Consider the following 56055-nt stretch of genomic DNA (forward strand, 5'->3'; position numbering starts at 1 on the left):
TGGTCCGGGCAGGTTGGAACCCGGACGGTGCCGAGGGCGTAAGACCACCCGAGCCGCCGGCTCCGGTGGCGGCCTGAGCCGTAAATCCCCGCTCAACCCTGGAGGGTGACGCATCCCCTCCCTCCAGGGAGGGGAGCCTTCAACTACGGCATCTGCTACCGCGACGTGGTCACCATAGACAGCAACCACCTGGTTACTGTGGTGCTGGAGAAGTCCGGCCACCGGACCCTCCGGATCGCTCTCGTCGTCGACCATCCGGATCGGGAACAACTGCACGAACTCCTGCACGGCAGCGTCGTCGAGGCCGACTTGCCGCACGAATGGCTCCAGGGGACCTACCTCGCCGTGGACCTCCCGCCGGGCACGGACCCGACAGTACTCGTGAAGATCCTCAAGGCACCCGCTCAGGCTGGAGCTCTCCACTGGGAGATCGACTCCTGAGCCGAAAGCTCATTGGGACAGGAGTTTTGGGGCGACGCGGTGTTCCGCCCACCGGCCGCCACCGGCGCCCGGCTTGTGGGAAAGCCCCACGAGGGTGGGAAGATGTGGCGTGCCGTACCACATTGTGACCGTGACCGGCTCGCACCGCACCGGCTTCGGTCTCCAGGTCGAGCCCGCCGTCCCCATCAAGGCGTTGGCGGCCCGTGTCGGTGACTCCGACGTGCCCGTGCGGGGCGACACTCTGCTTCTGCTCTTTCCCGAGGGCCGCCACGGGCGGGCGATCCTTGCGGGCTTCGCCCTGGAAGCGTGGCGCGACGGGGACACGTACTTCAGTCGAAGCAGCCCCGATGAGCCCGAGTTCACCCTCGTCATCGGGACCGAGCGCGGACCGGAGGACCTTCCGTCGGGCACGGAGATCTGGTTGGACGATGCCGCTCCCACCGGCGGTGCGCGAAGCGGTGGTTGGAGCCGGATCGTCGCGCAGTTCGAGGACCTGCCGTGGGTGCGTGTCGATCCTGACGCGGACCCGGAGGCGATGCCGTCACATTCGCCGTCCTCTGAGCCTCCCCGAGATCCGATGACATGAGGTTCCCGGAGTGACGGAATGGGCGGGCGAATGTGCGACAGGGATTCCCCTACCGATAGCCGGGATCCTCACCTCACAGATGGCCACCCCTGCACCGGCTGGGAGCGCCCGGGCACCGCCGACACCCTCCACGACATCTTCAAAGTGCACGTCCTGTGGCGTACCAAGGAAGGCTGGAGCGGCCAGGAACTCGAAACCGCCCTGGGCGCCGAACCGACATGATCCCCCGGCCGGCCGTTCCACCCAACACCACCCACCGCTCGGTGCGCAGATGCCACGGTGTTCGCAGCAACTTCCGCACCGCCAAACAAGGGGGTCCGTGCGCCGTATCGTCTCGGCTGTCGCTCTGCTCGCTGTCCTGCCTCTCGCCGCCTGCTCCGCAAGAACCGCTTCCGGGGCAGCTCCGGCCGTTGCCGTGACGCGCATCGTGCCGGCCTCGGTGCCGCCCACCTCGACCGCCCCATCCGCCGGCCCTACGCCGACGTCCGCGGCACCGGCCATGACGGCCGTCGTGCTCAGGACGGCACCCCCGGCGGCTCCTCGGCCGCAGCTGACCAACGCCTCGGCGGTGGTCTCGCAGTACTACCAGGACATCACCGATCACGACTATGCGGCCGCCTGGGCGCTCGGCGGCTCGCACATCGCCGGGACGACCTACGACCGGTGGGTGGCCGGGTTCGCCACCACCCAGAGCATCACCCTGGGCACCAGCAGCGCATTCGGAGTCTCCCGCGTCCAGGCCGTCCTGTATGCCACCCAGAGCGACGGCACGCTCAAGACGTATGCCGGCGACTACACCGTGGCCGACGGCATCCTCGTCGGCGCCTCGATCCGCCAGACCGGCTGACGGTCAGTGGGAGCTCGTCCCGCCAGGCTTCGCTGACGGCGAGGCCCCGTTCCCGCAGCATGCCAGCCCTCTGCTTGCGATCTGCAGCGCTGTGGACTGCTCTGACGCTCAACGCTGCCAGGGCCTGCGAGAGGCCCCGGCGCCTTCCCGGGTCGGGAACAGCAGTGGCTGCTAGGCGCGTTGCGTGACCTGGCCCCGCTCCCGCCCGAGCAGCTCTCCGCCCAGCGGCACGGCGCGGCCGGACGGAGATCTGGGCGGCAAACCTGGCGACCGCCCCCCAATGCCGTCAGCGAGAAGGGCACCTGGAGGTCCCCCGGCAGCACATGGAAACGGGCGTCGGCCACGAGCACGCGCTGGGTGTGTTCATCGCCCACCATCGCAGCCGGAAAGCGAAGATGGCACCGCAGCGGGTAGAGGAACTGTCGACGCTGGGAATGCGCTGGTCTTGATCAGCTGATGCTCCGTCCGGGGCCGACAAGAGTGTCGGTGCTCGGTGCGGGTCGTCGGCCCCGGTGCGCGGCCAGTGCTACCAGAAGGCCGCCCCGACAAGCTCCTGATCACGTCGCCGTCACTCGCCGCCAGGGTGGCACCGTCGCCTGGCTCCACAAACCGTCCAGGTGCTTGTTCCACGTGGCGACAGCGGCCCTGGTGCCGTCGGTGTCCCTCGCGGGCCAGGATTTCAGATCGGTGCGGTAGCCCTTGGGGTCGTAGTACTCAGGGTCCGACAGACGCATGAGCGGCCGGGAGACCACATCGTAAAGACCGTGCAGCACCAACTCCCGGTTGATGATGCAGGACTTGTCCCTCGGTATCCCGGGATAGAGACGGAACTCGCTTGCCACCGTCACTCGCCCCCAACCCGTTGAGCCGCTCCGTGAATGCGGACGGCGAGTGGTCGTAGCCCTGGCACATCCGTTCCCGGTGTCGCCGGACTGCGGGGTCGTCGAGCGGTTCACCGTTCGGCCCCACCCTGGACGGGGCATCATGGGCTGCCCGGAATCCGGCACGAGCACTCTGATGCAGACACGCCTGGTCGGTCTGGGATCGTCGAGAAGCTCCTCCATGTGTTGGGGAAGCGCGCCGACGATCGTCTCCCCGGTACAGCCGTGAAAGGTGATCTCCACCGTCCGGGCGCGGAAGGCCTCGCCCACGAATCGGTCCAGTTCGCGCGGCTCCACCTGCGACCGCGCAGGTAGCCGAAGCGACGCGGTCAGGTCCTTCACCTTCGGGCGGCGTGCGTCTGCGTGTACGAGCCGCCGTCCCGGCGCGGGGCCCGGCAGTGGTACGCCGGGCGCCCGCGCCTCGGGGACAGGATGGGGTCAGCCTGCCTTGGCGAGGGCCGGGACGAAGCGGGCCGCGTCGATCGTTCCGACACCGGTCGCCATGTCGTAGCCCTTCACCGCGGTGTAGCCGGTGACTCCCGCGTAGCTGTTGTTCGTGCCGTCCTTCACGTCCACGATCCCGGTGGACGGGTTCGACGAGGACTTCGCGTACAGGGAGTACAGCGCCTTGTGGATGTCTCCCAGCCGGTGCCCGGCAACCTGGTCGGCCAGGGCCACGATTCCTGCGAAGAGCGGGCTGGCCTCGCTGGTGCCGACGTAGACCTCCCAGCCGACCCGCTTGGGGTCGTAGCTGGAGTACACCCATCCGCCGCCCTTCAGCGCGGCGGACATGGAGACGTCCGGGGTGCTGCGGTGACTGCCGGCCACCCCGTTCTGATACGAGGGACGGGCGAAGACGTGGGACTGGCCGCCGCCGCTGGCGCCGTGGTCGTTGTAGACGCTGTCCGGCGCGGTGCGGTTGCCGTTGGCGTCCAGGTGCAGCTGGGTGCCGCCGACCGAGACCACCAGGGGGTCGTCGGTCGGCCAGGCGTTGACCCTGTACGGATAGGTTGTCTGGCCGTTCGAGGTGGTGTCGGTGGGTCCGCTGTCGCCGGAAGCGTCGGTGACGGTCACACCGTGCTTGGCCGCGTCCTTGTAGGCGTACCGCAGGTTCTGGATGCTGGAGAAGTCACCCTTGCTGAAGCCGGGGAAGTTGTTCTCCGCCACGCCCCAGCTCTGGCTGATCACATCGCCCACGCCGCGGTCGATGAGCGATTTCTCGGCGTCCATGACCTCTTTCAGGCCGGTGGTGCCGTCCCCGATCCGGCCGACTCCGGTTTCCGCCAGGACGATGTGTGCGTCCGGGGCGATGGCATGCGCCATCTCCACGTCGAGGGTGGTCTCCCCGGCCCAGCCGAGCTGGTCGGCGTCGCTGGGGTCGAAGCGCGGGACGTTGCCCCACTTGACCACGTCGACATGGGTGCTCTTCATGCCGAACCGGGCGCTGTAGACGTCCAGGTCCTTCTGGATGGTCGGCGAGCCGAACGGATCCACGATCACGATCGTGCGCCCCTTGCCGGTCACTCCTGCCTTGTACAGCGGGTTCAGGTTGTACGCCTGGCGGTACTGGATCGCGTTGTAGCAGTCGAACCCCCACTTCGCCCGGCACTGCGCAGTGGTCATCAGGCTGCCGGGCGCGCTCTTCGACTGCTGCCCGGCCGCCGGCACGGGCTTGACTTCTTGCGCCGGTTGCACGGGGGCAGCGACGGCGACGGAACCAGACAAGAGCCCTGTTATCGCTGCGAAACTGGTGAGGCTGGTGACCCAGGCTGCGGCGACCGCAGTGCGCCGCCGCGCATGAATCCTGCGCATAGATGCTCCTCATAGTGGACTAGACCACGCTCGGCCGTTGACTGCGATCCCACCCCGAGGCCGTCCATGAGGCAAGGGATTGTCCCTGTGTGGCTTGTCACTGCTTCGTCCGCTTCGATCACCTATGTCCATGCCGAGCGTGTCCCGTACGGCCTGGGCAACCCATCCAGGGCGCGCATGCCGGTCTGGCTGTCGCACGGCTTCAGTCCAGGTGGCAGCGGGACCTTCGCGCGGCGGGTTGACTCCTGCGCAGCCGCGACCGGTCCGATATCTGCTATATCGGTTTTGTGAGATAGCTCCGCTCTGACCGCTTCGTGAGATACATCACGGTCTGATCTTCGACGAGTGGGCGACGCTTGAGCGGGATCGGGTGCCGCTGGAGCCCGACACGGCGTCACGCGCCCACTGACGCCGAGCGGAGTGGTCGGTGGTGCCGGAGCCCCCGGAGGGACGGCCGGACGCAGGTGACGGTCCGTCGAATGCGCCGGCCGACCCCGGCGGACACTCCAAGATCTTGTCCACTGCGAACCGCCGGGAGAGGCGACGTCCCCGAAAAGGCGGTTCGAAGCCATCCGCGTGATGGCCCGTGAGCACCCGCCGGCGCAGCCGGCCCGCCGGACGCTGCACGCCGCCGCCTCCGGGCACGACACCCGGCGGGACCGCCCGCCGTCGAACCGCCCGGCCGAGCACGCCTGGCCGACCGAGCCCACCATGGGCACCCGCACCACCTCCCCCGGCACCCACGGCTCCCGCCCGGTGCACGCCAAGCTCCGCCCGAGCCCGAGCATCCACGCCGGCCACGGCACCGTGGAACTGCCGATGCAGCACGCCGGCCTGCACGACCTGCCCGGCAACCGGCAACCCCACGCCCAGCACGCGACCCCATCCGCCTGCGCAGCTCATCCGCTTCGTCCAGCCCGCCGGGCTCCTCCTGGCAGGGCCAGGGCAGATGTCCGCCCGGCGGGCGGCACAGGGCGAGCACGTCCAGGACGACCGCTGTCTCCAGCAGGTCGTCGCGGCACTCCATCGCCTGCAGGCCCACCGTTGCCAGCAATCTGGTCCCGGTCGTCGCGCTCGTGCGCCACGGTCAGCTCCCGGCGGTCCATCACGTTGCTGTAGAGCAGGGCCGGAATGAGCTGGCCGATGCGGATCAGGTGCTCGCCGTACACGGCCTGTGCCGACCGGCTGGTCATCCACCGAGGGCACGGCTCAACGGCGGACGCTTGGTGCGGGATCATGTACGCTGCGCTACCGGCTGTCTGTCACATCAAGGCCGGAGACGTTCGCGTTCCAGGTGTGCTCCGTCGCCCGGTCTTGCGCCGAGGTGATCCACACGCTGTACGGGGCGACGCCCTGCGCACAGGCAAGAGCCAACAGAACTCGTTCGATCGTGCCCATACGCTGGGTATCGAGCGCTCCTGCGGCGCGCCGGCGGCATCGGCGAGGGCGTCAATATCCGCCTCCGGTTCCCGTAGCCGCTCGTCGCGCGTCGCCGTCTCGTTTTCCATACCCGCCGATCTGACAACCGTCTGCGGCCGGCGCCGCAGACCCGCCAGGCCGAAGGTCAGGTCGGGTTCAGTGGAGTAATGCCGGTGCCCGCGTACAGCGCGGGTTCCAGCGACAGGACAGTGAGTGGCTCGCCCGCCTTCACCGCCTGCCAGGCGATCGCTGCCGCGTGCGCCACCGGCCAGTCGACGTTTCTCCACTCCATCGCATCCACCGCGTGCGTCGAGGTGAACGGCACGTTCTCCACGAACCGTAGGGACGCCGCATGCTTGCCGGCACCAGCGACCTGCCGTTCGGCGGCCAGCACGGACAGCGACGGGATGATGACCCGGCCAGTGCCACGCGAGGCCTCGATGTAGAGGCCGGTGAAGAAGGGATCCGCACGGAACAGGGCGGCCAGAGCGGTGTGGTCCAAGACGGCCGTCAAGCTCATGCGGCGGCGCCGTCCTGATGGGCGCGGATCTTCGCCCAGGCGTCCTGGCCGACCTGCTGGACCTGCTCGGTGTACTCGATGCCGAGCTCCCGGGCAGCCTCTCGGGCGCGCTGCTCCCGCTCGGCCACCGTGAGCTCCCGGGCAGCGAGGTCCTCCAGCAGCTGCGTGATGGTGGTGCCGCGCTCCTCCACGCCGGCGGTCAACCAGATCGAGGTCCACCTCTTCTTCCAGCGGGCCACAGACCAGGAGCTGATGCGCGAGCACGGCATCCAGATCCAGTCCTGGGGTGGGTTCGCCGAAGGCAAGAACAACCTGTTCACGAACCCGCTGCTGAGCCAGATCGGTCAGGCTCACGGCAAGTCCGTGGCACAGGTCGTGCTCCGCTGGCTCACCCAGCGCGGCGTCGTCGCGATCCCCAAGTCCGTCCGTGCGGAGCGGATGGCGGAGAACATCGACGTCTTCGACTTCGAGCTGACCGACGAGCAGATGGCCTCCATCGCCACCCTCGACACCGGCGCGTCCCTGTTCTTCGACCACCGCGCCCCGGAGCAGCTGAAGCCCTCCGCTTCGCAGCTGACCACCGCGGCGGCGAGCGCCACGGCCGCCTTGATCCGTTTGCCTACCGGCTCGCGATGTACCTCAATGCTCCGGCACACGGTCCTTACGTTTTACAGCCCGTGCCGGCCCACCCGGCTTTGGTCCGCCGCCTGGACGATCGGCATCCGCGGCTCGCTGTCCCACCCCGTCACCGCGCGGGCACCGTCGCTGACCTCCAGCGTCAGTAGGCAGGGACCCGGGGCGTACTTGCGGGCGTTGGTCACCCTCGCTGACCACCAGCTGGGCCATCCCCATCGCGCGGCCCGACACGGGAAGCCCGTGCACGGCCTGCACATCCTCAAGGAACGACCGGGTCAGGGAATGCGGCCTCAGCGGTCTCCTCGCCGCCCTGGAACGTGGCGGACACCGCTAGCGGTCCGCTGGCCCCTTGCGCCCGTCGACGTTCACGAACCCCGGCTCACGCATCAGCTCGAAGCGGAACTCCTCGAACCCTGTGTCCGTCACATGTCGCCGTACGGCATGCCTGCGTGATCCACCACTCGGGGAGGGTATCGATCTGCGGTGTTCGAGTCAGCCGGCCGCCCCTATCGCTCCGCCCCGGCGACCCCCTGTGACGCCAGCTGCTTCGCGGCGGCCAGGATGCAGTCGCGCGGCACCATGACCACGCACTCGTCCTCGCCGATCGACGCGCCCACCTCGTTCATCCGCTCCGCCTCCGGCGCGGTCAGGAGGCGGCGCTTGCCGATCACGAGGAAGTCGCCGTCCTCCAACTCCAGGACGTCGGGGCAGCTGTTGTTCGCTCCGCACCCGCGCTGGGCGGGCGTCGAGCCGATGCGGCGCATGAGGCTCCTCGCAGTGACACGATTGGTGTTATGAACACCAATACGGACTGGGCGTACCGGGTGTTCGAGCCGCACGGGTCCGAGGGCTGGCGTCCCTACGGCAGCTACCCCGAACAGTGGCACGGCGCGATCACCGCTCCGGACACCGACGAGGGCGCCAAGCGCGCCATCGGCCGCATCGTCGCCGACCTCATGGCCGAGTGGGAGAGGACCGGCCTGCATCACGCGATGCACGTGCGGGTCTTCCTCTGGCACGACGAGGCGGGCGAGATGAAGGATGCGGACTTCGTCGTGGAGGTGCGGCCACGGTCGGACTTCGACGCAGCGTGATCTTTGGCGCAGGCGGCTCCTTACGGAGACAGGAACAGTGTCATGGGCACCGAGAGGACTTGGGCGTACCGGGTGGAGGAGCCGCACGGCTCCGCCGGCTGGCGACCCCTCGGCGGCCACTCCCCTCGCTGGCGGGGAAAGATCACCACCGATACCCCCAGGCAGGGCGCCGAGTACGTCGCCGCGCTCGTCGTCACCGACCTGGCGACCGAGTGGAAGGTGAACGGCATCTGCGAGCAGCACACGCGCGTGATCGTGTGGGCAGACGAAGAAGGCACCGGCCCGGACGACGCCGTCTTCACGGTGGAGATCCAGCCCCACGTCGGCGCAGAGTGACCAACCGCGGCGAAATCCGCGTCGAGCAGGGAAACCAGCCCGTGGAATCGGGAGAGATGGATTCAGGAACGCCCAGGCGAACCCCCTGCCACAAAGACACACCCTGTTACGCGGACTCGCTACCAGCTCACCTTCAACGCCAGCCTCATCCAGACCGGCACCGAGTCCTATCGCCTGGCTCGCACCGGGGCGCACAAAGCCAACGGACCAAGTGATCGCCTGTGATCAGCAGGGGCGAGGGGCCCTAAGCACTCGTGATCGCGGCAAGCAGTCCCTCGGCCGCGTCGAAGGCGATCGCCCCGTCGAGCGGGTTGGAGTAGATACGCGACCAGATGATCAGTCCGCCTCGGATGCGGGCGAACATCACCATGTCGAAGGCGAACTGCTTCCCGGTGGCCAGGACGCGGCCGTGGAGGCGGTAATCGGCGACGACGAGTTCGCGGTCGGTCGTCTCGTACACCTGGACGCGGTCCACGGCCGTGAGCTTCTGCCACGTGGTCATGGCGTCCATGAGGGCGAGCGCCCCCTTGATCTCGTCATCGGTCACCTCGGTCGGCGGCGGCAGCAACTCGGTGGGGTCGCGGATCTCGTCCGGCCAGCGCATGGCGTGGAGCACGAGAACATCGTCGCGGACGCGTAGCAGGCCGAGTCTCTCCCTGCCGCTCCACGCGTACTTCGCGACGACCGCCTTGGCCGAACGGCCGAGGGCCTGGACGAGCAGCTTGTACGGCTTGGCCGCCACCTGACTGGACGGCTGGAGGTGGGAGCCCTCCGCGATCTTCAGAGGATCGATCGACCCCAACAGCACGAACGCATCGATCTCGATGGCTTTCGCGGTCGACAACGGCAGGATACTCAGATCTTCGTCCGTGATCGGGATGACCTGGGTTTTGGTCAGTTCATAGGCCTTGCCGATCTCGTCCTGGGAGACCTCGCGGTCCTCCGGCTCGCAGATCTTGCGGTAGCGGATCCGGCCCATGTCCTCGATGCGGAACTGGTGAAACCGAATGCTGTGGTCATCCGTGGCGCCGACCACGTTAATCGGCACCGGCCAGGCCGAACGAAATGGCGCCGGACCAGACGGTTCGGGGCATGGCCAACCTCCGCAGTAGCCCCGAGCACCACAGCGAACGAACGACGCATCTGCCCCGCATGCGCGGCGCCGCCCGCGCGGCTCACTCTGTGGTCAATGGGCCTTGAATGAACTGCGGTTTTGCCGAATCACCTTTGGGGGCGGTGAGTAGATCTTCCGCGTGACGAGGCCACTACTGGCTGGTGGTCATCAGGGCAGTGGTTCCTGTGTCTCCATCCGCCGGACCGTATCTCTTCTTCCGGCACGTTCTTCCGATCGTCGTTGCTGGTGTGACCGCGTGTGTCCGACGCGGGAGGATGCGGGTAGATCCCGGGAGATGGTTCAAGTCGGGCTTCGGGCACCCGCATCCCCGGCGCGTCACCTGGCACAGCGAGGTGGCGGCTCCGTGAGCCCGAAGGGCACCGCCCCCTGAGCGGCGGCGCGTACTGCTTCTGTGCCGTATGCCACATGAGTCGTCTTGTGATGAGCCGCACTCGCACCCAGAAGTGCAGGTCGCGACGGCACTCCGATGCCTCCGGGGCGGATCTGGCCGAGGCGAGGTGTGATGTAGCCAACTCCAATAAATCGACTTGTCGATTTAGATTCCTCCAACGCGCATGAGGTTACGAGCGCGTTAACCGACGAGTCGCCGAGGGCGCGTGCGCCCCTGGAGAGGAGTCACTGTGGCGAGCATCCCTCCACAGCCTGGCGAGCCCGCGCAGCTCCGTGTGATCCATAAGTCCATCCCGCGCCAGTACCGCATCGTGCACGGCCACCGCTGGGCGTTCCGCATGGCCGGCAAGGGCCCGGCCGTGCTGCTGATCCATGGCATCGGTGACTCGTCCGACACCTGGGCCGATCTGATTCCCGAGCTGGCTCGCCACTACACGGTGATCGCTCCGGACCTGCTGGGCCACGGGTCCTCCGACAAGCCCCGCGGCGACTATTCGGTGCCCGCCTATGCCAACGGGATGCGGGACCTGCTGGGGGTGCTGGGCATCGACAAGGTGACGCTCGTCGGGCACTCCCTGGGCGGCGGGGTGGCCATGCAGTTCACCTACCAGTTCCCCGAGCGCACCGAGCGGCTGGCGCTGGTGAGTACCGGCGGGGTGGGCCGCGGCGTCACCCCGGCGTTGCGCGCGGCCTCGCTGCCCGGAGCCCATCTGGTCCTGTCCTCGCTGCGGCTTCCGACGGTGCGGGCGCAGACCGTCTTGACGATCCGGCTGCTGAAACTGCTCGATACCGGGCTCGGTCAGGACGCCCCGGATCTGCTGCGGCTGGTGGACGCGCTGCCCGATGCGGCCTCGCGTGATGCGTTCATCCGCACGTTGCGCGCAGTGGTCGACTGGCGTGGCCAGGTGGTGACCATGCTCGACCGCTGCTATCTGACTGCCGGTATGCCGACCCTGCTGGTCTGGGGCTCGCGCGACCAGGTGGTGCCCGCCCGGCACGCCGAGGTGGCGCACGCGGCGATGCCCGGCAGCCGCCTGGAGGTTTTCGAGGGCGCGGGCCACTTCCCCTTCCACACCGATCCGCAGCGGTTCCTGGCCGTACTGGAGGACTTCATCGCCACGACGGAGCCGGTCTCCCGGAGCGCGGAGGAGTGGCGCGAGCTGATGCGCTCGGGCGGCTCTGACGCGGGGGCGCCGACGCACCCGCGCACGGCGGTTCCCGCGGCCAGGCGCGAGAGTCCGGCCTCTCTGCGAGGCTGAGGACCATCCGTGTCCCGGTCCAGCGCGGGGACGCAAGCTCTGCCGCCGCTCCGCAGATCACTGCGGTAGCCGCCGCTGCCTTCGGCAGCCCCGGCACCGGTTTGCCCCGGTCCGCCGCGACAAGCAGCGTGACCTGGTCGTCGAGGTGCAGGGACGGGAGCTGCCCACCCGCCCTGAGACGGAGGTCGCCCCGATTCAGGGGGTGCCATCGGCGCGGCCCGGTTGGGGGCTGCCTTGAGGCGCACAACCGTCGGCAGGTCTGCTGCACGTGTGGGTGGTGGGTGGTTGTGGGCGACTACCGGGGACTGCAGTGGTAACTCGCCCACGTCTACGCGTTCATCTGCTGGAACGCTCGCGTCGACCGTGCTGAGGTTCCCGCGTTGTCTCTCTTGTCATTTGCGCCAGAAGAGGTGGTGCATCACGCCGCTCGGGCTGGGCACGACCTCCATGTGGAACCGGTCCAGCAGCTGTTGGGGCGAGTCCCACAGGCGTAGCCCGGACCCGAGCTTCACCGGTGAGACGGCCACATGCATGGTGTCGACGAGGTCGGCGTCGAGGAACTCCCGGATGGTGGTCACGCCGCCGCCGAGCCGGACGTCCTTGCCCTGCGCAGCCTGCCGCGCCTGCGCGAGAACGGTGGCGGGGTCGCCGTCCACGAAATGGAACGTGGTGTCGGAGAGCGTGAACGATGGACGCTTGTGGTGGGTCAGGACAAACACTGGCGTGTGGAAGGGCGGCTCGTCACCCCACCAGCCGCGCCACTCGTGGTCGTGCCACGGGCCGCGCTGGGGTCCGAACTTGTTGCGGCCCATGATCTCGGCGCCGATGTTGTGGCTGAAGTCCCGGGTGAAGTAGTCGTCGAGGCCCCGGCTTCCCCCGGGCTCGGCGCGCATGGGCCAGCTCGCCGTGGCGCCGGCCCAGGCGAAGAGCCTTCCCGGATCGATGTTGTGGCCGAAAGGCCGCTCCAGGCTCTGGTCCTCGCCTGCGGCGACGCCGTCGCTCGAGATGGTGAAGTTCTGCACGCGCAGCAGCTGATCCATGTGTTCCCTCATCAGGTCCTGTCGCTCGTCGTATGGCGATGCGTCCTACATCAGGATGTCGAACGGGACGTGGCTGGATCGACAGCGGCGCCTAGGTTCTTCCACAGCGTGGACTTGAAGGGGGCGTCCGCCCGAGCGGATACCTCTCTCGCTGCGGATGCGGGCGCGTTCCTTGCGTTGCTCGGCGAGTACGTCGGGGTGGCGGGCGTGGGCGTTGCGCCACCGCAGGTAGCGGTGCAGGGCCTGGGTCTGTGCCGGGTGGCTGCGGTGATGGGAGTTGGCCAGGGCGAACTGCCGCAGCGGGCCGAAGTATGCCTCGATCGGCTTGACCCAGGAGGCGTGAGTCGGGGTGAAGCACAGTTGGACTTTGTTCTGCTTCGCCCAGCGGCGAATCGTCGCGCCGGTGTGGGCGGAGAGGTTATCCAAAATGACGTACATCAGGGCGCCGTCGGGTCGGTCGGCGCGGATCGACTTCATGATATTCCGCCTCACACGGCTCCGGCGGTGTGGCAAGGACACCGACGACCGAGGCTGCGGACCGCCAGAACAGCGCAGTCGCGGGCTTGTAATCCGGATCGTGGTCGTAGGGACACCACAGGACCTGGAGCAGATCAGCCTGTCCGCGCGGCCGCAACAGCGGCACGTCGCGCACATACGGCTGGGCCCCGGGCAACATGGGGATCGGACACTCCGCGGGCGCAGGCCCGGCACCGAGTCGCTTCGCAAACCTCGCAGCGATCTGTTCCTTGGCCGCCTCCTCCTCGGGCGTAAAGGCGGGAGCATGGGGATCACCCTGCAGCCGGGCCAGCCTGCGCCTGTCCACCCGTACCTCTGCCAGCGGCCGGCGGAACCCACTGTCACGGTGCAGGTACGAGTCTTCGCATGCGGCCACGGCTCCCGAGCCGGCCACAGCAACGGCCCTGCGACCGAACTCTCCCCCACCGAAGGCGACCCGGGACGGGGATGCAGCCGCACCGCAGGACGCGCCAACAAAGCCAGCTCAGGAAAGACCGCAGTCACCTCAACAGGCCGCGCCGGAGCCGTACGCACGAAACCCATGCCGGTGATCCTGCCACCAGCCACCGACAGTCCCCTGCCACCTCAACCGGCGTCAACGCTCAACTGGCTGCAACGCCCACCAACCCAGCCACGGCGACGACACGTCTGATATGTGGCAACTACCGTGCCTCTGCTCACTCTGACGGGAACAGTCCGTTGGCGATCTGGTTGAACTGATCGGCCGCCATCACCCCGCGCCGGCCCCCCGCCCCGAAGCGGCTCACCGCCGCGGTCTGGCACCGGGGCGCGCGCGGTGGCCTGGGCAGCGCACCGGGGCCGCCGGGACGGTCGGTGGGTCTGGGCGCGCGGGCGTGCTGGCGTGCCATGCCGTGCCGGGGATCCGTAGCGCTCCAGGAGCCAGATGGTGGCGGGGTGGTCCAGGCGGGGTCCCAGGACGCGTTCGAGGCTGGGTTGGAACTGGGTGAGCAGGCCGCGGATGCGGTTGGAGGTGCGGTTGGCCTCGCCGGCCAGGTCCTGGTCGAAGCCGACCAGCATGGTCAGCTCGGCGGTGATCTCGTCGGCCAGTTCGAGGGAGCGCAGGGTGTGGGGCATGGTGCGGGCGGCGTCTGCGATGACAGCCGCGTCGCGCGCGTCGGTCTTGGCCTCACCCGGGTAGAGGTCGGCGATCCGGCGCATCGCGAGTCCGGGCAGGTAGGCGACCTTGCAGCCGGCGTCGCGGGCGACGGTCAGCGGCAGGGCGCCGATGGAGGCGGGCTGGTCCACGACCACCAGGACGGTTCCGAACTTGGCCTTGAGCTTGTCGAAGACTGCCCGCAACCGGGGTTCGCCGTTCGGCAGGCCTTTGTCGAAGACCTTCTTCCCGGCCGGGGTGAGTCCGTGGCCGTGATGGTTGCTCTTGCCGACGTCCAGGCCGAGGAAGACGCCCGTCTCGTCGATGTCGATCACCGTGCCCCCACGTTTCCCGAACACCCTCTTGACCGCGCTGTGTGAAGATCGACGACGAGATCGGAGAGACCCGGTGGATGGGACGGCCGCCGTTGCTGACCGACTCCGAGCTCGTCTGCCTTGCCGTGGCGCGAGCCTGCTCCGCAGGTACAGGTCCAGGAACGCCGCTCGCGCCGTGCGACGGCGAGGACTTCCAGGTATGTGCCCGCGCCGGCCCGCCCGCCGGGCCGCGCGGCTTCGCCGTGGCGGCCACCTGTTTCGGGGTTCTGCTCGGCAGGCTCAGGGGTAGAGGCCGGCCCGGAAGGTGAACGAGACGAGTTGCGCTCGATCACGTGCGCCGACCTTCGTCATGGCCCGCACCGCATGCGTCTTCACGGTGAACGGCGACACGGACATCTGGGCCGCGATCTCGTCGTTGCCGAGACCGCTCGCGACGAGAACGACCACGTCCCGCTCCCTGGGTGTAAGGGCGTCGAAGCGTCGCAGCAGTTCCTGGTCGATCACCGGGGGCGGACTGTTGGTCATGTGACCGATGAGCGCGGCCGTCGCGGCGGCCGACAGCGCACCGCCACCGCCAACGACCTCGGTGATTCCGGCGACGAGTTCAGCGGGGCTCACGGTCTTGCTCAGGAAACCGTTGGCGCCCGCGCGAAGGGCGGCGAGAACGATGTCGTCCTGGTCGAAAGTGGTCAGCACGATCACCCGCATCTTTTCGGGTGGGTACTCTTTGCGGATCCGGCGGGTGGCCTCGACACCGTCGATGCCTGGCATCCGGATGTCCATCAGGACCAGGTCGACGGGGTGGTCCCGGAGGAAGGGGACGACCTGGAGTCCATCGGAGAGATCACCCGCAACGACGAGGCTTGGGTCGAGCCGGAGCATCGCTTTGATGCCGGCCCTTATCTCGTCCTGGTCGTCGACGATCAGGATCTGCGTCGTCATACGGCGGCTCCCAGGGGGCTGAACTCCGCATGGACCCGGAATCGCCCGTCGTCACTGTCGATCGTCAGCCGCCCGTTGGAGGACTCGACGCGTTCGCGCATCCCCACGAGTCCGAGTCCGCTGCCCGAGCCGGAGCCCCGCGGTGAGTGGCCGACGCGGTTCTCCACGGTGACGCAGATCCTGCCGTCGCGCTCGCGCACATCCACCGTTGCCGCCCCCTCTCCATGCCGGTAGGCGTTCGTGAGTGCTTCCTGAACGACCCGGTAGACCGTCACGCCGACGCTGGGCTCCACGAAACCGGCGGGCATGTCGACGGACGGCCGGACGTCGAGGCCGATGCTCTCGAAAGAGGCGATAAGGCCTTCCAGGCCGCTGAGCGCCGGGGTCGGCCGGAGCGCCTCGTCGTCGGAGATGTCGTCTCCGAGGCGGAGGAGCGCGAGGATCCGCTGCGTTTCGGCGACGACGGTGCGGGCGCTGGACCTGGCTGAGACGAGGGCCTGCCGGGAGGACTCGGCGTCTTCGGGCAGCCCGATCTCCGCGGCACCGAGATGCAGGCTCAGCATCGCGACCTGGTGGCCGATGACGTCGTGGAGGTCCCGGGCGATGCGGAGTCGTTCCTCGGTCACCCGTCGGGTGGCTTCGATCTCACGCGTGGCGATGGCGCTTTCGGCCCGTTCCTCCAGGGTGCGCCAGTGCTCTCGATGGATACGCAGCGCGGCCCCTGTCGCACCCCCTGCTATCGCTGAGAAGAGTGCGGCGGCTCCCACGATCGCGCCGCCACGGAATCCTCCCAGCGTCATGAACGCGCCCAGGAAGAACACCGCCACGATGCCGGTTCCGGCCAGCGGCTGCTTTCCCCTGAGGGTGACCGAGAACAGCACGAGCACCGCCATCATCCACACCGACAGGGGGTCGTGGCCCACCGCTGTCACGGCGAAGGACGCCGCGCTCGCCACGACCAGTCCTGCCCACGGCCTCCACCATGAGAGGGCGACACCGCCACCGGCGAGGACCACGGAGAGGGCCGTCGGCCAGTCCGACCCTCTCAGGATCGCTGCCACGATCTGGCCGGTGAACACCAGCGCGGCCACCGAATAGGCGGCGAGGTGCAGCGCCTCGGGGCGGCGGACCCACACGGGTGCCACGGGCCCGTCCTGATTGTTCTGCGCCTTGACCATGGCCTGATTCTCGTGCACGTGTGCTGCGGCCGTGTACTTCGAATGATGTAGACGCCGAGCCCGGTCCGGGCGATGGGGACGGCGGAACTCATTCAATTCGAAGTGGATGGCAGAACTACTTCGCTCGAAGTACACGGCCCCTCCCAAAACCTCTGAGACTCCTCATCGAGGCGACCGTCTCACACCATCACGATCACAAAACGGGACACTCGATGACTCAGACCACCGTGACTTCGCGCACGACCACGACGACTTCCTCCGGGCTCCGATCGCTCTACCTGATCCGAGTCGCCTTCTCCCTGATCTGGGTGGCACTCGTCGTCACGACCTCCGCCTCGCTCGTGTCGACGGACAGGCCCACAGTGATCGCGGCCGTACTGCTCGTTGTCTACCCCCTATGGGACGTCATCGCCACGCTCCTCGAGCGTCGCATGGCCGGCACCGGCTCCACGGACCGCTTCGGTACCACCAACATGGCTCTCGGCCTCGCCACCGCCGCCGGGATGATCACCGCCGTCTTCTCCACCATCGGGACGACCCTGCTCGTGTTCGGCATCTGGGCCCTCCTTTCCGGAGCGATCCAGCTCGTCGTGGCGATCCGGCGTCGACACACCGTCGGTGCCCAGTGGCCCATGATCGTCAGCGGCGGACTGTCCGTCCTAGCCGGTGCCTCCTTCGCCGCCATGTCCGCCTCGGCGACGAGCAGCCTGTCCGCCGTCGCCGGATACTCAGCCTTCGGTGCCTTCTGGTTCCTCGTCTCCGTCACCGCCCTGAGCATCCGCAACCGACGGGAAAAGCGTTGACCACCGCCGTCGGAGCCACCGCCTCTCCCGCAGGCGCAGTCTCTTTACTACTGCTGATAGTGCATCGGCCCGCGCCAGGCCGCTTCGAGAAGACCATCGCCGCGTACAAGGCTCTCAAGGTGCTGCTCGCCAACGGTGATCAGTGGTCGTACGCGATCAGGGATCGGGTGACCCGGGCGCTCGACCCACCGCTCGGCGCCCGCCCCGAACACATCCCCCGCCCCAAGCCAACACCACCTACACCCCCAGCGACACCCTCATCCTCTACACCGACGGCCTCATCGAACGCCGCGACGAGGACATGGACACCGGCCTGACCTGCCTCACCTCCACCCTCGCCACCTGCACCGGGTTCGGCGCCGAACACCCCCGCCGACGCCCTCCTCCCCCGCCTGGACCTCACCAGCGGCACAGACGACGACATCGCCATCGTCGTCGTCCGCCTGGAACGAACAACCCGACCATACCGATCACGCCCGACGCCGTCATCACGGTGAGCGTGCGGCCATGGGGGCAGACGGTCGGACCGGTGCGGTCGCACGGCGGCCCCGGCAGCCCACCCCGCCAACACAGCCGAGAGCGGCAGGGCTTCGTCACGATGCCCGTCACGCAGCAACTGCCGATCCCTCGCCCCCTGACCTCATCCCGGACGCCACCGGCACCGCCGCCCTCCACACCGCGCACCGGCAGGCCAAGACACACAACACCGTCCCCGTCGCCATCAAATCCGAAGAAAGACGTCTGCGCTGGTCCGTCAAAACGGGCACGCTCACCGCCGGCTCCAGCCACACCACCGACGTAGCCGTGAACGATGCAGCCCGGGCCGCGATCACGCGCCTGGTCCACAACCGCGAGGTCGCATGGGACGCCCACACAGGCCCGGTCTCCCTCCTGATGCACGGCGTGCGCGGCGAAGAGCGATCCCGCGCCCCGTACGCAGACCTTCAGCCGCTGACCCGCGCGGTGCCCGCTGCCGAACTGCACGAGCAGCTGGCCCGGTCTCCGCCGCTGCCTGCTGCCTGCTGCCCGTCCGGAAATGAACCCGATCTTTCCGGGGCAGCCGAGCAGCACAACGCGTCTTTCACGCCCGCAGAGCCGGATGGCCCATTCACCCGGAGAGGACCATGCCCCTCTCAACCTCACTCTTGATCACTTGGCTGCCGAGGACCACCCACTTGTACCGAGCGCTTTCCCGCCCGGCAAGTCCCTCACCTGCCAGCGGATCGGCTTGAGGTTCGGTGTGCCCCAGACGGCTGCGGCGCGATCACGCCATGAGATGAGCTCGGCCTGGCCCAGGTGGCTGGGGAAGGCGCCGCCCGAAGACGGGATACGCCACGCCCGCCGTCCACACCGATGGTCGCTTCACCCCCTGGCACGCCGCCTGCGACCGGAGTGTGGACCGCCCAGCAGACCGCCGGAACGTGATGGACCGCCGCACCACAGGGGTGCAGCGGTCCCGTCACGTGCCGAGGTTCCAGCCGAGCGCGGCTATTCGGCTTCAGCCAAGTATCGGACGGAGTCCACCACGAACTCGCCGTGGTGGAGGGCCGATCCGATGACCTCTAGCCGCGCGTACTGCTCCTGGGTCAAAGACCTGACACCGGCGACCACCATGGCCCGCAGCAACAACCGAAAGGCCAGCTCCGGGGTGCAACGGCGGGCGCAGTCCACGAGCGCCGCCCGCACGTCAGCCTCCAAGAACCCTGCCTCCTCGATCTCGGCGAGGACCGCGTCCAGCTGAGCCACACCGTCTTCCACGTCCGCCCCGGCCAGGGGACGTGCGCCCGCCTTCGCCGACAGGCGGGCGTCACACAGGGCGACGACCGTCCGCGTCCACTGCGCTCCTTCCCCGACCTGCTCGAAGCTCGGCAGGTAATCCGCCCCGGCGTCCCACAACACCTCCAACGTCTTGGAGACCGGCCGCCTCGCGCTCCTCCGGGACCGGTGCGAAGCGGCCCCGGAGGTGACGAGGAAGGGACATCCCCTCGGTCATGCCCGCGTTCCGGGCGACGCGGCCTTCCTGACCAGCGCGGCGACCTCGGCGGGCTTGGACACGTACACGGCGTGGCTCGCGCTCGTCTCGTTCACCGTGGCCCCGGCCCGGTCGGCCATGGCGCGCTGGGCCGGCGCCGGGATCATGTGGTCGTCGGTGGCGACCAGGTAGAAGCTCGGCTTGGCACGCCAGGCGGGACGGGTGACGGTCCCGCCCAACGCGTCCACGCCCCATGGCACTTGGGAGTCGGCCAGGAACCGCGCCTCGTCGGCGGGCAGGTCGGCGGCGAAGGACGCGGCGAACTTCTCGCGGTCCAGGAAGAGGAAGCCGTCACGGGGCGGCAGGATCGGCGGAACGGGCGCGCCGGGCGGCGGGCCGGCGATCAGGGTGTTGACGGATTCGTCCTTGTCGGGCGCGAACGCCGCGATGTACACAAGCGCGCTCACCTACTCGTGGTTGCCCGCCTCGGAGATCACCGCGCCGCCGTAGGAGTGCCCGACCAGCACGGTCGGGCCGTCCTGCGCGTCGAGGATCAGCCTGGTGGCGGCGACGTCGCCGTCGAGGGAGAGGGTGGGGTTCTGCACGACGGTGACGGTGTGGCCGTCGGCGGTCAGCAGGTCGTAGACCTCCTTCCAGCCCGAGCCGTCGACGAACCCGCCGTGGACCAGGACGACGTTCCTTGCTTCAGTGCTCATGTGTACGCACTCCTTCGGTGGACTACTGCGACTGCTGCGGTACGACCGTGACCGGCGCCTGGGCGGCCTGCAGGCGCGCCTCGGCGCGGGCGGGATAGACCTTCGTGAAGACGGCGGGGCCGACGAGCCGATGGCATGGGCGGCGATGCTCACCCAGGCAGGGGCATCCGCAGCGCCCGCGACGGCCAGGCTGACGCCGATGAACGTGAAGCCGGTGCCCCATGCGCTGGTGATGTGGTTGTTGACGCGGAGGAACTCCGGCATGTCCCAGAACTCACGCGGCGTCTGGCGCTTGGCGATGCCCAGCGTGAAGGGGCGGCGGATCGCCAGCGTCCCCCAGGCCGTGGCGGCCAGCCAGGCGAAGGAGAGGACGTCGGTGGCTAGGTCGACGTCCTCGGCGGCGGCGACGAGATCTGCACCATCCTGTTCCTGGACGGACCGGACGCCCGCAACAACCTGCTGCTGCGCGACCTGCCCGCCACCCCCGCGGTCCAGTCGTGGACCTCGCACGTCCTCCTGCGGGTCTTCCCGGCCGCCTTCGACTGGAGTGGCGGCCTGCTGACACAGACCGAACTGACCAGCCTGCGGCCCGACCTGTCCGCGGCACCTACCCGCCCCGTCCTCCAGCCCCTCGACCACCAGCTGATCACCGCACTGATCGAGGACGGCCGAGCCCCCTACACCGACCTCGCGCGCCGCGCCAACACCACCGCCCTGACCGCTCGCCGCCGGGTAGAGGCACTGGTCAACGGCCAGGTACTCAGACTCGCGACCGAAGTCGATCTCGCCCGGCTGGGCGTCCGGACCGAGGCACTTCTGTGGATCACCGTCGCACCTGGCGGACTGGAGGAGACCGGACAACAGCTCAGCCGCCACCCACAGGTCCGCTTCGCTTCCGCCACCACCGGCTCGGCCAATCTCCTTGTGGCCGTCGCGGCAACCGACCTCGACGCGCTCTACCACTTCCTGAGCGAGACCATCGGCGCCCTCGAACACATCACCACCCTTGAGGTCATCCCCATCCTGACCGGGGTGAAGAGGACCGGCCTGGTCCGCCCGGGCAGTCTCTGAGCCGATCACAGGTTCCGGGACTCAGCGGTAGCCGCTCCCGAGCGGCGGCTGCGTTTCCGGCCCTGACCCTTTGACGCCCGCCGCATACTGGCGGGCAACCGGCTGGCGGCTGTTGTGTAATCCTGCACAACAGGGGCCTGGCAAACGGGGAAAGTGACAGGGAACAGGTGGGCTGCTCACGCCTGCCAGCACCAAGCGCTTCCCGGCGAGGGGACGTCGGGGACTGGTGAAGGCAGGCGAGGACAGCAACGCCAAAACAGCGAGGAAGCCAAATAGAGCAAGGGGAGCGCAGCTGCCGGGCCGCCACCGGACGGGTGGCTGCCCGGGCACGGCCGCTGCCCTGCCCGCGGTCGGTGTCCGTGGGCAGGGCTTGCGGGTAAGGAACCGTTGGCGTGCTACCTATCGCGGCGCGGCTCCCAGGTAGAGGCGGGCCACCTCAGGATCGTCCAGCAGTTCGGCACCACTGGCGACGAGGCGGACCCGGCCTGCTTCAAGGACGGCCCCGACGTCGGAGGCGGCCAGACCGGAGCGTGCGTTCTGCTCGACAAGGAGCACGGTGCGGCCGTCGGTGGCGAGTTGCCGGATGCTGGTGAAGACCTGCTGCCGGGATTTGGGGTCCAGGCCGATGGAGGGCTCGTCGAGAAGGATGAGTGCGGGGTCGAGGATCAGAGTCCGAGCGAGTTCGACCTGCTTCTGCTCGCCGCCGGAGAGGGAACCGGCGTGCTCCCGCGCCCGTTTGGTGCAGATGGGAAAGGCCTCGACGGCGCGTTCGATGCGGGTCTGCACCACCTTGTGGTCCTTGAGGGTGTAGCCGCCCATGAGGAGGTTGTCCCACACGCTCATCGCCGGGAACAAGCTGCGGTCTTGGGGAACGTGGACGATACCGAGCCCCAGCCGTTCCCTGGGCGAGAGCTTGCCCAGGGGTTTGCCGCGGAAGGCGACGGTGCCCCCTTTCGGCCGCAGCAGCCCGCTGATGGTCTTCAAAACGGTTGACTTCCCTGCACCATTGGGGCCGATCAGGCACGTGACCGTGCCGGGTTCGACGGTCAGGTGTACGCCCTTCAGAATGTCACCGGCACCGTATCCGGCCACAACGGCGTCCAGGGTGAGGATCGGGGCCATGGTCAGCTCCCCAGGTAGGCGTCGAGGACGAGAGAATTGGTTTGGACCTCGTCGGGTGAGCCGGTGAAGATCCGCTTTCCCTGGTCGAGCACGATGACCGGGTCACACAGTCGCATGACGAAGGTCATGTCGTGCTCGACGATGAGGAACGTGACTCCAGCCGCGTGCCGTTGCCGGATGTGGCGTTCCATAGTCTCGATCATGACCGGGTTGACGCCCGCGGTGGGCTCGTCCAGGAGCACCAGCTCCGGGTCGCTCATCAGCACTGCGGCGAACTCCAGCAACTTGCGCTGGCCGTAGGAGAGTTCCGAGGCCAGCAGGTCGGCGACGGGTGCCAGCCGGAACTCCTCCAGCAGTCGGCCCGCCCGCTGCCGGTCGGCTCGGCTCACCCGCCGGGTCAGCAGCTGCCGCCAGCTGTAGCCGCCGGCGACCACCAGGTTCTCCTCGACGCTCAGCTGCGGGAAGACCCGGGCCTGCTGGAAGGTGCGGGACAGGCCGCGCCGGTAGAGAGTACCGGCGTCCAGGCCTGTGACCTCACGCCCGTTGAACCGTACCTGGCCGCTGTCGGGCCGCAGGTATCCGGTGATCAGGTTGAACAGGGTGGTCTTGCCCGACCCGTTGGGGCCGATGAGGGCGGTGACGGTGTCGCGCTGGACGGCGAACGAGCAGGAGTCGACCGCCCGCGTTCCGCCGAAGGACTTGGTGGCGTCGGTCACCTCGAGCAGTGCGGTCACAAGTGCCCTCCTTCTGTCGTCGGCACGGGGGCGCCGGGGGCCGTTCGCGGGGTGGACAGGCCCGCGGCGACGACTCTGGCCCGGCTCCGCCGCCGGATCCGGTCCTGGACGGTGGGCAGGATGCCCCGCGGCAGTAGCAGCATGATCAGCAGGAACACCAGGGCGTAGGCGATGAGGTAGACCTGGCTGCCGCCGAGCTGGTAGGCGAGGTACTGCTGGGCGGATTCCAGGATGAAGGCGCCGATGACCGGGCCCCACAAGGTGGCACGACCTCCGAGGAAGGTCATCAGGACGATCGCGATCGTGATCAGCGGGTCGATGGCGAACTGCGGGTAGATGAAGCCCTCGTAGTAGCCCCACACCGCGCCCACCATGGCCGTGAAGCCGACGCTGAGGGCGAAGGCCAGTAGTTTGACTCCGGTGGTGCGAACGCCGATGCCGCGAGCCTTGTCCTCGTCCGCGCGTATCACGACCAGGCTCAGTCCGACCTTGGTGCGCATGATCGCGTACGTGACTGCCATCACCATCGCGAGCAGCACCAGCAGGACGTAGTAGAAGGGCCGGTCGAATCCGGCTCCCGAGAAGGGCGGCTGTGGCAGGGCCAGCCCCTGGGCGCCTCCAGTGATGCCGTGCAGGTTGAACGCAAGGGTCTGGGTGACGAAGAGAAGCGTGATGGTGACGATGGCGAAGACATCGGCCCGAGTGCGCATCGCCACTGCGGCGATGGGCAGGCCGAGGACGGCACCGAGCAGGCCGATCACCGGTAGCGCCCAGAACGGCTCGTAGCCGCTGGTGACGGAGTGGTGGGCGAACCACAGCCCTTCCGCGTAGGCGCCGATACCGAAGAAGGCGGCGTGGCCGAGGGAGGGATAGCCGGCGAACCCGCCGACGATGTTCCAGGCACTGGACATCACCGCGAACATCAGGGTGAAGATCAGCATGTTGATCGCCCAGTGCGCCAGATTGAACGACGGCAGGGCCGCCAGCAGCCCGAAGAAGACGATGGCGATTGCTGCGCCACGGAACGCTTTCATATGGCCCCCCGGGTCGCGGTGCCGAACAGGCCTCGCGGCCTCAGGAGAAGGATGAGGAGGATGATGACGAAGTACGTCATCCCGGACCAGGACGGTGAGAGTGTCGAGGCGACCACGGCGGAGGAGACCGACACGATCACCGCACCGATCACGGCCCCGACCACGCTGCCCAGACCACCGAGCAGGACGATGGACAGCAGCAACGAGATCAGGTCGTAGTGACTGCCGGAGTTGAACGGATACAGCAGTCCGTAGACGGAGCCGGCTGCTGCCGCGGTTGCCGACCCGAGCCCGAAGCCGAGGGCGGACACGCGCTGGGCCTCGACGCCGAGCAGGCGGGCGGCATCCGGGTTCTGCACGGTGGCGCGCACGGCCCGGCCGAAACGCGTCCGGTTCAGCAGCAGATACAGAAGGCCGAGGGCGACGAGCGAGAGCAAGAAGCCCCACAGCCGCACCAAGGTGATCTGGTAGCCGAATACGGACCAGCTGGCGTTGCTGTAGGAGGTGCTGACGCTTCGGTAGTTGGTCTTCCACACCACGCTCATGACGCCCTCGACGAGCAGGGCGACGGCGAAGGTGACGAGCAGGCTGAGTTCGGAGCGGTCCTCCCTCTTCAGCGGCCGCAGGAAGCACACCTCGACCGCCACCCCGAGCGCGAACATCACGACCGTGGTGATCGGGATGGCCAGGAACGGGTCGAGGCCGAAGGAGGTGAACAGTTGATAGGCCAGGTAGGCGCCCAGGATGACCATCGCTCCCTGCGCCAGGTTGACTACCTTCATGATGCCGAAGATCAGGGTCTGCCCGGAGGCCATGAGCGCATAGACGCCGGCGGTGAGGAGGCCGAGGATGAGCGCCTGGATGAGGCTGTGCATGGCGTGTGTCACCCGCCCCAGTTCGGCTTGGGGTGGACCGGGGCGACCCGGGCGACACCCGCGGGGTAGACGGGCACGAGCTTGCCGCCCTGCCACTGGACGAGGGAGAACTCGCCGGTCGGAGAGCCATCGGCCCTCCAAGCCATGTTCCCGAGCAGAGTGGGCCAGCTCCCCGAGTGCAGGGACTGGGTGATCGTGGCGTTGTCGAGCTTGCCGGTCTTCTTGGCGACCTCTTCCAGCAACTGCCCGCAGGCGTAGGCCTCGGCGGACGTGTTGTCGATCTTCTGCGGGGTGCCGCCGTACTTCTTGAGGTACTCGGCGGTGAATCCGGCGCTACCCGGTGCGGTGGACCCCGGATACCAGTCACCGGAGGACATGACGCCCGTGGTGTTGCCGGCACCCACCTTGTCGGGGAACTGTTGCGGGGAGTTCGCGCCGTTCGACTGGAACATGAACTTCGGGTTGAAGTGCAGCTGTACCAGTGCCTTGACCTGCTGGTAGGCGTCCTGGGTCTGGGTGCCACCGACCAGGACGTCCGGGTGAGCTGCGGCAACACCGGACATCACCGGAGAGAGGTCCTGGGTCTCGGCCGGATACACCTGCTTGTACACGGTCTTGATGCCCGCGGCCTCGAACCTGGCCCGGACGCTTTCGGCGACCGGGGCGGCGAACGGGTCGTCCAGCTCCGCGTAGGCGGCGGTCTTCGGCCGCTTGTCGGCCGGGAGCGACAGTATCCAGTTGGCGAACACATCACCGGAGCGAGTGGAGGGCGCCGGCTGGACGAAGAAGAGGTTGTTCAGGTGCTGTTCGAAGACCTTCGGACCACCGCCGGCCGGCTCGAGGAAGGCGTATCCGTACCGCTTGGCGACCTGTGCCGCCGGTATGGTCAGCAGGCTGGAGAACGGACCGAACACCAGGTCGACATGGTCCTGGTTGATGAGATTCTGGTAGTTGGTGATGACCTGGGTGGGGCTGGACAGGTCGTCGACGATCTTGATCTGCACCTTGCGGCCGAGCAGGCCGCCCTTGGCGTTGACGGAGTCGGCCCACAGCTGGTAACCGCGCTGGACAGCCTGACCGGAATCGGCGAAGTCCCCGGTGAGCGACACCGAGGCACCGATGACGAGCGGGCCGTGCGCTGATCCGGCGTCATCGGAGCCAGAGGTGGCGCAGCCGGTCGCGGCCAGCGCGCAGGCAGCGGCAACCGCGGTCAAGGCATTCCGGCGACGTGCGTTGCGTTTCATGGGTGGTCCTCGTGAGTGGCGTGTGGTGAGGTCGTCGCACCGACCAGGCCGGTGGCCGAGTCGGCCGGTCCGCAGCCGAGTTGGGCGGACCTGGTGGAGCAGTGGCGAGGATGTGGGCTGCGCGGCCGCCGTCCCTTCAGCCGGGTTGCGCAGCGTCACCGGTTCGACTTGAACGGCACACCCACCGGCCGGTCCTTGCAATCGGATGTGGCACCGCCCGATCCAGGCGCTGCGACCGATCGAGAGAAGGGCAAGTGGCTGGACAAGGGTCGCCTGGTCGTCACAGCGGCCGCAGTTGTGACCAGACGGTTGGCAATCGATTGCACGCTGCCCACATATTGTGGAGTGCGCCACATGGTGTCAAGGGGTCGGATGGTCTTGCCGTCGCATCGGACTGTCCGCAATGCGAACGATTGCAGCGGGCGGGGGCATCTCCTTGGAGTGCCGGCTGTGCAGCCGGGCGACGGGCGACGATCTCGATCTACGCCCGCTCCCCGGACCCGGACTTTCTGGTCCTGCCGCGGAGCCGCCCTGCGGTCATCCGTGGCACGCGACCCACAGGCCGTGCACCGTCCACCCGCCGCGGAGGCAGGGCAGACCGCTTCGCTCCCCCTGCAGGGTTTAGATGATGGCTCGACGCCGGGCGTTTTTTCCCCCGACGCCGCCAATCTCTCACCGGGGCTCCGGGCAGCTGCCCGGACCGGACTTCCATCGGCAGGCAACAGCCGGCTTCCGGCCGAAGACCAGCTAGGTCATCAAGGCCTCCAAGTCTGCTGGGCACGCGGAAGCGCGAGGCTAAAGGAGCAGGAGCATCGGCTGCTCGACCGCTTTGGTGAACTCGCTCATCCAGCGCGCCGCGTCGGCGCCGTCGACGGCCCGGTGGTCGACGGAGAGCACCACGCGCATGACGGTCGCCGTGGTAAGTGTTCCGTCGTCGCTGACCGCCGGCTCTCGGCGGCCTGCACCGACGGCGAGGATGGCCGCCTGGGGCGGGTTGATGATGGCGGCGAATTCCTCCACCCCGAACATGCCGAGGTTGGTGATGGTCAGGGTTCCGCCCTCAAGGTGGCTCTGGGCGAGCCGTCCGGCGCCGGCCTGCTCGACGTAGTCCTTGACCTCGCGGGCCACGCTGCCCAGAGGTCGCGCGTCCACGGACCTGACGACGGGGGTGACGAGGCCCCGGGGGGAGGCGATGGCAACGCCGATGTCGACGGAGGCGTAGCGGAGCATTGTCTCGTCCTGCCATACGACATTCATCTGCGGTACCTGCTGGTGCGCATACGCCGCCGCCTTGATGACGAAGTCGTTGACCGAGACGCGGATGGCGGAGACTTGGTTGACCTCACTGCGCAGAGCCAACAGCGTGTCGATGCGGGCACTGCCTTTGAGATAGAAGTGCGGGGCCTGCTGCTTGCTCCGGGTCAGGCGGGCGGCAACGGCACGCCGCAGGCGCGTGTGCGGGATGATTTCAGCCAGGCCGGGCGGGGCCGCCGCGGCCTGCCTCCCGGCCTCCGAAGCCGGCGCCTGTGGCCTGGCTGCCTCGGGCGGGTTCCGGCTGACATTGGTCGGTTCCGCCGCTGAGGTCTGGGCGGCGGAGCCGTTGGCCGCAGCCGCGCCACCGTCCACTCGGGCCGCGATCGCCCGTTCGACGTCCTTGCGGACGATCCGCCCGTGCGGTCCGGTGCCGTGGACGTCGGCCAGCGACAGTCCGGCCTGTTTCAGCAATCGCCTCGCAAGGGGGCTGGCGAAGATCCGTTCCTGTTCCTCGGTCGCAGTCGGTGCGGCGCCCGGTCCTTCCGGCAGCGGGGCGGGGGTACTGCCGGCCCGCGCGGTGGTGTCCGTGGAGGGTCCTCGGGCGATCCCCAGGCGGCCGAGCACGGCGTTCAGGTCGGTGAAGTCCTCGCCTGGATCCACTAGTACCGCGATGGGTGAGCCGACCTCCACGGTGCTGCCGGCCTCGGCGAGAATGCCGGCCAGCGTCGCGTCATGCTCCGCCTCCAGCTCGACCATCGCCTTGTCGGTTTCGATGACGGCGATGGGATCCCCGGCACCGAAGCTGCCGTGCTCCTTGACGAGCCACTGCGACAGCAACGCCTCGGTCGATCCTGCCGCCACCTCGGGCATGTGCAGCAGCTTGGCCATGACCTCTCCTTGTGTCCTCTCGACTGCGGGAATGCGGCGAGCTCAGCCGGCGTCGCGGATCTGACGGAGCCGGGCGATGATCTCCTCGGTGCCGGCGATGGCGGCGCGCTCGAGGACCTTGCTGATGCTCGGCGACGACTCAGCCCCTGTCACGCGCTGCACCGGCTGGTCCAGCCAGTCGAAGAGGCGGCGCTGGATCTCGTCGGCGAGCCAACCACCGTAGGACGTGCCGACGGCGCCCTGCTCGACGATGAGAACGTTGTTGGTCTTCTTCACGCTCTCCTCGATCGCCTCCCAGTCGACGCCGGCCCGGTCGAGCCACCGCAGGTCGATGACATCGGCGTCGACCGTCTCGACCGCGTCCAGAGCCTCGAGGCAGCGGTCCACCATCGACAGGTAGGAAATGACGGTCAGGTCCTGGCCGCGCCGCCTGAACGCGGCCTTGCCGACCGGGATGCAGTAGTCGAAGTCGTCGACCGGTCCAATGCCCGACGAGTTGTACAGGTCGACGTGCTCCAGGACGACGACGGGGTCCTTGCAGCGCAGGGCTGCGTTCATCATCCCCACGTAGTCGAAGGGGGTGCTCGGCGCCGCGATGCGCAGGCCTGGGGCGGTGGCCAGCACTCCGGCGGGGTCCATGGTGTGCTGCGAGCCGTAGCCCGTGCCGGCGGCGATCTTGCTGCGCAGCACGAAGGGCATGTCGCTGTCGCCGCCGAACATGTGCCGGGCCTTGGCGACCTGGTTGAACAATTGGTCGGCTGCCACCCACATGAAATCGGCGTACATCAGTTCCGCGACCGGCTTGTAGCGTCCGTCGAGGGCAATGCCGCCGCTGAGGCCGACGAATGCGTTCTCGCTGATGGGCGTACCCAGAATCCGCCCGGGGAAGTTCTCGGCGAGGTTCTTGGTGGCACCGTTCGTGCCGCCCTTCAGCTTGTGGACGTCCTCGCCCATGACGACGATGGAGTCGTCCTGCGCCATGCGCCGCTGCATGACCTTGCTGACCACGTCGATGAACTTGACGGTGTCTGTGGCGCCGGTGAAGCTCTCTGCTTCCTCGAACCGCACGCCCTCGTCGAACTCGCTGAGGTCACCGCGAACGCCGACGTCGACGAAGGTCGACTCGGGCCACTCCGACGCCTTGATCCGCCGCTGGCCGGGCTTGCCGTCGGGTACCGGTTCCAGCAGCTCGTCGCCGATGTCGGACATGGTGGTGGCTATGTCGACGGCCGCCTGGTCGATCTCTTCCCGGGTTGCCAGCGCACGGCGCAGCAGCTGCCGCTTGAGCATCTCGAGCGGGTCGCGCTCGCGCCAGCTCTTCTCCTCGGCCCTGTCCCGGTACCCGAAGGCACTGCCGGGGTAGGGACCGTTCTGGTGGAAGAACCGGTAGACCTCGGCCTCGACGATCGTGGGGCCGCCTCCGGAACGCATGAAGTCGAGGGCCTCCTGCATCGCCAGTTGGACAGCCACGGGGTCCATGCCGTCCACACGCCAGCTGGGGATGTTGAAGCCCAGGCCACGGGCGGACAGCCGCGGCTCGGCGGTCGCCTCGCTCACATGGGTGGATACCGCGTACTGGTTGTTCTCGATGAAGAAGCAGACGGGCAGCTTCCATGCTGCCGCGAGGTTGAACGTCTCCAGAACCGAGCCGATGTTCACGGCGCCGTCACCGAAGTAGGTCACCGACACGGCATCGGTACCGGCCTGTTGGTGGGCCCAGGCGAAGCCCGCGGCCTGCGGGACACCGCCGCCGACAATGGCGTTCGTGCCCATCGCGCCGGCCTCGCGCCATTGCAGGTGCATGGATCCGCCGCGGCCCCGGCAGAACCCCCGTTCGAGACCGCAGATCTCGGCCAGCGTGCGCTCCAGAACTGTCCGCACGCCCGGCGTGATTTTCGCCAGTGATCCGGACGGTGCATCGGCGACATGCGCGAACGCCTTGGCCAGGAACTGGTGGTGGCCGCGGTGGGTGCCGTTGATGACGTCACTGCTGCGCAGAGGCAGCACCGAGCCGACGGCTCCTCCCTCCTGTCCGATGCTCGAATGCGCAGGGCCGTGGATCAGCCCCTGGCCGGCGAGCTCCAGTACGTACTCCTCGAAGGAGCGGATCCACAACAGGTGACTGAGCATCCGGCGCAGGTCATCGCCGTCTACGTTGTCCCAGTCCCTGTCGGTGGCCCGCAGTTCCACCCAGTTCGACGCCGCGCGCAGCCGGTGGTGCGTGGCCATGAAGCCTCCTCGACGTGGCTTGATACACGCCGGACCCTGACACACATTGGATCCAACGACAAGGCTGACAACTGAAGATGTGGAGCAACTGGCGAGGACTATGCCTGAAACCGAGGTCCTACTAGGCTGAAGCACACGTCGATCGGATCCAATGGAGGAACTCGTGAGGGAGTCAGCATCCGGACTGCCCGGCCTGGCCGGGGTCGATCACTTCGGATTTACGGTCCCCGACCTCGACGAGGCACGGCATTTCCTCGTCGATGTCCTGGGGTGCGAGTACATGTACACACTCGGCCCTTACCAGGACGACGGAACCTGGATGGCCGATCACCTCAACGTGGCGGCCGACACGGTGATGCGCCGCCTGCACTTCTTCCGCTGCGGCGGAGCGGCGATCTTCGAAGTGTTCGACTACGAGGCCACGGACCGGCGCCGCGAACAGCCGCAGAACAGCGACGTCGGCGGTCACCACGTCGCCCTGTACGTCGAGGATCTCGACGCGGCCGTGGCATACCTGCACGAACGCGGAGTCCGGGTGCTCGGCGAACCGACCACGAGCAAGGGACCCAGCGCAGGCCAGCGGTGGGTGTACTTCCTCGCACCGTGGGGCATGCAGTTCGAACTGGTCTCGTACCCGGACGGTAAGGCCTTCGATAGGCTCCCCTCACCAGCGCAAACCATGCAAAAGTACCGGAGGGCACGTGGCGGGCACTAAGGCAGCGCTCAGGCCGGGCGTGGCCAGCAGGCGCATCGCGGAGCACCTGCGCGAGCAGATCCTCGCCGGCCAGCTGTCACCTGGTGAACGCATCGTCCAGGACGAGATCGCCGAGCAGTTCGGCGCGAGCCGCCTGCCCGTTCGAGAGGCTCTGCGCATCCTGGAATCCTCTGGCCTGGTGACGCTGCGCTCCAGCACCGGAGCGTGGGTCGCCACGATGGAGCAGCGCGACTGCGAGATCGCCTACAAGATCCGCGAACGGGTCGAGCCCCTGGCTCTGGTCGAATCACTCGCAGCGCTGAGCGACGCCGACATCGACCGCCTCGAGGAGATCCAGGCGCAGATCGAGGCCTCCGACGATGTCGAGGACTTTCTGCGCCTGGACCGCGAGCTGCACACACTCACCTACAGCGGATGCACCGTCACCGAGCTCAACAGCATGGTCAACCGATACTGGGACATGACACAGCACTATCGTCGCGCCTTCACCCGGCTGGCCGGCCCTGACCGCAAATGGGTCATCAACGCGGAGCATCGGCTGCTCATCGAGGCCATCCAGCGACGAGACGTCGAAACGGCCGAACACGTGCTCATCGGCCACATCAAGCGCACCCGCCTCGAGCTACTGCGTCATCCTGAGGTGTTCTCCAGCGAGCAGCACTGATGACACGGCCTCACAGGCATGGGTCCTGGCCGGGCAGCCCGCCTGGCCAGAGCCTGCACATCGTGCCCGCACAGCCTGCCGGCGAGCGTCTTCGGCGGTCAGGCCACAGCTGACCTCGTGCATGTCTTTGCGGGATGTGTCTCAGCCGCGCGTCGGCTTGCGGTCCACGGCGTCCGCGGTCGATTCCCGGATGACCAGATGCACGGGCAGCAGCACTGTCTTGGCCGCCGACACGGTGTCGTGCGACAGCTCCGAGCGGTCCAGCAGTTCCAGCAGCAGGTGTGCGGCTTCCGCGCCGAGTTCGTGATGCGGCACATGAACGGTGGTCAGCGGCGGCTGGAACTCATCCGCGAACTGCATGTCGTTGAACCCGACCAGGGAGACGTCCTGCGGGCAGCGCAGTCCCCTGGCGCGCAGCACATGCAGCGCTCCGAGCGCGATCAGGTCGTTGCCGGCGACGATCGCCGTGGTGGCCGGGTGGCGGTCGAGAAGTTCGCCCGTGGCCTGCTCTCCCGCCGCCACCGTGTACGCCCGGGCCGGTATGACCGGCGCCTGGTCCGGGCCGATCCCTGCGCTCTCCATCGCATGCCGAAAGGCCCGGGCTCGGGTGATCCCAGTGGACATGTCCTGTGGGCCGGACACATGGGCGACGTAGCGGTGCCCTCGCTCCAGCAGGTGCTCGGCCGCGAGCGACACACCGGCGCTGTCATCGCCCGCGACGAACGGGAAGAGCTTCCGGTCGGTGCAACGGTTGAGGAGCACGATGGGCACTCCGGACTTGCGCGCCTCGTCCAGCAGCGGGTGTGTGCGCCGCGCGGTGGCGACGATGAACCCGTCGACCTGACGCCCCAGCAGGACGTCGAACTGGTGGCGCTCCTTGTCCTCGTCGCTGTCCGTATTGGCCAGCAGTGCGGTGTAGCCCCGAGGCGCAAGGGCCGCCTCGATACCCCGTGCCATGGGCGGGAACAGCGGATTGGTGAGGTCCGGCATGAGGACCCCGACCGTGAACGAACGGTTCGTCCGCAGGCTGCGGGCGGCGGTGTTGGGGGTGAACCCCAACTCCTCCGCGGCGGCCCTGACCCGCCTGGCCGTCACCGGGCTCACTCGACCGCTCGTGCGGGGATTGAGGGCACGGGACGCCGTGGCTTGGTGAACCCCGGCAAGTCGTGCGACGTCGGACAGGGTGGGGCGCGTGCTCACGGGCGCAGTCTAGGGATGTCCGCCACGTCACCACAACCGATTGCCTCGGGGATGCAACGACCACCGCTTCAACCCACTTGACAGGCCCGCAGGCGCGGCGCAAGCATAACGTGGCAATCGATTGCAGAGCGCATACGGCGAGCGGCGCCCGACCCGCTCGCTGCGGACACGTTGTGTCATCACCACAGATCAAGTGCTCCCTTTCTCATCGCGTGCTGGGCATGGCCGGTGCTTTCTCAGAGCAACCGAGCGCATGTCACCGAGCCCGTGTCCGGCTTCTCCGCCACGGCGGGGGTTACCGCCTGCCGGCATGCCGGCCCTGCTGCGCCGTCTTCCAAGAGTGAGGAAAAACCATGACGTATGTCGCCACCGACCGCCCCCGCATCGGCTGGATCGGTACCGGCCGTATGGGGTACCAGCTGGCAGGCCGTCTGCTCGACGCCGGCCACGATGTCGCCGTCTACAACCGGACCCGGGCCAAGGCCGAGCCGCTGTCCGAGAAGGGCGCGACGATCGTCGACCGGCCCGAGGAACTCGCCGACCGGGACGTCGTGTTCGTGATGGTCTCCGCCTCCGCGGACCTGGAGTCGGTCACCACCGGCCCCGGGGGCGTGCTGACCGCGAAGAACGTCGCACCGGGCGTACTGATCGACAGCTCCACGGTGTCCACCCAGGTCTCCGCCCTCGTACGGGAAGCGGCCGCCAAGCGCGGCACCGACTTCCTGGCCGCGCCGGTCAGTGGCAACCCGAAGGTGATCACGGCCGGCAAGCTGACCGTAGCGGTCTCCGGTCCACGCGAGGTGTTCGATGCCGTCGAGCCCCTGCTGAACCTGCTGGGCCGCGGTGTGACCTACGTCGGGGAGGACGAGGTGGCCCGCCTGGTCAAGATCGCGCACAACGTCTTTCTGGGTGTCGTCACCCAGTCGCTGGCCGAGATCACGCTGCTCGCGGAGAAGGGCGGCGTCAAGCGCTCCGCGTTCCTCGAGTTCCTCAACGACTCGGTGATGGGCTCTGTTTTCACCAAGTACAAGTCGCCGGCGTTGGTAAACCTTGATTTCAAGCCGACCTTCACCAACATCCTGCTGCGCAAGGACTTCGACCTTGCACTGGCCGCTGCCCGCGAACTGGAGGTTCCGATGCCCGTGGCCTCGACCACCGCGCAGTTCGTCCAGGCGGCGATCGGCGCCGGGCACACCGAAGAGGACTTCGCCACTCTGATCCTCGAACAGGCACGCCGCTGCGGCATCACGCTGGAACCGGAGAACGTGACGGTGGACGACGGCCTCACCCCCCGGTCCTGAGCGTTCGACCGGCCGGCACCAGGAGCCCGCACGGCTTCGGCAAGCCCACCACCAGGCGACAACGCCCCTCCTTCGACCGCCCGCACGGCCCCTCGCCGGTTTCCCGGGCAACGTGACAAAGGACGAACCACACGATGACAGTGACGAGCGTGAGCGCCTCACGCCCCATCCCGGCCCACGGCCACAGCGCAGTCGACTACGAGACGCGCGTGGACTACGACCGGCTGCGGTCCTACCGGCTGGAGCGCGCCCGTGGCGTGCTGGACGCCAGCGAGTGCGGCGCTTTCCTGCTGTTCGACTTCTACAACATCCGCTACACCACGCAAACCTGGATCGGCGGTGCCCTCGGGGACAAGATGACCCGGTACGCCCTGCTGACCCGTGGAGGAGACCCGGTGCTGTGGGACTTCGGTTCCGCCGCCAGACATCACCAGTTGTTCGCTCCATGGCTGAAGCCCGAGAACTCCCGTGCCGGCATGCTGGGCATGCGCGGCGCCATCGCTCCGGACGCCGGCCTGATGGCCTCGGCGGTGCGCGAGATCAAGGGCATGCTGGAGGACGCGGGGGTGGCGGACCTGCCGGTCGGTGTGGACATCGTCGAGCCGCCGTTCCTGTTCGAGATGCAGCGGCAGGGGCTGAAGGTCGTCGACGCCCAGCAGATGATGCTCGACGCCCGGACCATCAAGTCGCAGGACGAAATCACCCTGCTCTCCATGGCCGCGGCCATGGTGGACGGGGTCTATCAGGACATCGTCGACGTGCTCAGGCCCGGCATCCGGGAGAACGAGATCGTCGCCTTGGCCAACAAGCGCCTGTACGAGATGGGCTCCGACCAGGTGGAGGCCATCAACGCGGTCTCCGGCGAGCGCTGCAACCCGCACCCGCACAACTTCTCCGACCGCCTCATACGCCCCGGGGACCAGGCGTTCTTCGACATCATCCAGTCCTATAACGGCTACCGCACCTGTTACTACCGCACTTTCGCGGTCGGCAGCGCCACCAGCTCGCAGCGTGACGCCTACACCAGGGCCCGCGAGTGGATGGACGCCGCCATCGCCGTGGTGAAGCCGGGGGTCGGCACCGACCAGGTGGCTCGGGTCTGGCCGGCCGCGACCGAGTTCGGTTTCGCCAACGAGATGGCCGCCTTCGGTCTGCAGTTCGGCCATGGGTTGGGCCTCGGTCTGCACGAGCGGCCCATCATCAGTCGGCTGAACAGCCTGGACAACCCCGTGGAGATCGAGGAGGGCATGGTCTTCGCCCTGGAAACCTACTGCCCGGCCTCGGACGGCTTCTCCGCGGCACGCATAGAAGAGGAGGTCGTGGTCACCGCCGACGGACCACAGATCCTCACGAAGTTCCCGGCGCAGGAGCTCTTCGTCGCCAACGCGTACTGACGGGACCCACCCGACGGCCCGGGCCCGTGCGGCAGGCCCGTGCCTCGTGTCACGGCACACGCGGTGCTCATGTCCCCGTGAGCGGAGCCGTCCTCGCCCCCTGGAGGCCGGCCGCCGTATGAAACCGCTCAGCAGCACCTTTCGCAGCGAACCGTGGCGACGGCCGGGTGCGCGGCCCGCCCAGCCCCGTGGCGGTGACGGGAGAGACGGCCGCCCGGACAACCGGAGAATATCCCGGGAGCCGTCGTGGCAACGGTCGAACGATCGCGGAGGACCCTCCGGCCGTGCCGCCGGAGTACCAAGCCGGTGGCCAGGATCGCCGAGGAGCCCTGCCTCGCTCCCCTCGGCACCGGTCCGCATCAACGCTCATGGCACCACCCACCGCTGCCACGCCGGACAACCTGGCGCTCACGCAGCGGACCTCATCATCGGAACGTGCAGAAGGCGATGAATAAGTGAGTGCACACCACTCGGGCTCCCCCGCCCGGCTCCGTATCGACAAGATCCCCACCGACCTGTTCATCGGCGGCCACTGGCAGCCGTCGAGCGACGGCTCCCGTATCGATGTCGTGGACCCGGCCACCGGCGAAAAGCTTGCCGATGTCGCCAGCGCGACCACCGAGGATGCCCTCGCTGCTGTGACCGCGGCCGATGCCGCCCTTCCCGGCTGGGCCGCCACCCCACCCCGGCAGCGAGCCGAGCTTCTCCGCCGCGCCTTTGACCTGATGACCCGACGGGCGGAGGAATTCGCCGAGCTGATCGTCCTGGAGAACGGCAAGACCCTCGCCGACGCCCGCGGCGAGGTGGCCTACGCCGCAGAATTCTTCCGCTGGTACGCCGAGGAGGCCGTGCGGACCTTGGGCAGCGTCCAGACCGCGCCGTCCGGCTCGAACAAGATCCTCGTGCTGCGCCAGCCGGTCGGCGTCTCGGTCCTCGTCACACCGTGGAACTTCCCCGCCGCGATGGCCACCCGGAAGATCGGTCCGGCGCTGGCGGCCGGCTGCACCGTGGTCCTGAAGCCCGCCAGTGACACACCGCTGACCGCGCTGGCCGTCGCCGCCCTCTTCGAGGAGGTGGGCTTGCCCGCCGGTGTGGTGAACGTGCTGCCCTCCCGCCGCTCTGGGGCGGTCGTCGGCGCGATGCTGGACGACCCACGGGTACGCAAGCTGTCGTTCACGGGTTCCACCGAGGTCGGCCGGGTCCTGCTGGCTGCCGCGTCCAAGACCGTGGTCAACTGCTCGATGGAGCTCGGCGGCAATGCGCCGTTCCTGGTCTTCGCCGACGCCGACCTGGACGAAGCGGTGGCCGGCGCCCTGGTGGCGAAGATGCGCAACGGCGGTGAGGCGTGCACGGCCGCGAACCGCTTCTACGTCGAGGCATCGGTCGCGGACGAGTTCACCCGTCGGCTGGCCGAGGCGATGGGCGCCCTGAAGGTCGGCCCGGGTCTCGACGACGGAGTGCAGCTCGGCCCGCTCGTCAACGCGGAAAGCCGGGACAAGGTGGCCGAACTCGTCACGGGCACCGTGCAGGCCGGCGCCTCGCTGGTGACCGGCGGCCGGCCGCTCGAGGGCGCCGGTCACTACTACCCGCCGACGGTGCTCAAGGACGTGCCCCCGGGCGCGCCGGTGCTGGAGGAGGAGATCTTCGGCCCGGTCGCTCCTGTCGTCAGCTTCACCACCGAGGACGAGGCGATCGAGCTGGCCAACGCTACGGAGTACGGTCTGGTCTCCTACGTCTACACCTCCGACTTGGCCCGCGGCCTGCGGGTGAGTGAGCGTCTGGACTCCGGCATGGTGGGGCTCAACCGCGGTGTCGTGTCGGATCCGGCAGCGCCGTTCGGCGGTACCAAGCAGAGCGGCATCGGACGCGAGGGTGGTCATGAGGGGCTGCTCGACTACACGGAGTCCAAGTACATCGCCCTGTCATGGTGACCGCATACCGTACGGACACATCACACGCTTCGACGTCAGGCTGACGGCAACGCCCGTGCACGGGCGATCCCGGTCGGCGGCGGCCTGGATCGCCCGGGCACCGAGCCCTTACATGGCGCACCGCTCGTACGCCACGACCGGCCGCCCCGCACCGGTCCCTGGCGGCCGCGTCCGTGAAGACCTGCCTTAGCCGCTGCGCGGTCGACCCGGTGTGCTGGGCACGGCTGCGGCACTAACGGTAGATGGGTGTGGCGCGGCCCTCGAAGTGCTCGGCGTCAGCTCGCGCTGCGGCGCTGCGGCGCGGCAGACACGCCGGCGTCCGTGTCGGCGGGCAGATAGCGCGAGGCCACGTCGACTGCGACACCGCCCCCCCCAAACGGCTCGGGAGCAAGTGGCGTTGGAGCGCGAGAGCCGCGGTACGTTCGCACGCGTACTGGCGGGCGTTGTCCAGGCACAGCGCGGCTCGCGTGACGAGCTCCTCAGCAAGGCGCAGATCATCCTCTTGGAACGGCACGGGGTCCTTGGTGCGGACGAATACCGCGACACCCAGCACAGAACACCGCGCACGGATGGGCACCCACTCGTCCTGACCGTCCTGCCGGCCGTGCTGACGCTCACCGGGCCCGGCCGCTGGTCGGTCGACCAGGCCATCGGCCTCCTTCCCTGGGCCCCCTGGTGGGCGGCCTCGGCCGTCGGCCTCGGCATTCTCAGCGGGCTGACGACCCGCGCCGTCCTGGCACGGCCGGGCCTGCCCGTCTGAGTCATCAGGAACATCTGCGCCGCCGGCGCGTTGACACTGGCATGGAGAGAGACGAGAGGGCGGCGGAGGGCGGAGCCCACGCCGCCCTCCGCCAGTGGCGACGTCCGTAGTGGCGGCGAGATCATTGACCGTGAGCTGCTCGACGGGTGGATGCTGGTGATGCAGGGCTTCCAGGCCACGCAGGACTCTCTCGCGAGCGAACTGGCCGAGCGCTTCAACCTCCGCCAAGGCGCCGCCGAGATTCTGGTGCGCTTGCTCACCGCGCCCAAGAACCGGATGCCGATGACACGCCTGGCACACGAGACACGCATGTCCAGTGGCGGGTTCACCAAGCTTGCCGACCGGCTCTGTGCGGCCGGTCTGACTCGGCGTATGACCTGTGAGGAAGACCGGCGCCTCATCTACCTCGAACTGTCGGACCTGGGCAAGGACACGGCCCGGGCCATCTCCGAGGCCGTTACGGGGATTCTGCGCGATCGAGTCCTCGCCCCTCTCGGCCGCGACGGGTTGGGCAAGCTCGCCGATGCCATGCGCGCGGTGCGCGACGCCAATGACGATCCAGGGAAGTGACGTCGGCACGCGGGACGTCCGAGGACAGAAACGTCGTCTGCGAATGCACTTCCTCATGGGTGAAGCGCAATTACCGAGTTGCGGTGGAGGAAGGCGGCGTCAGGCCGACCGTTCCGTGTATTCCGAATTCACACCGACGCCTTCGTCGTGGTGGTCGACCGGCCCGATAAGTGCCTCACTGATCTCGCGCAATTGCTCAACCTGGGCAGGCGTGAGACGGTCGAGGAAATGAGAGCGCACGCAGGCGAGCTGAAGGGGAGCTGCGGCCCGCAAGGCATCTCTTCCCGCACCGGTCAGCCGCGCCAGGACGATGCGGCGGCTGACGGGATCCGGTACCCGCATCACCCAGCCGTGCTCCCGTGTGCGGTCCACCAGATGGGAGAGTCTGCTGGTCGATATGCCCATCCGCCGGGCCAACTTGGTCAGGCCCAATTGCCCCTCAGGAGCTTCCGCCAGCCAAGAGAGCATCTCATAGTGGATCTGCCACATGCCGGTCTCACGTCGAATTTCCTGCCCGACCTGCTCAGTCAGCCACCGTGCCGCACTACTGAAGACACGCACAGAGTGCTGCGCGTCAACGCCGGCCGATTCAATGCTCTCCACAAGGACTCCTTGAATTTTGCGACACCCCTCAATGTAATTTAACGTTGAACCAAATGGGAAGTGTGACGTACGCACTTGGTCAGACGCCTTTTCCGGTCACCAGCACGGCATGGGCGATTCCGGTGAGGTTGCCCTGTGCGACGAGGATCTCCTTGCGGTCCCATCCGTCGATGCCGGCGGTGTAGACGCTGCCACCCAGGTCGGTCACGTGCATACGGCCGCCGTCCGGGTCGAGGGTGATACCGATGCCTTCCATCAGGTGGGTGAGGAGGATCTCGGGCGAACGTACCGCGTTCGGCGGGTGCATGGGGGCGCGGTTCACGGTGTTGCCCCGGGGCGGGTCGCCGCGGTCCGTCCAGTACAACAGGCGCTGCGCGTGGTCGAGTTCGAGGTCGATCGCCTCTGGCAGCCCTTCGAAGAGCACTTCGATGTCGCTGCGTTCGGCCGCGCTCTGCCCGTCGGGCAGGTCGATTCCGGCCCGCAGGGTCTTCCCCTCTCCCCCGTCGCTCGGGCCCTTCTGGGACCAGTAGAGATGTCCGCCGGCCGGGTCGACGGCGACTCCCACGCACCACCTTCTCTCGTCCTCGCGGTCGTCGGCTCCCTGTCCCGTCTGCACGAGTGTCTCAACGTTCGAGCCGTCGAGTTCGCAGCGCATCACGCGCATGCCCTCACGATCACCCCAGTACAGCTTCCGGCCCACGGCCTCGAAGTGGAGCTGCTTCGGGGGTGTGCGTGACGCCGCTCGGCACGATCGTCGTCCGGTTGCCTCCGTCCAGATCCACACGCTCGATCGACCCGTCGTTCTCCGCCGGCACACCCATGTTCGTCCAGTAGAGGTGCCCGGCCGCCACATCGACCGCCACCCCGTCAGGAACCCTGCACCCGGTGACGAGGAACGTCTTGCCCGAGCCGTCGGGGTTCACGCGGAACAGCCGGCCGCCACCGCTGGCCTCGAGTACGAACAGCCTTTCCTGCCGCTGCGTCACGCCCCCTCCTGTGTCACGGGGTCGGCTGTGGACCCCGGGGCGGAGGAGTCATGCCGGGCGCGCACGGCCAGCAGGGCCGAGAGCATCGCGTCGCGCCGGTCGGCCAGCTCGTCGACCGAGTGGCCGTTCGCCTCATCGAGGACACCGGCCACGATCGTCTGCTGGAGCTCGGGTGTGAACTCGGGGGTGCCCAGGTCCTGCCAGGACGCCACCATCCGCGGCATGAGCGTCTCCATGAAGTGCTGGATGCCGCCCTCTCCTCCGCCCAGATGCCACAGCAGATGGGGTCCCATGACACCCCATCTGAGCCCCGGGCCCCAGGACACCGCGTCGTCGGAGTCGGCCACGTCGAGCACGCCCTCCTGGACCAGGTAGACCACCTCGCGGTACAGGGCGGCCTGGATGCGGTTGGCGACGTGCCCGGGAAGTTCCTTCTTGAGGTGGACCGGTTTCTTGCCGATCGCGGCGTAGAACGCCATGACGTCCCGGACCGTGTCCGGATCGGTCCTCGTGCCGCCGACGACCTCGACCAGAGGGACGATGTGCGGCGGATTGAAGGGATGCCCGATGACGGTCCGCTCCGGGCGCCGACACTCGGCCTGGATGACGCTCATCGTGATGCCCGACGAACTCGACGCGAGAATCGCGTCAGGTGGCGTGGCCTCGTCGATGTCGGCGAACAGCTTCACCTTGAGCTCCGGCCGCTCCGGTGCGTTCTCCTGGACGAAGTCGGCGTCCGCGACGGCCTGACGCAGGTCCGCGGTAAAGCTCAGCCGGTCGGGCGAAGCCCCGGGCGCGAGCCCGATCGAGGCGGCCGTGTCCCATGCCGCCTCCACGTACGCCCGCAGAGCCGTCTCCGCGGTGGGGGCGGGATCGGTCGCCGTGACGTCGAACCCGCGGACGAGATAGTGCGTCGCCCAGCTCCCACCGATCGTGCCGGTCCCCACGATCGCCACGCGCTGGACAGGCCTGTGCGCATTCATGACTGGTCACTGCTCCTGAGAGAATCACATACGGGACATAGGGGGCTGAAGTGACCGGTATCAACGGCCGTGCCAGACGGGTGCGCGCTTTTCAGCGAACGCCCGTGCGCCTTCCCTGGCGTCCCCACTGGTGGCCAGCCCGCTGGTGATCTCGTCCTGGCGTGTGAATGCGTCGCTCTCTTTCAGGCCCTGGGTTTCGCGCAGGACCTCCTTGACGGCTGCGAGCGCCAGCGGTGCGTTCCGCGCGACGCGCTCCGCCAGTTCCCGGGCCACAGCCAACGCGGTGCCGGGCGGGGTCAGTTCGTTGACGAGCCCGTACTGCTTGGCTTCTGCGGCGGTCAGCGGTTCGCCGGTGAGCAGTACGCGCGCGGCGACGTGGTACGGAAGGCGGCGCGGCAGCCGGACCAGTCCGCCCTCTGCCGCCACGAGACCGCGGGTGGTCTCGGGAAGCCCGAACCGGGCGTCCTCCGCGGCGACGATCAGATCGCAGGCGAGTACCATCTCGAAGCCTCCGCCGAGCGCCCAGCCCTCGACCGCGGCGATCAGCGGCTTGCGCACTGCCGCGCGGGTGAGCCCGCCGAATCCTCGGCCGGGGAGCACGGGCAGCTCCCCCTTGGTGAAGGCTTTCAGGTCCATGCCGGCGCTGAACACCCCGCCCGCGCCCGTGAGGACGCCGACCGAGAGTTCCGGGTCCGCGTCGAGCAGATCCACGGCCGCCGCGAGTTGTACCGCGACCTCGTGGTCGACGGCGTTCTTCTGTGCCGGACGGTTGATGGTGAGGGTCAGCACGCCGCCGCGGCGCTCGTGCAGCACCATGGCGGCCGCTTCGGGCGCCGTGCTCATTGCGGCGCCTGCGCTTGCGTCGGGCCGGGAATCGCTCCCTGGGCGCGCAGCTCGGCGATGTCGGCAGGGCCGAATCCCAGCTCGGCGAGGATTCCGTCGTTGTGCTCACCCAGGTCCGGGGCCCGCTTCGCCGGGACTTTCTCGACGCCTCGCACAGTGACCGGGCTGTTGATGGTGTACTCCAGCCCGCTGACCCCTGCCAGCGGCACGACGATGTCGTTCGCGCGCAGCTGCGGGTCCTGTGCTGCCTCTTCCGGTGTCTGGATGAGGCTGTAGGTGACGCGTTCCCGGGTCAGGGCCTCCTTCCAGTGGGCGAACGGGCGTGAGCGGAACTCGGCGTCGAGCAGTTCCGTCAGCGCGGCGGAGTTCTTGACGAAGCCCTCGATGCCGGCGAAACGGGGGTCCTCGAGGAGCTCGGGATGCCCGATGGCCCGCGTGAGTCCCGGCCAGTGCGGGGGTGAGGTGACCAGCATGAACCACTCGTCGTCCGCGGTGCGGTAGGGATTGATCAGGGGGTTCGCCGGTGCCTTCCGGTCGTGCAGCTCGAACGGCGTGCCGCCGGCGAGCGCGCCGGCCACGAGTGTTCCCGTCGCCCATACGCCTGCGGCGAGCAGCGACGTCCCGACGCTGGCCCCTTGTCCTGTCCGCTCGCGGCGGTAGAGGGCGGTCACGATCGCGGCGTAGATCGCGATCGCCGACATGTAGTCACCGCTGCCCCAGACCGGCACCGTCGGCGGTGCTCCCGCATCCCGGGTGGAGGCCAGCAGCCCGCTGCGCGACCAGGCGGCGGTCAGGTCGAATCCCGGCAGTCCGGCGTCGGGACCGGCATCCCCGAAGCCCGTGATGTCGGCGTAGACGACTCTCGGGTTCCAGCCCGAGACCTCCTCGTAGCCGAGGTGCAGCTTCTCGCGCGTGCCGTGCGGGAAATTGGTGATCACCACGTCGGCCCACTGGACGAGCCGCTTGAGAACCTCGGTGGCCGCCGGGGACTTCAGGTCGAGCACCATGCCCCGCTTGTTGCGGTTGGCGAGGTGCCAGCTGTAGTTGGCCTCGGCACGGGGGCTGGGCGGCACGGAGCTGAGCCGCCGCTGGGGGTCCCCCTTGCCCGGTGGCTCGATCTTGATGACGTCCGCTCCGAAGTCGGAGAGCACGGTGGCCGCGGCCGGTCCCGCGATGAAGCTCGACGCGTCGAGGACCTTCAAGCCGGTGAAGACAGATTCGGTGGTCATGGTCGTCACCTCACGAAGGCGCTCAGGCCGCCGGTCACGGCACGTCCGACAATGAGGGTCTGAATCTCCCGTGTGCCCTCGTACGAGTAAATGGCCTCCGCGTCGGCGACGAAGCGACCGATCTTGTAGTCGAGGACGATCCCGTTGCCGGCCATCAACTCCCGCGCCCACCCGACGTTCTCGCGCATCCGCACGGTGCACTGGGCCTTCGCCAGCGCGGACTGCTCGTCCCGGTACACCCCGGCGTCCTGCAACTGGGCCAGTCGCGTCACCATCCCGCAGGATGCCGTGGCGTTGCCGAGCATCTTCACCAGCAGGTCCTGCACGAGCTGGAAGCCCCCGATGGGGCGACCGAACTGCTCGCGCTCCTTCGCGTAACTCAGGGCGATCTCGTAGGCGCCGAACATCACTCCCACCGCCTGCCACGCCACGCCGCTGCGCGTCTGGCGCAGGATCTTGGCGGTGTCCTTGAAGGAGTTCGCGTTCTGCAACCGGTTGGACTCCGGGACGCGGCAGCCGTCGAGCACGATGTCGGCGTTCTGCACGATCCGCAGCGCCATCTTTTTCTCGATCTTCGTCGCGGTGAACCCGGGGGTGTCCTTCTCCACGACGAATCCCAGCACATGCTGCGTCTCGACATCGCGGGCCCAGATGACGACCAGGTCGGCGAACGTCGCGTTGCCGATCCATCGCTTGGCTCCGTCGAGGATCCATCCGTCGCCCTCACGTCGCGCGGTCGTCCGCAGGCCACCCGCCACGTCGGATCCGCCGTGCGGCTCGGTCAGCCCGAAGGCGCCGATCTTCTCGAAGCGGCTCATCGCCGGCAGCCACCGCCGCTTCTGTTCGTCGGACCCGCAGGCGAGGATGGTGCCCATGGCCAGACCTGTGTGCACGCCGAAGAACGTCGCCAAGGACGCGTCGAAGTGTGCGAGCTCCAGCGCGGTGAAGCCCGAGAAGAGGTTGCTCGGCCTGGACTCCGGGGAGTCGGGGTCGGCCCATGCCATCAAGCCCAACTTCCCGAAGCCCTCCACCAGCTGGAAGGGGAACTCGGCGCGGGCCCAGTAGTCGTCGACGAGCGGGGCGGCCTGAGTGCGCAGGAAGTCGCGCAGGGATGCGATCTTCCCCCGATCCTTCTCCGACAGCAGTTCCTCATAGGCGTAGAAGTCGGCGGGCAGCAGCCCTGCGTCCAGGTAGGGACCGGACGGTGTCGGCAAGGTCGTCGTACCGCTCATGGCAATCTCCCTCAAACGCAGTGGGCATGGCTCGCAGGTCCGCGCTCTGGAGCCACTTCTGCGCGGCGAATCGGTTCTCTGCCTCGATTGAACGAGGAGTCGGGGCCGGTTCCCCGGCCCCTCGCCGCCACGGGGTGCCATTGCCACCGTCTATCACCCCAGTGGCCCGACGCAGCCCGGTGAGACAGAGGCGCTGGGCGCGCAGCATCAGCCCATCAGGTCTGTACGAGATCCGCCCAGGCCCCACCGCGGCGGCTTCTGGCATGGCCTCGCGAATGCCTGCGCCAGACCCGGCCTGCGTCTCTTCCTCGGCTGCCTGGTGGGAGCCGATGAGTCGGCCGCCGTGCCGGAGCAGGTGTTCCTCCCAGGAAGCCAGCGGGAACGTCTCGAGGCAGTTGTCGGGATGCGCCCCGTCCCGGCAGAGGTGCCAGTGCAAGGCGCCGGCGAGCCACTCGGGCGGTTGCGGCCTCGCCACCTGTGGCTGTCCGCCCTGCGGCACCGTCATGTGATCTGATCACCGCCTTGATGGCGATGCAACGGCCTCTTGCGCGCCCCTGACCCGCCTGTTCTCCAGCGATCACGTAGTCGTGCGCGGAGCGCAACCATGAACTGCACGTGATGTGGCGCTACGCCGGAGGTGACAGCTTGTGTACACAGGCGGCACCTGCCAATGCGGCAGGTCTGACTCTGCTGCCGCCAGTCATGTTGCGTGGCGCTCGGCTTCGCTGCGGCTGCCGATCTTGCTTTGGTCGCCCCTCCCCCACCGCTGGGAGCGGCTTCACCGCAAGACTGCCAGGAGACGAGTTACATGATCGCGAGGGGTCTCGTTCAGTTCGGGGAGCCTGAGCAGAGCCTGAAGGGCGAGGAGGACGACAACGCCGAGCATCGCAGGGTCCGTGCCCGCGTGGAGCATGTCATCGGCCGGTTGACGAACTACAAGATCCTCCGAGCCTGTCGGCAGCGCGGCGACGGTCTCCATCACGCGATCCAGGCCGTTGCCCACATGCACAACTTCGCTCTCGCGTCATGAGCAGACAGCCCGCTCATGGGCTCTGCCCTGCCCGAGCGCAGCCTTGTGCGACACCCTTTCGTCAGCGCTGGTGTCACATTGACCGGCCGACGGGCGAGGACGACCTGGGCGTAGCGGCTTGCGGCACGCCCACGGACAAGGCCAAGGCCGATGACCGTGGGCGTGCCGGTGCCTCAGGCGGCGGGCTCGAGGGCCTTCTCCTGACCGGGGCCGGCCCGTCCCGGCAGGGTGAGGACGGCCACGAAGCCGAGGACGGCCACGGCGGCGAAGAAGTAGAAGCCCCAGGGGTGGCCGATCCCGGCGGCCACGAGCGCGCCGGTGATCGACGGGCCGACGATGGAGCCGATGCGGCCGATGCCGGACGCGGAACCGAGCGCGGTGCCGCGGATGGCGGCCGGGTAGAAGTGCGTCACGTAGGCGTACACCAGTACCTGTGCCGAGAAGACGAACACGCCGGTGAAGAAGACCACGGTGTTCAGCAGCAGGTCGCTGTGCATCCTGATGCTGAGGCAGGCCAGCATCGCCACCGACACCGCGAACCAGGCGAGCGTGGTCAGTTTGATGCCGCGCCGGTCGGCGACGAAGCCGCCCAGCACCAGGCCGGCCACACCGCCGACGTTGAGCACGAGGAGCTGCGTGACGGCCGTGGGGACGGGGTAGCCGGCGTCGTTCATCAGCTTGGGCAGCCAGGTGTTGAGGCCGTAGACCAGCAGCAGGCCCATGAACGAGGCGACCCAGATGCCGATGCCCGCGCGGAGGTAGGCCGGCTTGAGCAGTTCGGTGAACGGGACTCGGGAGGAAGCGGGCTCCTCCTTGGCGCGCACGAACGCCTCCGACTCCGGAAGCCGGAACCACTGGACGACCGCGATGACGAGTCCGGCGCCGCCGAGGACGTAGAAGAGGACCTGCCAGTTCGTGGTCACCTGCAGGGCGAGCAGCGAGGTGATCACGGCGCCGGTGTGGTAGCCGGTCATGGTCAGGGTGCTGGCGCGTGCCCGGCGTTCGGCCGGCATGTGCTCGGACATCATCGTGAGCGACACCGGCATGCACGCGCCCAGTCCCAGACCGGCGATGAGCCGGAGCACGGCGAACATCGTCACGGAGCCGGCGAGCGGCACCAGGAGGGTGAAGACCGAGAACAGCACGACCGAGCCGATGAGCAGCAGGCGCCGTCCGAGCCGGTCGGCCAGCGGGCCGACCAGGACCGCGCCGATGGCGACACCGACGAGCGACAGCGTGGCCACGGTGGTGGCGTCCCCGGCGGTCATGCCGAGGTGATGGGTCTTCAGCAGGATCGGGATGATGGCGCCGAGGACGACGAGGTCGTAACCCTCGAGCATGACGGTGATCCAGCACAGGACCACCGTCCAGACGTTGCGCCGGTCGGTGCCGGTTCTTCTGGTGGCGCCGGACGCGTTGGACGAGACGACGGATGTCATGTGACGTACCCCTTGGAGCGGCTACGGGGATGGAGTGGGAGGTGGAGCGGAAGGGGGGGTCAGAACGGGTAGTCGGCGATGTCCGGGCGCACGGTGACCCACTGCGTCTCGGTGAAGGCCTCGACGTTGGCGGCGGCTCCGCCGAACCGGGACCCCGTGCCGGACGCCTTGACGCCGCCGAAGGGGGCGTTGGGCTCGTCGCTGACGGTCTGTTCGTTGATGTGGACCTTGCCGGAGTCGATCCGGTCGGCGAGCTTCATCGCCGTACCGACGTCGCCGAGGATGCCGACGGACAGCCCGTACTCGCAGTCGTTGACGATCTTCGCGGCCTCGTCGAGCGTGGAGAAGCCGATGACGGGTGCCACAGGTCCGAAGATCTCCTCGCGCCAGGCGGGCATGTCGGTGGTGAGGCCGGTCAGGACGGTGGCCCGGTAGCCGGTGCCCACGATCTCGCCGCCCGCGGCCACGGTCGCGCCCGCCGCGACGCTGTCGGTGACGATGCCGTGCACCCGCTCCAGCTGGCGCCGGTCGATGATCGGGCCGAGCGCCACGTCCTCGCGGGCGGGATCGCCGACGGGCAGCGCCTGGCCCTTCGCGGTGAGCGCGGCGGTGTACTCGTCGAGCAGCAACTCGTGCACGATGTGGCGGCCGGTCGTCACACAGATCTGCCCCTGGTGCAGGTACGAGCCGAAGGCACCGGCGGAGGCCGCCTTGTGCACGTCCGCGCCGGGCAGCACCACCAGGGCGTTGTTGCCGCCGAGTTCCAGGTGGGCCCGCTTCAGCAGCCGGCCCGCCTGCTCGCCGATCGCCCGCCCGACCGGCGTCGACCCGGTGAACGAGATGACCCGGACCTCGGGCGCCTCGACGACCGCCTGGCCGACCGAGCCGTCGCCGGGGAGCAGGTGCAGCACGCCGGAGGGCAGTCCGGCCTCCTCGAAGATCCGCGCGATGACGACACCGCCGCTGACCGCGGTCCGCGGATCGGGCTTGAGCAGCACCGCGTTGCCCAGCGCCAGCGCGGGCGCAACCGAGCGCAGGCCGAGGACGAGCGGGAAGTTGAACGGCGCGATGACGCTGACCACGCCCGCGGGGCGGCGCCGGGCGAACGACCAGCGGGCGTCCTCCGACGTCAGCACCTCGCCCTGCGGATGCGTCGGCAGCGCCGCGCACTCGAAGCACTCGCCCAGCGCCAACTGCACCTCGAAGGCCGCCTTGGCGCGTACCGAGCCCGCCTCGCGCACCAGCCAGTTTTCGATCTCGGCGGCGTGCTCGGTGAACAGCTCGCCCGCGCGGCGCAGTACGGCGGCCCGCTGCTGCGGTGGGACGGCCGCCCAGGCCCGCTGCGCCTCGGCGGCGCGCGCGGCGGCGCGGGTGACGTCGTCGGGCGTGGCCAGGCCGACGGTGCCGAGCTGGGCCCCGGTCGCCGGCTCCGTCACCGGGTGCTCGCGGGCGGCGTCCTTCCAGCCGTCGCTGAGGAACTTCTTGCTCCAGACGTCGCTGTCCAGGAGTGTCATCGGTTTCCCTTCCGTCATCCAAGGGGTGCTGAGCTCTTTGACGAGGGGGCTTGCGGGCTGCGTGCTCAGGACGGCGTGGTGAGCGCCGTGTCGACCTGGACCAGGCGGGGGTCGTCCGGGCGTTCGGACAGGACGGCCCGCAGCTCGTCCACGCCGGAGACCTGTTGGGCAGGCACCCCGTAGCCCTGCGCGATGCGGGTGAAGTCCAGGCCCGGGATGTCCAGGCCGGGTGCGTCCGGCACGCCGAGCAGGCCGCCGAACCAGCGCAGCGCGCCGTACGTCCCGTTGCGCAGCAGCACCACGGTGAGGGGCACGCGGTGCTGGGCCGCCGTCCACAGGGCGGTGATGCCGTAGTTGGCCGAACCGTCCCCGATCACGCCGACGACCGGCCGGTCCGGCTGGGCCATGGCGACGCCGACCGCGCCGGGCAGCCCGAAACCGAGGCCGCCGGCCGCCGGGAAGTAGTAGGAGCCGGGCCGGCGCAGGTCCATCTGGCGCCACCAGGCCGCGTTCGTCGACGTGGACTCCACCACGTACGCCGTGTCGCCGGGCAGCTCCTCGCGCAGGGCGGCGAAGACCTCCTCCGGGTGTAGGCGCGGCCCCTCGACGGACTGCGGCGCGGGCACCGGCCGGTAGTCGCCGACGGGCTCCTCGGGCGCGTCGAGCACCTTCATCAGCAGCTCGATCACCGCCGCGGGGTCGGCGACCAGGGCCTCGCCCATCGGCGCCCGCGCGGCGGCGGAGGCGTCCTCCGTCACCTGGATCAGGCGGGTGCCCTCGGGCAGGTATCGCCCGGGCAGGTACTCGTGGTAGCGGAACACCGGAGCCCCGAGCACCAGCACCAGATCGTGGCCCTCGAACGCCTGGGAGACGGGTTCGATGCCGGCCGGGAGCACCCCCCGGAACAGCGGGTGACGGTTGGGGAAGGGCAGCCGGAACTGCGACGGCGCCGCCCACACCGGTCCGCCCAGACGCTCGGCCAGCCGCACCGCGTCGTCGAAGAGCCCGGCGGAGTCGATGTCACCGCCCAGGACGAGCGCAGGCCGCTGCGCGGCGGCGACCGCCTCGGCCAGCCGGCGTCCCTGTTCCCGGCCCGGTACACCTGCGCGCCCGACCAGCCGGTCCAGCACGGCCGGCGCGTTCTCGCCGGCGTCGGCCGCCCAGTCGTCGTAGGGCACGGAGAGGTAGGTCGGCCGGCGCTGCAGCTGCGCCTCAAAGACGGCCTGGGCGAGCGCGCGCGGCACGTCCTGCGCGCACGCCGGCTCGGCGGCCCAGCCGACGAGCGGCTTCATCAGGGCCGGGGCGTCGACGTTGGAGAGGTTGGCCTCCGGCCCGACGGCCGAGCGCACCTGCTGCCCCGCCACGACCACCAGCGGGGTGCGCGAGGCCACGGCGTTCGTCAGCGCGCCCATCGCGTTGCCCGAGCCGGACGCGGCGTGCAGGTTGACCAGGACGGGACGGCCGCTGGCCTGGGCGTATCCGTCGGCCATGCCCACCACCGCGCCCTCGTGCAGACCGAGGACGTACCGGAAGGTGTCCGGCAGGTCGGCAAGGAAGGGCAACTCGTTCGAGCCGGGGTTGCCGAAGATCGTGGTAAGCCCCCGGCGCTCGAGGAACTCGTGGGAGATACGACGCACGGATGGCACAGACGTTCCTTTCGCAGTGACGCGGGACACGCTAGGCATCACCCGACATGCTGACCAATAAATGTTGTCGGGCTGCGATATAGACTTCGTCGATATGAGCAGCTTCGATCTCAACCTCGCCCGCGTCTTCGTGCTGCTCTACGAGACCGGCAGCGTCACGGCCACCGCCGAGACCCTCCACGTCACCCAGCCCACGGTGAGCTACAGCCTGGCCAAGCTGCGCCGGCACTTCGACGACGAGCTCTTCCACCGCACCGGCCGCGGCCTCGCTCCCACCGCAGGCGCCCGCCGCCTCTACGAACCGCTGCAGCGCGCCCTGGCCGACATCGACGGAGCGATCCGCCAGGGCGACGACTTCGACCCCACCGCCATGGCGGGCCGCTTCACCCTGGCCCTCTCCGACCTCGGCGAGGCCACCCTCCTGCCGCGCCTGCTGGCCGCGGCCCGCGAGCGCGCCCCCCGGGTGGCCTTCACCGTCCGCGCGCTGGACGTGGACGAGGCCGAGAGCCAGCTGCGCCGCGGCGAACTCGACGCCTTCGTCGCCACCCCGGTGCTGACCTCCCACCGCACCGTGCGCATCCCGCTCTTCCACGAGCGCTACGTCGCGATGGTCGCCGCCGACCACCCCCGCATCCGCGGCGCCGCCGTCACCCTGGACGAGCTTGCCGCCGAGCACCACGCGACGGTGTACGGGCCCAGCGGTCACGTCGCCCCCCGCTCCCTGCTGGCCACCTACGGGCTCCTGGACCGCGTCACCGTGGAGGCCACCCGCTTCTCGATGCTGCCCTACCTACTCGAACGGACCGACCTGATCGCGATCGTTCCCGAGTACGTCGGCGAGGTCTTCACCACCTCCCACCACCTGCGACTGGTACGGCTGCCGTTCGAGACCCAGCCCATCGAGGTCGCGCTCTACGCCCGGCACGAGGCGTCCCGCAGCCCCTCCCAGCGCTGGCTCGTCCAGTTCATGGCCGACGTCCTGGGCGAACTGGTCAGCCCCGCGCAGCTCCCGCCGAGTCCCACACCCTAGGTTCTGTCGTCAAATGTCACGCCCACATCAGCAAGGCTGCGAGGGTGACGGCTGCCGCGGTTCAGCCGGTTGCGGACCTGGTCGGCCCGTTCGGGGATGGTGTGGCTGATCCCGTGCCGGCGCAGCCAGGTCCGGATCGCCCGGGAGCTGTAGCCCTTGTCGCCCAGGACGTGGGCCGGTCGCACCCGGGGCCGTCCGGGACCGTCCGGGACCGTCCGGGGCCGGTGCGGGGAACCCGGATCGCCTCCATCAGGCGGTGAACTGGGTGCGGTCGTTGGTGTTGCCGCCCGTGACGGTGAAGACGAGCGGACGGCCGACGCCGTCGCAGGCAAGGTGGATCTACTGCTGGTCAGACCGCCTCGGGAGCATCCGATGTCCGGGCTGCGGAGCCCCCTTTTCGGGCCCCGGCGGCGTACTGGTGGGCCCGGACGATCGTGGAGTCGACCGACACCAGCCAGTTGGTGTCGCCGGACGCGTCCGCCTTCGCCTGGGCGGTGCGAAGCATCCGCTCGAACGTGCCGTCCGCCGCCCACCGGCGGAAACGGGTCTGCAGCGCCGCCCACGGCCCGTACCGCTCGGGCATATCCCGCCAGGCCGTACCCGTACGGAACTTCCACACGATCCCATTCAGGACCCTGCGGTCATCCAGCCGCTCCCGCCCACGCAACGACTCGGGCAGCCACGGCCGTATGAACTCCCGCTCGGCGTCCGACAGTTCATGGCGACGTATCACCTCGCCATGATCCACCATCCAAGATCGTTTGAAGACACCGCCCAGGCCACCGTGGTTGACGCCGCCTACCGACTCCTCCTCACCCTCCCGCTCGACGAGCGCATGGACGCCGCCAGCGCCCTCCTCGCCCGCAGCCGCTCCACCCCTCGGGTGAAGCCTCCGGCTTCCGGGATACGCCGCCTATAAGTTGGAGGCTCTCCGGCTGCGCAGGCAGATGTCGAGCAAGTTCTTTGCGTAAGCGGGGCCTCACTCTGCACTCGAAGCGAAAGCCCTCTTGGAGCCCGCCGGGGTGATCCGGTCAGGCGTCAGCGCCACGGCAGCGCAGTGTGCCCACCGGGCTGGGGCGGCCGGTGGGCACGGGGGCAGAGGCGTAGGTGCGTTCCATGCCGTCAGCTCATCCGCCGACCCCGACCACGCTGACGGCCACCAGGCCCGACCACGCCTCCCCAGGTGAGTGCCCAGCCCGGCTGCGCAGGCCCGGCTGGTCGTTGTGCAATCGGTCTGCGCGACCGATCGAGGGCCGTGCGCAGTCGGATCGCGTGCAGCGGGTGCGCAGGACGGCCCGTGGAGGGCGATGTCCTCTTGCGCAGAGCCGGGTGTCCCGCTGCACAGGCCGCCACGCGGGTCTGGCGGTGTCCTTCTGCACACTCGCGTACAGCCGCCGGCCGGGGTGCGGCAGGCGAGTGTTGGCGCATCCGTCGACGGGGTGCCGGCGGATGACGCGACGAGCACCGACCGACCCACCTCTGGCCCGTGGTCGGGTTCTGGTGGTCGGCGGTCGGGTCGGGGGCGGCGGGTTGGGTCAAGTCCAGCAATCACGCATCCTGACCTGGGAGTTTGACGATGTCCTCTGGCATGCAGGCCTCGAAGGGCGAGGCTGCTGCTCCGACGGCGGCAGGCGCCCGGCGGGAGGCGATGCGACGCCGCGTCCGCCTCTCGCGCCTGGCGGTCTGGACGGTCATCGCGGCCGGCCCCATCGCCCTGGCCGCCACCGTCGCCTCCGCCCCGACCACGGTCCAGGCGGCCACCGATGACCAGGCGGCAGGCCGGGGCTCAGTAACGCGCCCTCCTGGGCGACGTACGATCGGGTCTCCTTCGCGCTGGGAGGTGGTCTGACCATGGCCGTGCCGAGCCTGCTCGCGGTTTTCGCTCACCCGGACGACGAGTCATTGTCTGCGGGCGGAGTGCTTGCCCGTCACGCAGCTGCGGGCGGGCGCACCGCAGTTGTCACGGCGACCTGGGCAGCGGGCACCCTGCGGGCTACGGAGCTGGCCGAGGCGCTGCGCATCCTCGGTGCCGGCATGCCGCGGATGCTCGGGTATGCCGATGCGCGTGTACCGCACTCGGCCCCGGGCTGTGTGCGGTTCTGCGATGCGCCGCTCGACGAGGCAGTGCGGCGGTTGGTGACGCACATCCGGGAATTCCGCCCGGACATCATGGTCACCCATGACGCATATGGCGGGCTGCCCGGGCATCCCGATCACGTGCACACCCATCGGGTGACCATGCTCGCTGCCCAAGCAGCCGGACTGGAGCAGCTCTACCCGGATGTCGGTGCCCCCTGGCAGACGCATGCCGTCTACCTGGCCACGCACCCGCACTCGGCCGTGCAGGCCCTGAGAGACGTGATCGGTGCGCGCAAGGCGGTGTACAGCGTTCCGGATGGACAGGTCACCGCAACGGTTGATGTCGGCCCTTGGATAGAGCAGAAGATCGCCGCCGTACTAGCGCATCGCTCCGAGGTGGAGCGGGGAGCCCTGCCGGGGGTGATCGCCCGCCTTCCGCCGGATGCACGGGAGCGGCTGTTCGCTACCGAGTGGTTCATCCGCCACGCCTCCATCGCTCCGGCGGCAGCCCAGACGGAGCTCACTGCCTGACCGCGCGGTCCAGTCCGAGAGGAAGGCGGCCCTGACTCCCAAACTCATCGACATCGATCAGGGAAAGGGCCCGCAGAGCGACTTCCGATGTCCCTTGTCATCCAATCAAGGCGTGTGACAGCGAACCCAGCCCTTTCGGCTTCTACGGCAGTGAACCTTATCGTCGGGGTGTGAGTACGGCGCGGCCGCCGGAGACGAGGGCCTCCCCCGCCGAAGTCAGCCGCCGAAGTGGATATGGGAGGCACTGCGTGCGTGCTGTCGGTGAGCTGGACTGGGTCAGCCTGCCAGTCGGGCGAGGGCCAGCGCGTGCGCGCGGTCGAGGGAGTCGGCAGCGGCGCAAGGGATGTCCGGCTGCACACCGGTGCCCTCCCAGTTCGTGCTGGAGACGGGGTTGATGGCGCGGCCAACGGGGACGGTGGCTTCCAGGTGTGGATGCACGGTCCAGCCGTTGCACGGATGTGCGCCGCCGAGGGTGCGCTCACCGACGGCAACGGCGCGGCCGAGCTGCTGGAGGTCGTAAGCCAGCTCCTCAGCGGCAGAGAAGGTGCTGTCGCTGGTCAGCACGTACAACGGCTTGCTGCCGCCGAAGCGCGCGCCAGGAAGGTACGGCAGGCTCCAGGACTGCTCGCTGCGCTCGCCGCCGCGCCAGTACATGGTGTTGAGGTGGGTGCGCTCGTCGAGTAGGTAGCTGCAGACGAAGGCGACCGTGTCAGGGTCGCCGCCCCGGTTGGAGCGAAGGTCCAGGATCAGCGCCTGGGCGCGGGAGGCCAGGGTGAGCGCGGCGCTCAGCGGTTCAGCGGCCCACTCCAGCGGAAACAGCATCGGTGCCAGCTCCACCACGGCGACCCCGCCGTCGAGCAACTCCACCCGGGGCGCACCGCCCAGCGAGGTGTCGAAGTCCCGGCGCATGGCCTCCAGGGTGGCCGCCCCCTGCTTCGGGGAGACCGGGTCGGCGTGGTGCTTCAGTCTCAGGTGTCGGTCGCCGTTGACGGACTGCAGGTCTGCGGTGACCAGACGGGCGAGCTCCTCGGCACCGTCGACGTCATAGGCCCCCTCGGTGAGGCGTCGTTGCAGCAGACCGACGAGCTGCCCGGCTATCTCGGGGAACACGTAGTGCTCGGTCAGCAGCCGGGCTGTCTCATCGATGACAGGGGCGGGCTGAAGCTTCGTCAGAGGCGTCATGGCAGGGAGTAGAGCACAGCCCTTGCGAAAGCGTCAAAGACTTTAGACACTTTCGGTATGCGAGATCACCCTTCCCACCTGCCGCCTCCCAAGGACGTCCTGGAGATCGGTGCGCCTGAGCAGTTCGCGGCGCTCGCCCACCCGCTGCGTCAGCGGTTGCTCTTCGCCCTGGGCCAACGGCCTGCCACCATCAGCGGGCTTGCGGCGCAGCTCGATGCGAAGAAAGGCAACGTGGCCCACCACCTCAAAGTGCTCCGCGAAGCCGGGCTGGTCCACATCGCCGAGACCCGCCAGGTCCGCGGCGGCACCGAGCAGTACTACCAACGCACGGCCCGCCGCATGGTCGTCGCCGAACCCCAAGCGGCAGGCACCGCCGCGATGCTCGCCGCGGTCGCCCAGGAGCTGGACCGCTCACCCGCCGAGACCCACCTGACACTGCGCCACCTGCGTCTCAGTCCCGCGAAGGCAAGAGAACTCGGCGAGACCCTCACCAAACTGGTCGACGAGGCCGAGGAAAATGCAGAGGACCAGCCCGTGCACGGCGTGTTGGTAGCGCTCTATCAGCAGGCTCTGCCGACCAGCACCACCAGTTCGACCTAGCAGCACCAAACCCGCGAGAAAGGCCACCTGCTCACTCGAGACGAGCCGCACCCATGGGCATCCAACCCAGTCGCCCCAAGATCAGCGCGCTGCACGCGACTATCTTCGATGTCGAAGGACATCCGAAGTCGTCGACAAATGTCTTCCGTTCTCGTGTACAGAGCCACGGC

Annotated in this window: 52 protein-coding genes and 5 pseudogenes; 22 read left to right on the plus strand and 35 right to left on the minus strand. The window is 68.7% G+C overall.

The genetic code is table 11. The features are described from left to right. Positions 1-105: 105 nt before the first annotated feature. The 4 genes from ACIBJF_RS34810 (at position 106) to ACIBJF_RS34825 (ending at position 2323) form a co-directional block, all read left to right on the plus strand. On the plus strand, positions 106-441 hold the full coding sequence (locus ACIBJF_RS34810; RefSeq protein ID WP_399179832.1) for a DUF4265 domain-containing protein: 336 nt from the start codon (positions 106-108) through the stop codon (positions 439-441). Between the two features lie 130 nt (positions 442-571). After that, positions 572-1027 carry a hypothetical protein gene (locus ACIBJF_RS34815; RefSeq protein ID WP_399179834.1) on the plus strand — a complete coding sequence of 152 codons (456 nt, stop codon included), beginning with the start codon at positions 572-574 and terminating at the stop codon, positions 1025-1027. Between the two features lie 499 nt (positions 1028-1526). Next, complete coding sequence (locus ACIBJF_RS34820; RefSeq protein ID WP_399179836.1) at positions 1527-1874, plus strand: hypothetical protein; 348 nt, start codon at positions 1527-1529, stop codon at positions 1872-1874. A gap of 248 nt (positions 1875-2122) precedes the next feature. Continuing rightward, positions 2123-2323 (plus strand): helicase associated domain-containing protein, encoded by a 201-nt coding sequence (locus ACIBJF_RS34825; protein WP_399179929.1) that lies wholly within the window; start codon positions 2123-2125, stop codon positions 2321-2323. Between the two features lie 108 nt (positions 2324-2431). Here the strand turns inward: ACIBJF_RS34825 and ACIBJF_RS34830 are convergent, their stop codons facing one another. The 5 genes from ACIBJF_RS34830 to ACIBJF_RS34850 all read right to left on the minus strand — a co-directional run bounded on the left by ACIBJF_RS34830 (position 2432) and on the right by ACIBJF_RS34850 (position 6709). Further along, on the minus strand, positions 2432-2716 hold the full coding sequence (locus ACIBJF_RS34830; protein ID WP_399179838.1) for a hypothetical protein: 285 nt from the start codon (positions 2714-2716) through the stop codon (positions 2432-2434). A gap of 477 nt (positions 2717-3193) precedes the next feature. Then, positions 3194-4423, minus strand: coding sequence for a S8 family serine peptidase (locus ACIBJF_RS34835; protein WP_399179840.1), 1230 nt, complete (start codon positions 4421-4423; stop codon positions 3194-3196). A gap of 1392 nt (positions 4424-5815) precedes the next feature. After that, positions 5816-5965 carry a hypothetical protein gene (locus ACIBJF_RS34840; RefSeq protein WP_399179842.1) on the minus strand — a complete coding sequence of 50 codons (150 nt, stop codon included), beginning with the start codon at positions 5963-5965 and terminating at the stop codon, positions 5816-5818. Between the two features lie 166 nt (positions 5966-6131). Further along, a complete protein-coding gene (locus ACIBJF_RS34845) occupies positions 6132-6506 on the minus strand; it encodes a PIN domain-containing protein (RefSeq protein WP_399179844.1) in 375 nt (124 codons plus the stop codon). Then, positions 6503-6709, minus strand: a complete 207-nt coding sequence (locus tag ACIBJF_RS34850; protein ID WP_399179846.1) for a hypothetical protein — start codon at positions 6707-6709, stop codon at positions 6503-6505. The genes ACIBJF_RS34845 and ACIBJF_RS34850 overlap by 4 nt, the downstream gene beginning before the upstream one ends. On the opposite strand from ACIBJF_RS34850, the pseudogene ACIBJF_RS34855 reads away from it, so the two are divergent. Next, positions 6696-7055, plus strand: a pseudogene (locus ACIBJF_RS34855) (aldo/keto reductase); the annotation flags it as partial. The gene ACIBJF_RS34850 and the pseudogene ACIBJF_RS34855 sit on opposite strands and share 14 nt — an antisense overlap. A gap of 593 nt (positions 7056-7648) precedes the next feature. On the opposite strand, the gene ACIBJF_RS34860 reads toward ACIBJF_RS34855, so the two are convergent. Beyond that, positions 7649-7906 (minus strand): hypothetical protein, encoded by a 258-nt coding sequence (locus tag ACIBJF_RS34860; RefSeq protein ID WP_399179848.1) that lies wholly within the window; start codon positions 7904-7906, stop codon positions 7649-7651. Positions 7907-7936: 30 nt separating this feature from the next. Here ACIBJF_RS34860 and ACIBJF_RS34865 point away from each other — a divergent pair, with 30 nt between their 5' ends. Together ACIBJF_RS34865 and ACIBJF_RS34870 are read left to right on the plus strand one after the other, a co-directional pair. Further along, the gene (locus ACIBJF_RS34865) at positions 7937-8236 is read left to right on the plus strand and encodes a hypothetical protein (RefSeq protein WP_399179850.1); all 300 of its coding nucleotides are present in this window, start codon (positions 7937-7939) and stop codon (positions 8234-8236) included. Between the two features lie 42 nt (positions 8237-8278). Continuing rightward, a complete protein-coding gene (locus tag ACIBJF_RS34870; protein ID WP_399179851.1) occupies positions 8279-8572 on the plus strand; it encodes a hypothetical protein in 294 nt (97 codons plus the stop codon). A 244-nt stretch (positions 8573-8816) separates the two neighbouring features. Here the strand turns inward: ACIBJF_RS34870 and ACIBJF_RS34875 are convergent, their stop codons facing one another. Next, positions 8817-9620, minus strand: a complete 804-nt coding sequence (locus ACIBJF_RS34875; protein ID WP_399179853.1) for a Ku protein — start codon at positions 9618-9620, stop codon at positions 8817-8819. A 716-nt stretch (positions 9621-10336) separates the two neighbouring features. On the opposite strand from ACIBJF_RS34875, the gene ACIBJF_RS34880 reads away from it, so the two are divergent. Next, entirely contained in the window at positions 10337-11356 is a 1020-nt protein-coding gene (locus ACIBJF_RS34880; RefSeq protein WP_399179930.1) for an alpha/beta fold hydrolase, read from the plus strand. A gap of 392 nt (positions 11357-11748) precedes the next feature. On the opposite strand, the gene ACIBJF_RS34885 is transcribed toward ACIBJF_RS34880, so the two are convergent. The 5 genes and pseudogenes from ACIBJF_RS34885 to ACIBJF_RS34905 all read right to left on the minus strand — a co-directional run bounded on the left by ACIBJF_RS34885 (position 11749) and on the right by ACIBJF_RS34905 (position 16481). Next, positions 11749-12396: a dihydrofolate reductase family protein gene (locus ACIBJF_RS34885; RefSeq protein ID WP_399179855.1), complete on the minus strand. Its 648-nt coding sequence runs from the start codon at positions 12394-12396 to the stop codon at positions 11749-11751. Positions 12397-12516: 120 nt separating this feature from the next. Further along, a pseudogene (locus ACIBJF_RS34890) lies at positions 12517-12873 on the minus strand (transposase); the annotation flags it as partial. 912 nt (positions 12874-13785) lie between these two features. Next, positions 13786-14361, minus strand: a pseudogene (locus ACIBJF_RS34895) (IS110 family transposase); the annotation flags it as partial. A gap of 279 nt (positions 14362-14640) precedes the next feature. Beyond that, positions 14641-15303: a response regulator gene (locus ACIBJF_RS34900; protein WP_399179857.1), complete on the minus strand. Its 663-nt coding sequence runs from the start codon at positions 15301-15303 to the stop codon at positions 14641-14643. Further along, positions 15300-16481 (minus strand): sensor histidine kinase, encoded by a 1182-nt coding sequence (locus ACIBJF_RS34905; RefSeq protein WP_399179859.1) that lies wholly within the window; start codon positions 16479-16481, stop codon positions 15300-15302. Before ACIBJF_RS34905 ends, ACIBJF_RS34900 begins: the two co-directional genes overlap by 4 nt. Before the next feature lie 212 nt (positions 16482-16693). Here ACIBJF_RS34905 and ACIBJF_RS34910 point away from each other — a divergent pair, with 212 nt between their 5' ends. Then, on the plus strand, positions 16694-17284 hold the full coding sequence (locus ACIBJF_RS34910; RefSeq protein WP_399179861.1) for a DUF308 domain-containing protein: 591 nt from the start codon (positions 16694-16696) through the stop codon (positions 17282-17284). 142 nt (positions 17285-17426) lie between these two features. After that, positions 17427-18086 (plus strand): SpoIIE family protein phosphatase, encoded by a 660-nt coding sequence (locus ACIBJF_RS34915; RefSeq protein WP_399179863.1) that lies wholly within the window; start codon positions 17427-17429, stop codon positions 18084-18086. A 686-nt stretch (positions 18087-18772) separates the two neighbouring features. On the opposite strand, the gene ACIBJF_RS34920 is transcribed toward ACIBJF_RS34915, so the two are convergent. Both ACIBJF_RS34920 and ACIBJF_RS34925 read right to left on the minus strand, forming a co-directional pair. Then, positions 18773-19180, minus strand: coding sequence for a hypothetical protein (locus ACIBJF_RS34920; RefSeq protein WP_399179865.1), 408 nt, complete (start codon positions 19178-19180; stop codon positions 18773-18775). 93 nt (positions 19181-19273) lie between these two features. After that, a pseudogene (locus ACIBJF_RS34925) lies at positions 19274-19972 on the minus strand (alpha/beta fold hydrolase). 657 nt (positions 19973-20629) lie between these two features. Here ACIBJF_RS34925 and ACIBJF_RS34930 point away from each other — a divergent pair. Further along, positions 20630-21043 carry an Lrp/AsnC family transcriptional regulator gene (locus ACIBJF_RS34930; protein WP_399179932.1) on the plus strand — a complete coding sequence of 138 codons (414 nt, stop codon included), beginning with the start codon at positions 20630-20632 and terminating at the stop codon, positions 21041-21043. A 399-nt stretch (positions 21044-21442) separates the two neighbouring features. Here the strand turns inward: ACIBJF_RS34930 and ACIBJF_RS34935 are convergent, their stop codons facing one another. The 7 genes from ACIBJF_RS34935 to ACIBJF_RS34965 all read right to left on the minus strand — a co-directional run bounded on the left by ACIBJF_RS34935 (position 21443) and on the right by ACIBJF_RS34965 (position 30423). Further along, complete coding sequence (locus tag ACIBJF_RS34935; protein WP_351208768.1) at positions 21443-22165, minus strand: ABC transporter ATP-binding protein; 723 nt, start codon at positions 22163-22165, stop codon at positions 21443-21445. Between the two features lie 2 nt (positions 22166-22167). Beyond that, positions 22168-22899, minus strand: a complete 732-nt coding sequence (locus ACIBJF_RS34940) for an ABC transporter ATP-binding protein (RefSeq protein WP_399179867.1) — start codon at positions 22897-22899, stop codon at positions 22168-22170. Further along, positions 22896-23933, minus strand: a complete 1038-nt coding sequence (locus ACIBJF_RS34945) for a branched-chain amino acid ABC transporter permease (RefSeq protein WP_399179869.1) — start codon at positions 23931-23933, stop codon at positions 22896-22898. Before ACIBJF_RS34945 ends, ACIBJF_RS34940 begins: the two co-directional genes overlap by 4 nt. Further along, complete coding sequence (locus ACIBJF_RS34950; RefSeq protein ID WP_399179871.1) at positions 23930-24808, minus strand: branched-chain amino acid ABC transporter permease; 879 nt, start codon at positions 24806-24808, stop codon at positions 23930-23932. Before ACIBJF_RS34950 ends, ACIBJF_RS34945 begins: the two co-directional genes overlap by 4 nt. Before the next feature lie 8 nt (positions 24809-24816). Next, the gene (locus ACIBJF_RS34955) at positions 24817-26052 is read right to left on the minus strand and encodes an amino acid ABC transporter substrate-binding protein (RefSeq protein ID WP_399179873.1); all 1236 of its coding nucleotides are present in this window, start codon (positions 26050-26052) and stop codon (positions 24817-24819) included. A 795-nt stretch (positions 26053-26847) separates the two neighbouring features. Further along, positions 26848-28194, minus strand: coding sequence for a dihydrolipoamide acetyltransferase family protein (locus ACIBJF_RS34960; protein WP_399179875.1), 1347 nt, complete (start codon positions 28192-28194; stop codon positions 26848-26850). A gap of 42 nt (positions 28195-28236) precedes the next feature. Beyond that, the gene (locus ACIBJF_RS34965) at positions 28237-30423 is read right to left on the minus strand and encodes a thiamine pyrophosphate-dependent enzyme (protein ID WP_399179877.1); all 2187 of its coding nucleotides are present in this window, start codon (positions 30421-30423) and stop codon (positions 28237-28239) included. A gap of 163 nt (positions 30424-30586) precedes the next feature. Between ACIBJF_RS34965 and ACIBJF_RS34970 the strand changes: the two genes are divergently transcribed. Both ACIBJF_RS34970 and ACIBJF_RS34975 read left to right on the plus strand, forming a co-directional pair. After that, entirely contained in the window at positions 30587-31138 is a 552-nt protein-coding gene (locus ACIBJF_RS34970; RefSeq protein ID WP_399179879.1) for a VOC family protein, read from the plus strand. After that, positions 31125-31802 carry a GntR family transcriptional regulator gene (locus tag ACIBJF_RS34975; RefSeq protein WP_399179881.1) on the plus strand — a complete coding sequence of 226 codons (678 nt, stop codon included), beginning with the start codon at positions 31125-31127 and terminating at the stop codon, positions 31800-31802. Before ACIBJF_RS34970 ends, ACIBJF_RS34975 begins: the two co-directional genes overlap by 14 nt. A gap of 141 nt (positions 31803-31943) precedes the next feature. Here ACIBJF_RS34975 and ACIBJF_RS34980 read toward each other — a convergent pair whose 3' ends face one another. Further along, the gene (locus ACIBJF_RS34980) at positions 31944-33002 is read right to left on the minus strand and encodes a LacI family DNA-binding transcriptional regulator (RefSeq protein WP_399179883.1); all 1059 of its coding nucleotides are present in this window, start codon (positions 33000-33002) and stop codon (positions 31944-31946) included. Positions 33003-33355: 353 nt separating this feature from the next. Between ACIBJF_RS34980 and ACIBJF_RS34985 the strand changes: the two genes are divergently transcribed. The 5 genes from ACIBJF_RS34985 to ACIBJF_RS35005 all read left to right on the plus strand — a co-directional run bounded on the left by ACIBJF_RS34985 (position 33356) and on the right by ACIBJF_RS35005 (position 38958). Continuing rightward, the gene (locus ACIBJF_RS34985) at positions 33356-34303 is read left to right on the plus strand and encodes an NAD(P)-dependent oxidoreductase (protein ID WP_399179885.1); all 948 of its coding nucleotides are present in this window, start codon (positions 33356-33358) and stop codon (positions 34301-34303) included. A gap of 149 nt (positions 34304-34452) precedes the next feature. After that, positions 34453-35697, plus strand: a complete 1245-nt coding sequence (locus tag ACIBJF_RS34990; RefSeq protein ID WP_399179887.1) for a M24 family metallopeptidase — start codon at positions 34453-34455, stop codon at positions 35695-35697. Between the two features lie 455 nt (positions 35698-36152). Then, positions 36153-37628: an NAD-dependent succinate-semialdehyde dehydrogenase gene (locus tag ACIBJF_RS34995; protein WP_399179889.1), complete on the plus strand. Its 1476-nt coding sequence runs from the start codon at positions 36153-36155 to the stop codon at positions 37626-37628. Positions 37629-38025: 397 nt separating this feature from the next. Beyond that, a complete protein-coding gene (locus ACIBJF_RS35000; RefSeq protein WP_399179890.1) occupies positions 38026-38388 on the plus strand; it encodes a hypothetical protein in 363 nt (120 codons plus the stop codon). 150 nt (positions 38389-38538) lie between these two features. Beyond that, a complete protein-coding gene (locus tag ACIBJF_RS35005) occupies positions 38539-38958 on the plus strand; it encodes a MarR family winged helix-turn-helix transcriptional regulator (protein ID WP_399179892.1) in 420 nt (139 codons plus the stop codon). A gap of 99 nt (positions 38959-39057) precedes the next feature. On the opposite strand, the gene ACIBJF_RS35010 is transcribed toward ACIBJF_RS35005, so the two are convergent. The 7 genes from ACIBJF_RS35010 to ACIBJF_RS35040 all read right to left on the minus strand — a co-directional run bounded on the left by ACIBJF_RS35010 (position 39058) and on the right by ACIBJF_RS35040 (position 44834). Next, positions 39058-39561, minus strand: a complete 504-nt coding sequence (locus ACIBJF_RS35010; protein ID WP_399179894.1) for a MarR family winged helix-turn-helix transcriptional regulator — start codon at positions 39559-39561, stop codon at positions 39058-39060. Between the two features lie 79 nt (positions 39562-39640). Continuing rightward, a complete protein-coding gene (locus ACIBJF_RS35015) occupies positions 39641-40225 on the minus strand; it encodes a hypothetical protein (protein ID WP_399179896.1) in 585 nt (194 codons plus the stop codon). A gap of 10 nt (positions 40226-40235) precedes the next feature. Further along, complete coding sequence (locus ACIBJF_RS35020) at positions 40236-40547, minus strand: hypothetical protein (protein ID WP_399179898.1); 312 nt, start codon at positions 40545-40547, stop codon at positions 40236-40238. Further along, entirely contained in the window at positions 40544-41530 is a 987-nt protein-coding gene (locus ACIBJF_RS35025; protein WP_399179900.1) for a 3-hydroxyacyl-CoA dehydrogenase NAD-binding domain-containing protein, read from the minus strand. Before ACIBJF_RS35025 ends, ACIBJF_RS35020 begins: the two co-directional genes overlap by 4 nt. Before the next feature lie 60 nt (positions 41531-41590). Next, entirely contained in the window at positions 41591-42373 is a 783-nt protein-coding gene (locus ACIBJF_RS35030; RefSeq protein WP_399179902.1) for a crotonase/enoyl-CoA hydratase family protein, read from the minus strand. Further along, positions 42370-43602 (minus strand): CaiB/BaiF CoA transferase family protein, encoded by a 1233-nt coding sequence (locus ACIBJF_RS35035; RefSeq protein ID WP_399179904.1) that lies wholly within the window; start codon positions 43600-43602, stop codon positions 42370-42372. The genes ACIBJF_RS35030 and ACIBJF_RS35035 overlap by 4 nt, the downstream gene beginning before the upstream one ends. 5 nt (positions 43603-43607) lie before the next feature. Then, positions 43608-44834, minus strand: coding sequence for an acyl-CoA dehydrogenase family protein (locus tag ACIBJF_RS35040; protein WP_399179906.1), 1227 nt, complete (start codon positions 44832-44834; stop codon positions 43608-43610). Between the two features lie 853 nt (positions 44835-45687). On the opposite strand from ACIBJF_RS35040, the pseudogene ACIBJF_RS35045 reads away from it, so the two are divergent. Then, positions 45688-45864, plus strand: a pseudogene (locus ACIBJF_RS35045) (transposase); the annotation flags it as partial. 173 nt (positions 45865-46037) lie between these two features. Here ACIBJF_RS35045 and ACIBJF_RS35050 read toward each other — a convergent pair. The 3 genes from ACIBJF_RS35050 to mdlC form a co-directional block, all read right to left on the minus strand. Continuing rightward, a complete protein-coding gene (locus ACIBJF_RS35050; protein WP_399179908.1) occupies positions 46038-47303 on the minus strand; it encodes an MFS transporter in 1266 nt (421 codons plus the stop codon). Positions 47304-47362: 59 nt separating this feature from the next. Continuing rightward, positions 47363-48817: a benzaldehyde dehydrogenase gene (locus ACIBJF_RS35055; protein ID WP_399179909.1), complete on the minus strand. Its 1455-nt coding sequence runs from the start codon at positions 48815-48817 to the stop codon at positions 47363-47365. 65 nt (positions 48818-48882) lie between these two features. Further along, entirely contained in the window at positions 48883-50463 is a 1581-nt protein-coding gene (gene mdlC / locus ACIBJF_RS35060; protein ID WP_399179910.1) for a benzoylformate decarboxylase, read from the minus strand. Between the two features lie 94 nt (positions 50464-50557). Here mdlC and ACIBJF_RS35065 point away from each other — a divergent pair, with 94 nt between their 5' ends. Further along, on the plus strand, positions 50558-51493 hold the full coding sequence (locus tag ACIBJF_RS35065; protein WP_399179912.1) for a LysR substrate-binding domain-containing protein: 936 nt from the start codon (positions 50558-50560) through the stop codon (positions 51491-51493). On the opposite strand, the gene ACIBJF_RS35070 is transcribed toward ACIBJF_RS35065, so the two are convergent. Together ACIBJF_RS35070 and ACIBJF_RS35075 are read right to left on the minus strand one after the other, a co-directional pair. After that, complete coding sequence (locus ACIBJF_RS35070; protein WP_399179914.1) at positions 51490-51825, minus strand: transposase; 336 nt, start codon at positions 51823-51825, stop codon at positions 51490-51492. The genes ACIBJF_RS35065 and ACIBJF_RS35070 overlap by 4 nt on opposite strands. Positions 51826-51842: 17 nt before the next feature. Then, positions 51843-52226, minus strand: a complete 384-nt coding sequence (locus tag ACIBJF_RS35075) for an IS5 family transposase (protein ID WP_399179915.1) — start codon at positions 52224-52226, stop codon at positions 51843-51845. 1118 nt (positions 52227-53344) lie between these two features. Here ACIBJF_RS35075 and ACIBJF_RS35080 point away from each other — a divergent pair. Further along, positions 53345-54103, plus strand: coding sequence for a PIG-L family deacetylase (locus tag ACIBJF_RS35080; protein WP_399179917.1), 759 nt, complete (start codon positions 53345-53347; stop codon positions 54101-54103). A 276-nt stretch (positions 54104-54379) separates the two neighbouring features. Here the strand turns inward: ACIBJF_RS35080 and ACIBJF_RS35085 are convergent, their stop codons facing one another. Beyond that, entirely contained in the window at positions 54380-55285 is a 906-nt protein-coding gene (locus ACIBJF_RS35085; protein WP_399179918.1) for a S41 family peptidase, read from the minus strand. A gap of 57 nt (positions 55286-55342) precedes the next feature. Between ACIBJF_RS35085 and ACIBJF_RS35090 the strand changes: the two genes are divergently transcribed. Continuing rightward, positions 55343-55885 (plus strand): ArsR/SmtB family transcription factor, encoded by a 543-nt coding sequence (locus tag ACIBJF_RS35090; RefSeq protein ID WP_399179919.1) that lies wholly within the window; start codon positions 55343-55345, stop codon positions 55883-55885. Positions 55886-56055: the final 170 nt, after the last annotated feature.

The sequence above is a fragment of the Streptomyces sp. NPDC050743 genome (assembly GCF_044456925.1).
Classification (GTDB): domain Bacteria; phylum Actinomycetota; class Actinomycetes; order Streptomycetales; family Streptomycetaceae; genus Streptomyces.

Bases quoted from the DNA above. Each gene is read 5' to 3' on its own strand.
- ACIBJF_RS35015 (WP_399179896.1), bottom strand. From the start codon at position 40,225: ATGCGCGTGATGCGCTGCGAACTCGACGGCTCGAACGTTGAGACACTC.
- ACIBJF_RS34955 (WP_399179873.1), bottom strand. From the start codon at position 26,052: ATGAAACGCAACGCACGTCGCCGGAATGCCTTGACCGCGGTTGCCGCT.
- ACIBJF_RS35005 (WP_399179892.1), top strand. From the start codon at position 38,539: ATGCTGGTGATGCAGGGCTTCCAGGCCACGCAGGACTCTCTCGCGAGC.
- ACIBJF_RS35035 (WP_399179904.1), bottom strand. From the start codon at position 43,602: ATGACCACCGAATCTGTCTTCACCGGCTTGAAGGTCCTCGACGCGTCG.
- ACIBJF_RS35085 (WP_399179918.1), bottom strand. From the start codon at position 55,285: ATGACGCCTCTGACGAAGCTTCAGCCCGCCCCTGTCATCGATGAGACA.
- ACIBJF_RS34950 (WP_399179871.1), bottom strand. From the start codon at position 24,808: ATGCACAGCCTCATCCAGGCGCTCATCCTCGGCCTCCTCACCGCCGGC.
- ACIBJF_RS34820 (WP_399179836.1), top strand. From the start codon at position 1,527: ATGACGGCCGTCGTGCTCAGGACGGCACCCCCGGCGGCTCCTCGGCCG.
- ACIBJF_RS34965 (WP_399179877.1), bottom strand. From the start codon at position 30,423: ATGGCCACGCACCACCGGCTGCGCGCGGCGTCGAACTGGGTGGAACTG.
- ACIBJF_RS34885 (WP_399179855.1), bottom strand. From the start codon at position 12,396: ATGGATCAGCTGCTGCGCGTGCAGAACTTCACCATCTCGAGCGACGGC.
- ACIBJF_RS34985 (WP_399179885.1), top strand. From the start codon at position 33,356: ATGACGTATGTCGCCACCGACCGCCCCCGCATCGGCTGGATCGGTACC.
- ACIBJF_RS35050 (WP_399179908.1), bottom strand. From the start codon at position 47,303: ATGACATCCGTCGTCTCGTCCAACGCGTCCGGCGCCACCAGAAGAACC.
- ACIBJF_RS34910 (WP_399179861.1), top strand. From the start codon at position 16,694: ATGACTCAGACCACCGTGACTTCGCGCACGACCACGACGACTTCCTCC.
- ACIBJF_RS34945 (WP_399179869.1), bottom strand. From the start codon at position 23,933: ATGAAAGCGTTCCGTGGCGCAGCAATCGCCATCGTCTTCTTCGGGCTG.
- ACIBJF_RS34845 (WP_399179844.1), bottom strand. From the start codon at position 6,506: ATGAGCTTGACGGCCGTCTTGGACCACACCGCTCTGGCCGCCCTGTTC.
- ACIBJF_RS34870 (WP_399179851.1), top strand. From the start codon at position 8,279: ATGGGCACCGAGAGGACTTGGGCGTACCGGGTGGAGGAGCCGCACGGC.
- ACIBJF_RS35090 (WP_399179919.1), top strand. From the start codon at position 55,343: ATGCGAGATCACCCTTCCCACCTGCCGCCTCCCAAGGACGTCCTGGAG.
- ACIBJF_RS35065 (WP_399179912.1), top strand. From the start codon at position 50,558: ATGAGCAGCTTCGATCTCAACCTCGCCCGCGTCTTCGTGCTGCTCTAC.
- ACIBJF_RS34960 (WP_399179875.1), bottom strand. From the start codon at position 28,194: ATGGCCAAGCTGCTGCACATGCCCGAGGTGGCGGCAGGATCGACCGAG.
- ACIBJF_RS34860 (WP_399179848.1), bottom strand. From the start codon at position 7,906: ATGCGCCGCATCGGCTCGACGCCCGCCCAGCGCGGGTGCGGAGCGAAC.
- ACIBJF_RS35080 (WP_399179917.1), top strand. From the start codon at position 53,345: ATGGCCGTGCCGAGCCTGCTCGCGGTTTTCGCTCACCCGGACGACGAG.
- ACIBJF_RS35055 (WP_399179909.1), bottom strand. From the start codon at position 48,817: ATGACACTCCTGGACAGCGACGTCTGGAGCAAGAAGTTCCTCAGCGAC.
- ACIBJF_RS35030 (WP_399179902.1), bottom strand. From the start codon at position 42,373: ATGAGCACGGCGCCCGAAGCGGCCGCCATGGTGCTGCACGAGCGCCGC.
- ACIBJF_RS34900 (WP_399179857.1), bottom strand. From the start codon at position 15,303: ATGACGACGCAGATCCTGATCGTCGACGACCAGGACGAGATAAGGGCC.
- ACIBJF_RS34935 (WP_351208768.1), bottom strand. From the start codon at position 22,165: ATGGCCCCGATCCTCACCCTGGACGCCGTTGTGGCCGGATACGGTGCC.
- ACIBJF_RS34865 (WP_399179850.1), top strand. From the start codon at position 7,937: ATGAACACCAATACGGACTGGGCGTACCGGGTGTTCGAGCCGCACGGG.
- ACIBJF_RS35040 (WP_399179906.1), bottom strand. From the start codon at position 44,834: ATGAGCGGTACGACGACCTTGCCGACACCGTCCGGTCCCTACCTGGAC.
- ACIBJF_RS34905 (WP_399179859.1), bottom strand. From the start codon at position 16,481: ATGGTCAAGGCGCAGAACAATCAGGACGGGCCCGTGGCACCCGTGTGG.
- ACIBJF_RS34840 (WP_399179842.1), bottom strand. From the start codon at position 5,965: ATGGGCACGATCGAACGAGTTCTGTTGGCTCTTGCCTGTGCGCAGGGC.
- ACIBJF_RS35025 (WP_399179900.1), bottom strand. From the start codon at position 41,530: ATGAATGCGCACAGGCCTGTCCAGCGCGTGGCGATCGTGGGGACCGGC.